Raw genomic sequence first — 57,671 nt, 5'->3', positions numbered from 1 at the left:
CACCTCTCGGCACACCACGCACATGCGCTGCGGCACACGCCGCGGCTTGGTCGTCACGCCCTACTCCGCGTCAATCTCGCTCCACGCGTCCGCCTCACGTTTGTGGCGGCGCACCGACACCACTTCACCACGTGTCTCATCGAACACCAGGTGCTGCTTCTTGCCGCGTTTGCGCTTGCGCTCGCGCTCGACTTCGGCATCACCTTCGGCATCACCTTCGATCACACCCATTTCTGGATAGTCTTCCGGTGCGACCTCGACATGGAAGCCTTCGCCGCTTTCGTCCCACACCACGGGCCCTGGTTGCAGCGCCACTTCGGCGTCGGTCTCGGCCGCCTCGTCAATCGCGGCGGTCGGCTCGGCTGTCACGGCCGCTGGCTCGATCACCGGCGCAGGTTCCGCGTCCGGTTCAACCGCAATCGCCTGTGGCGCGGGCGCTACAGGCTCCGGCTTTGGAGCGGCGGCTGGCGGCACAAGGGCAACGTGCTCCGGTTCCGGGACAACGGTGCGCTCTGGCGGGGCCGCTTTTTCAGTTGCCGTCGCGGGCGGCATGGCCGGTTCGAATACACGGCTCTCCAGTTCGAGGGTATCGAACGCCGGCCCGGAAGCCGACGCCGCGCGGTCCTTCAGAATTTGCTCGGCCAGGGACAGCAGGTCGCGCTCCGGGGCCAGGGCATGGCGCGCCTTGGAGATCAATGCCTGTGACAGGTTTTCCTTGGCCGCATCGGTTTCGTTCTTGATGTCAATCCGCCAACCGGTCAATTTGGCCGCCAGGCGTGCGTTCTGCCCTTCCTTGCCGATGGCCAGGGACAGCTGGCGGTCAGGCACGACAACGATGGCTGTCTTATTCTCGCTCCCGTGATCGTCGAGAAAGACTTCGTTGACCTTCGCCGGGCTGAGGGCGCTAATGATGAAGGTGCGCGTGTCGCTGCTCCACTCGACCACGTCAATTTTCTCACCGTTCAGTTCGGTGACAATGTTCTGAATGCGTACCCCGCGCATACCGACGCACGCCCCCACCGGGTCCACGCCAAACTGGATGGCAACCACCGCCACTTTGGAGCGCTGGCCCGGTTCACGGGCGATGCTTTTGATCTCAACCGAGCCATTGGCAATTTCTGGCACTTCCAGTTCGAGCAAACGGCGCAGCATGTTACGGTGCGTGCGCGAGAGCTTGATGACCGGGCCGCGCGGCCCCTTTTGCACGTCGGTCAGGTACGCGCGCAGGTGTGCGTTGACGCGATAACGCTCGTTGGGAATCTGCTCCAGCTTGGGCAGAAGCGCATCGCCACGATCGAGGGCCACCGTGACATCGCCGGTCGTGTAATCAATGCGCTGGATGGTGCCGCTGACAATCTCATTTTCACGGTCGGCAAAGGCCTTGAATGTGGCGTCGCGTTCCGCGTCGCGAATGCGCTGCAGAATGGTCTGCTTGGCCGTTTGCGCGGCAATACGGCCAAAATCGTTCGGCGTGGTTTCGACGTAAACGGTTCCGCCCAGTTCGGCCTGCTTGTCGAGGGCTGTGGCTGGGCCGAGCAAAATTTCGTTCTTAACGTCGGTAACCTTCTCGACCACTTGGCGCGCGGAAAAGACACGGATACTGCCCGTGTCCTGGTCAATCTTGACCATGATATTGCCAGTCGCGCCAAAGTTGCGCTTGTACGCCTGCACCAGAGCGGCTTCGATGGCATCAATGACCACATCCCGTTGCAGCGACTTCTCTGAGCAGATCTGGTTAATCGCAATAATCAACTCATTCCGCATGCCGTTTTGACTTTCCTCCGCACCACATTTTTTCGCCCTGTTCTACGCCAAAAAGAAAAGTGGGGCTGGCCCACTTTTTCTGCAAACAATGCTCTGACGAGTACAGTTTCATTTTAGCACACGCCGTGAGAACTTGCAAACTTTTGAGGAAGAGATCAGAGATCGGAGATCAGAGATCGGAGATCAGAGATCGGAGATCAGCCAACTCCCGTCTTCCACGAATCCCAATCTCCAATCTCCGGTCTCAGGTCTTCAGAGATCAGAAACCAGAGACCAGCCAACTCCCGTCTTCCACGAATCCCAATCTCCGGTCTCCGGTCTTCAATCTCCGGTCACCGGTCTTCGGTCTTCGGTCTTCAGAAACGAGCCGGCATCTGCCAACCAACGCAGGGCGTCCAGTTCGTGCTCCAGGTCGCGCAGGGCGTGGATGTAGGCCAGTGTGGTTTCGGCCAGGGGAAGCCAATAGGTGCGCTCGAAGTAGTTGGCGGTGCGGTCGCGCCAGTGGTCGGCGGCTGCCTGCCACTCGGCTTCCATCTGGCGGGCGCTGTCCAGCATCGGTGTGCTCAGTTCGTCCATGGTTCGTCACCCTCTCCGTTCCGCGCCGCCGGGCACGCCCTCGCGACGTTCGGCCGGTTGGGCCGCCCCTTGCTCTGACCAGGGGGATGGCGGCTCGACGGGCGCTGACGGGCCAGGCGCCGGCATCGGCTCGGCGGCGTCCTCTGCTAACAGGGCGTCGAGGTCAATGTCGGCTTCGATCAATGCCCACTCGCCGTTGGCCTGGCGACCATAGACGGCCGCGGTGGCGCGGGCATGATCGGTGACAACGGCCAGCACGGGCACGTTGGCCGGCCCCATGTCATGCACCAGGCGGCCGAGGCGCGCATTGGTTGGACTCCACTGCGCCGACGCGGGGTCGGTCATCCTGGTCGCGGCTTGAGCCACCCAGGCGGCTGAGCCTTGCTCGCCCGCCGCGGTTCGACCCAGGCGCAGCGCGCCGTCCTGACTGGCTTTGGACTCCACCACGATCAGCGGCAGGCCCGGCGCACTGAAGACGCGGTCGAAGCCGTGTGTGGGCTGGGTAAAGGTCATCTCCTGCAGACCGAAGCGGCGGCTGAGAACGATGGAAGCCATCTCCTCGCCGGCGCGGCCCAGCACGTGATTCACCCGCCCCTGCGCCAGGCGCATGACGCCGATGGTTGCGCCCATCAGGCTGGGTATGCCCGCAGCGCCCAGACCCAACGCCGCACCGATCAATTGGGTGGTCTGATAGGCTTCCAGGGCAGCGATGCGGCGATCCAGGTAGGTAACGGCGCCGGACAGGTCGGCGTCGAGCGCCTGTTCCAGGTCGTGTCGCCGGTGCTCCCACGCGCTGACGACGGCATCGAAGCGGCGACGCCTGGTCAGGATGTGCGCCAGGCGCTGTTCCGCGCGCTGCAACGCTTGCTGGATGCGGCCACAGTCCACAGGAAATCCCTGGGCCGCGGCGCGATAACAGTCATAGAGAAGGTCGGTGAGGTGGCGTATGCGGCCGCGGGCCGCATCTTCCAGGTGATCGAAGGTTCGGGTCGCGTGGAAGACGGCAGTCTGCACCGGCGGCAGGGCCTCGGAGGTGCGGCCGGCGAAGGTGAGCAGCGCCGCGCGCAGATCCTGCAGCGCGTCCAGATCAGCGTGGATTTGGGTCATCGGCCTTCAGCGTTTCCGGGTTTACGTGTCGAGGTAAACACTCAGCCTCTCGATCAGGAGCGCCAGGTGATTTTCATGGCCGTCCGTGGCGGCCAGGTAATGTTCGACCCCGCGGGCCACTTCTTCCAGGTCGCGACCGAACTCGTGGTATTTGTTGTCGGTCCACGCGCCGCCCAGATCGCGCCAGTGGCCGATCATGCTGCGGAACTCGTCGTCGAGCAGTTGGTCGAAGCGGCGCAGGTGATCGAGAAAGCTCTGCATTTTCTCGATATTGGTACGGATCTCACTCATGGTGGGTCTCTCTCCTTTTTGAGGCGGATGGGTCTGCTCCAACCCGGCCGCAACGGCGGACACGGGCAAGGGGCAGACCCCTGGACTATAGGTGCCCGGCCTGGATTGCTCCAGGCGCGGCCAGGAATCAGCGGCGCCAGCTCTCGCACCTTGCTGCGTAAGCCGTGACCGGCGCAGAATACTGGCGTCCTGCCGTCACCGGCACAACGGAAAGCTGTGGGCACACAACCCGAAAACCGTTGTTCGCATTCCGGTTATTCTGGTTGTTCCTGTTGCGGTAGGCGCACCCCACCCTCGATTTCCGCTGACCCCTACAACAACAGCCTGGTTTCAGGCTGTTTGCTGCCTGTTTTCGATGGCGCCGCGGGTTGATTTCAACCCGGCGCCGAGCAAGCGGCCTAATTCGGCCACCAGGTGGCTGGCATGTTCGTACTGACCCGGGCTGAGCCAGGCGAGACGATGGGCCAGGCGCAAGTAGAGCCGCACCTTGTCCAGGTGAGCATCGGCTGCCAGGAGCCACTCCAGCCGGGCCTGGCCACGCCGACTGTTGGCATCCAGGATCGCCTCCTGGAAATCCAGCGTTGCATCCAACAGACGCCGCGTCAGGGTGTGACGGTGCAGCCGTGGAAAGTTGTTGACGGCCAGCGTCAACCAGGCCAGAAAGTCCGGAGTTTTGGTGAAGAGCGGCTGTTCCGCCTCGGGCTGACTCATAGTCGCACTCCTTTGACCAGCGCCCGGCGCAGGCCCCAGGTGTTGGCGTAACGCACATGATTGACCCAGCCGCGCAGCGATGCGTCGAGCCGCGGGCGTTTGGCGCGTTGACTGTGATAGTCAGCCAGCAGATGATGAAACCGGCGCCAGTAATGAATGCCCTTGCGCCGCAAGAGTCGGCGGTGACTGGGAAATAGCACGAATCCCAGAAAGCGGGTTCCCTCGGTCGTGGGCCGCACTTGCGCCGATCCTTCGTGCAAGGTCAGGCGCAATGTCGCCAACCGTTCCCTGACGGCCTGCTTCCAGGCCCACAGTGTACGCTTGTCATCGGCAAAAAGCAAAAAATCGTCCACGAAGCGCAGGTAGGCTGAACAGCCCAGCTCACGCGTCACGAAATGATCGAACTCGTTGAGGTAGCAGTTGGCCCAGAACTGACTGGTCAGGTTGCCGATGGGCAAGCCGCGCGGGCGGTTGACGGCAAACAAGTCGTCGTGCGGGAAGTAGACCATGTCATACTCTCCGGCCAGCGCGCCGGCGCCGCTGCGCAAAATCAAGGCCATCAGGCGGCGCAGGTCGCCGTCCTGGATGCGTCGGTCGAGGGTGTGCTGCAGGATGCGATGGTCAATGCTGGGAAAGTATTGGCGCAGATCGCACTGCAGAACGTAGCGATAGCGCTGCAGCCAGTGCTGGCATGTGTCCAGGCAGCGATGCGTGCCCTTACCCACGCGGTTGGCGTAGGAGTGGCTGATAAAGCTGGCCTCGAACGCCGGCTCGATGATGTTGCACAGGGCATGATGCACGACCCGGTCGCGGAAGGGCGCCGCGCTGATGAGGCGGCGCTTAGGTTCATGGATGAAGAAATGGACATACGCGCCGGGGCGGTAGGTGTGGGTTGCCAACTGCTCCTGCAGACGCACCAGGTTGTCCTCCAGGCGATATTCGAAGCGCGCCGCGGGGCCGCGGCCGCGTTTGCCGCGCGCCGCCTGGCGGTAGGCCGCGTAAACATTGTCCCAGCGACAGACATCCGCATAACAGCCCGTTACTTGTTCGATCACGGGCAGCTCCTCTAAGAATTACGGCAGTGAGCGCCAAAGCAAATGAGGTTTTTGCGAAAAAAAATTTGGCCGCCTGCGGCAGCCTGGTTGCAGGGAACGCCTTACGGGGGGGATACCTGGTTCGGGGGTATCTCACGGGAGCAAGCCAGCGGGTCAGAGGTCCAGCGTTTTTCAGAGGCCAGAGGCGCCAGAGTTCAGAGGCCCAACAGCTAGGGGCGCACAACCCGAAAACCGCGGTTCTCAAGCCGGTAATTCTGGTTGAGCCCGTAGCGGTAGGCGCACCCCACCCACGATGCATCCATGTTGTAGGCGCCGCCCCGTATCACGCGTACATTACTTTGGCCTTCATAGAGATTTTCGCACCACTCGAAGACGTTGCCGGCCATGTCGAGCAGGCCGTAGGGGCTGGCGCCTTTGGGATAGTGGCCCACCGGCGTGGTGCCGCCCACGATGTTGTTGAAGTTACAGAGGTCGCCGGAGGGTGGTTGGTTGCCCCAGGGGTAGGCGCGGCCATCCGTACCGCGTGCCGCCTTTTCCCACTGCTGCTCCGTGGGCAGTCGCACCCCTGCCCACTGACAGAAGGCCTGCGCATCGTCCCAACTGACGTTGACCACCGGGTGATTTTCTTTGTCCGCCGGCATGAGACCGTTGGCCCAATGTGAAGGTGGTTCACGGTGAGTTGCATCAACAAATGCTTTGTACTGGCTGTTCGTCACCGGGGCGCGACTCATCCGAAACAGGTTAAGGCTCTGACGCTGCTTGCTGTCTCCGTACAAGAAATCGCCGCCCGGATCTCGAACGGGTCCAACCAACAATGCAAAGCAGTCTTCAGCAAAGAACCGACATCCTTGAAGTTGCCTTTCTGCCCCACCGCGAGAGCCCATTGCAGCGTGGCCGTGCGCCAATCTTTTCTGTCATAGGCCTCTTGCCCAGAACGGAAGTGCGTTTCCCATAACAAGCCCTGTGCTTCCCCGTCATCCTTGTTCTTTGCGAGCCACGCAAGAGCATGGGAACGTGCTTCCTCATAACGCGCCGCATCCAATGCGGTCTTGGCGGCATTGGTGTAGCTCATACGCTGAAGGTCTTTTGCATTCCGGAAGCTGGATCGGAACTTCACCAGTGCATCGAAAATCTGTTGCGCATCTGTCCACTGTTTCTTTTCGAGTGCAGAGGTCCCAGGACGATAATAGCTGTCGCCGTAGACCGCTTGTGCAGTCTCGTCCTCTTTGTGTTTCTCCAGCCAGGGTTCCAACGTCGTGCGCACGGCCTCCCACTGCCCGGCCTCCAACGCCTGCTGCGCCGGGCGCAGGTAGCTCTGCCGCTCCAGTTCGCTGGCTTCTTCATCTGTTTTGTTCTCTTTGAGCCAGGGCGCCAGCGCGGCGCGCACGGTTTCCCACGCCTGGGCAGCCAGGGCCTCGCGCGCGGGCCGCAGGTAGCTCTCGCGTCGAAGGGCAGCAGCGGCCGGGAAGAAGGGAGATGCGCCATCGGCCAGGAGGGGCTGCAAGGTCTGCCGGCCGGCGTCCCCCTGCCCAACCTCCACCTGGGCCGCGGCCAGGCGGTAGAGCGCCTCACGCAGCGCCACGTAGCCGGTTTGGGCCTGCACGAAGAGGTCGCTCACCTCCGCGTCGCCGCGCCGGGCTTTGGCTGGCGCGCCATCCACGGCCGTGGGCGCGCCGGCGATATGGGCCAGGCCAGCCTGGGCCAGGGCCGTGCGCGCCGCTTCTTCCAGGCCGGTCACCGCGGCGGCCAGCTCACCCAGGCGTGCCTGTTCAGCCTCAGCCAGGGCGCGCTGACCGCGCTGGCTGGCTTCCAGCCGGGCGCGCTCGCTCTGTTCGGCCGCATTGATCTCGGCCGTGGCGCGTTCCTTCTGTGCGCTCGCCTGGCGTTCGGCTTGCAGACGCACGGCGCGCGCCTGCTCATAGGCGCGCAGGGCCGCGCGCAGGATGGTGGGCAGATCTTGGTTGTTGGCCATGGAGACGCTTCCTTTCAATCAATGATGTCGAAGGCATCGGATGAATCCGACGTTGAGCATCGGATGAATCCGACGTTGCGCATCGGATGAATCCGGCGTTTTCGCATCGGATGAATCCGACGTTGCGCATCGGGTGAATCCGACGTTGCGCATCGGGTGAATCCGACGTTGCGTTGCGCATCGGATGAATCCGGCGTTTTCGCATCGGATGAATCCGACGCCTGATATCGAAAACCTGCTCAAGCAGGTTGCGTGCCACGTTTGGAACCTGCTTGAGCATCGGATGAATCCGACGTTGCGTTGCGCATCGGATGAATCCGACGTTGCGTCGAGCATCGGATGAATCCGACGCCTGATATCGAAAACCTGCTCAAGCAGGTTGCGTGCCACGTTTGGAACCTGCTTGCGCATCGGATGAATCCGACGTTGCGTTGAGCATCGGATGAATCCGACGCCTGGTATCGAAAACCTGCTCAAGCAGGTTGCGTGCCACGTTTGGAACCTGCTTGAGCATCGGGTGAATCCGACGTTGCGTTGCGCATCGGATGAATCCGACGTTGAGCGTCGGATGAATCCAACGCTGTATCAGACGCCGATTTCAATCGGTGGCGGCCACGCCTGGAACCTGCTTGAGCAGGTTTTCGGCTGTATCAGACGCCGATTTCAATCGGTGGCGGCCACGCCTGGAACCTGCTTGAGCAGGTTTTCGGCTGTATCAGACGCCGATTTCAATCGGTGGCGGCCACGCCTGGAACCTGCTTGAGCAGGTTTTCGGCTGTATCAGACGCCGATTTCAATCGGTGGCGGCCACGCCTGGAACCTGCTTGAGCAGGTTTTCGGCTGTATCAGACGCCGATTTCAATCGGTGGCGGCCACGCCTGGAACCTGCTTGAGCAGGTTTTCGGCTGTATCAGACGCCGATTTCAATCGGTGGCGGCCACGCCTGGAACCTGCTTGAGCAGGTTTTCGGCTGTATCAGACGCCGATTTCAATCGGTGGCGGCCACGCCTGGAACCTGCTTGAGCAGGTTTTCGGCTGTATCAGACGCCGATTTCAATCGGTGGCGGCCACGCCTGGAACCTGCTTGAGCAGGTTTTCGGCTGTATCAGACGCCGATTTCAATCGGTGGCGGCCACGCCTTGAACCTGCTTGAGCAGGTTTTCGGCTGTATCAGACGCCGATTTCAATCGGTGGCGGCCACGCCTTGAACCTGCTTGAGCAGGTTTTCGGCTGTATCAGACGCCGATTTCAATCGGTGGCGGCCACGCCTGGAACCTGCTTGAGCAGGTTTTCGGCTGTATCAGACGCCGATTTCAATCGGCGGCGGCCGTCCTGGTGGGCGCGACGCGTCCCGTAGGGACACCTGACCTTAGCCATCATCGCACGAGCCGTATCCGTCCCGTAGGGACGGTTGAATCCATCCCCCGCGGTCGTGGTATGGCGACGGATTGCGCTCGGGGCGGCCTCATTCAATCGTCCCTACGGGACGACGGGTGTGGGGGGCATCGCTCGCTCAAGTCAAGGCGCCCCTACGGGGCGCCGCATTTCCAAATGTAGCTTTCCAACGCTCACAATCCCTCTTGCTGCCCGCCTATCTCGAGGATTTTGGGCCAAAACCGCCCGAATGAGGAGCGCAGGCCCATTTACGGGCAGCCATTCCGTTCACATTTGGAATTCTTGCTGTGCATGCCGTCGCGTGCGACTTGGCTGCACCGGTACGCCAACCTCGTATAGAAACTCGGCCGCGAGATCGGCGCCGTTGGGCCACTCGATGGTTTCGCTGTCGGGTGGCAACGTCACCTGCGCAAAAAATGCCGGATCGCGCAGCGGTTGAAAAATTGGGCCGCTCATCTGCGCCCACTGTGCGGAGAAGTCAACCTCTTTAACCACGCCATCGTTGAACTCGAGGCGAAGCGTGTAAGGAGCAATGAGAGAAAACTTGGTTACAGCCAGTAACATAGATACCTCTGAAAATGCGGCGGTGGATGATCGTTGTAGCGCATCCGAATGATGATTCCATAAAATCGGCTGAGCTCCGGCATCATTCACACCCCCATTGTATCACGAATCTGCGCAACCAGGGCAGCCAGGGTGGTCGCCACGGGCACGACGTAGGGCTTGAATTTCTCTACGACACCCTGCGCGGCGCCTTCGAAGCGATAGAGCGCGCGGCCGTCGGGCAAACGCGCGGCCAGCGGACTGCCCAGCAGATTGTTGCTGTCGCCCTCGCTCACGCGCAGGATGACGCGGTGGTCGAAATGGGCCGGGCCGCCGCGCTTGAAGCTCTGCTCCAGCGTGGCGTAGCTGTCGGCCCAGGCGATGACATGCACGCCCACTTCCGGCCCGCGCTCCGCGATGCGCTGTACCTGCTCGGCCGCAGGCGAAGATTTGAAATCCACCGGCCGCAGGTCGCGCCAGGCGTGCAGGCCGGCCAGCGCCAGGTAGATGGCCGGGCCATCCGGTACGATGCCGCTGTCCATCTGCGCCGAACGCTCGGCAATCAGCGCCTCCAGGCGGTCCAGCGGTGTGGCGGCCGCCGGCATTGCGGCGGGCGGCGCGTTCACCGCCGGCGTCGGGAAATCGAAGCGGGAGGTCCGACCCGGTGCGGGGCTGCTGGCGCCGGCCGGTGGAGCAGCCGAGTCAGGGCCGCTGCTGGCGCCGGCGGGTGGAGCAGCCGGATCAGGGCCGCGTAACTGGCGCGCATTCAGCACTTCGACGCGGTGAGGCAGGTTGAGGCGGCCAAAGAGCCCAAAGTAGCGCGATGTGGGCCGCGTGAAGTCGCCAACCAGGAACTGGGCCTGCGCGGGATCACTTTGCGCGGCCACACTCAACACGGTCGCGACGAGCAAGCCGAACGCCTGATCTTCATCGCCGCCGATGATGAGCAGATTGGAGGCTTTGTAGCGTTCCAGGCGCGCCGCGGTGGGCGCCTTGAGCGCGATTGGCTCGCCCAACCAGATCTGCACCCCGTCGTCGAGCGCGGCTGACCCTCCTTGCGTCAGGGCCGTTTGCAGCTCGGGGTTGGCTTCCAATCTCGCCGGCGCGCGCGCGGTAAAGGTGACGGCTGCCGGATCGCTGCGCGCGTGCGCCAGCGTGCGCACCGCGGCCAGCGCGGCGCGGCGTTCGGCCGCGGGCAGCAGCGCGACCTGCACCTCGCGGTTTTGGTGCGAGGCGCCCAGTCCGTCGTTGACGATGGCCCGACCGACCTGGCTCAACTGGCTGGCCGCTACGTTCCCGTCGCCCAACACGGCCTGCGAGACCATCGGCGTGCAGCGCAGCGCCATGCGCAGCCCCATCTGCTCGTACAGCGTGCGACTGTGGATACCGGAGATGGTCGGCGTCTGTGAGCTGAGCAGAACATGGATGCCAAAGCCGCGGCCGAGGCGGGTGAGACTGTCCAGGCGTTCGCTGGCCCTGCGCGCCAACGCGTCCTCTTCGCTGAAGAGGACCTGGAACTCGTCAATGATGAGGAGGATGCGCGGGAATGGGCGTCCCGTCACGCCGACGTAGTCGGCAAGAAACTGCACACCAACCGGCCGGAAGCGGTCGCTGCGCGCCGTCATTTCGGCTTGCAAGCGATCCAGGATACCCAGTGCGAACTCACGCTCGCTTTCCAGCGCCACCACGCGCGCGTGCGGTAACGACACATAGTCCTGAAATTCAACGCCTTCACGGAAGTCCAACAGATACAGCTCGACCTCGTCCGGCGAATAGGTCAGGGCCAGTTGCAGGATCAGCACGTGCAGGAGGTTCGATTTGCCTGAGCCAGGCGCGCCGCCGAGCAAGCCATGATGGATGACGCCGCGGCCCAACTGCAGACGGTATACTGCGCCCGTGCTGTCCAGGCCAATGGGGATTTCCAGCCCGTCGCGGCTGCTGCTGGTCCAGCGCCGTTCTGGCGGCGGCATGATCTGTGCAAAGTCCAGCGCCGTCGTTGTCCGCGCTAACCCTGCGCCGGCCGTGGTCAGCCAGGTGTTCATCTGTGCGGCGGGCGGCGGGGCGTCGGGCGTTACAGCAAATTCGCCGAGCTCCGCGTCCTGCCAGACCAGACAGTCAGGGGCGGTGAAGCGCAGCGGGGTGCATTGCGCGGTCAGGTCGGCGAGGTTGATGTTGCGCGCGGGCGGCGTCAGGCTGTCCAGGGTTGCCAGCAGGTAGACGCCGGCGGCCGGCCCGGTGCGCGCGACTTGCAGGAGGGCGGCCCAGGTGCGTTCGTCGCAGCCGGCGGGCAGGCCGGCAATCACCAGCACACGATAGGGTACAGCCGTGGCCGGGTTGGCCGCGTTGTACTCCTCCACCGTGGCGTAGACGTTGCGCAGCCGCTCCTGGGCCACGTGCGTGATGTGCTCACTGATCTGCGCCAACTGCGCGCTCAGCTCGTCCGGCCGCACGAAGACGCGAGGCCCACGCTGCTCTGGCGGCAGATGCAGGAAACCGGCCAGCAGGCTGCCGGCGCCGCCCGGCTCGCACAGCGTCAACTGCACGCGGCGCGGCGGGCAGGTCAACACCAGGCGCAGCAGCACCGATTGCAGCAATGCCTGGCCGGCGGCTGCACGGCCGGCGTCGCCGCGGGCTTCGATGAGCACGTGCGATTGGCCGAGCAAGGGCGCCAACGCGGGCATGTCCCACGCGCCGGGATCGCCCTCCAGGCGCAGGCGGCCGATGCGCACACTGCTGGGTGTGGGCGCCGTCAGCGCGGGCGGAGTGTAACCTTCGGCGGCCGCAGCGGGCCAGGAACCGGCCAGCCAGGCCACGGCTGCGTGGTCCGCCTGCCAACGCGTATGAATCTGCGCCACCTCGCCGGCTAACCCGGCGCCTGCCGCCGTCACCTGTTGGCGAAACCCGGCCTGCGCGGACTCACGCTGACCGGCGTAGGTCGCCGCCAGTTCGAGCAAGGCGGCCTTTTGCTGCGCGGCCAGCGCGTCCACATAGGTGGCCTGCCAGGCGCGCAACCGCGCCGCGCTTTGCGCCAGCCGTTGAAATTGAGTGCGAACTTCGTCAGTGGCCTCGGCTACAGTCATTGGGCCCCGTCCTTTCTTGTTGCTATCAGAGATCAGAGATCAGAGATCGGAGATCGGGTTTCGTGGAAGAAGGGAGTTTTTCCGGTCTCCGGTCTCCGGTCTCCAACCTCTATTCTGCCTTCATCCGCTGCGCAAACTCCCAAAAGGGCTGCACTGACGGCTTGACTGGTGCATGCGCCAGCAGGTAGATCGTGCGCGTGAGATGATAACCTGCGGCCTGCAGCGTGGCAAGTTCGGGAACCACACCCTCTAGCGCCAACGTCTTTACGTCGGCGCTGGCGCCGGTCTCGCCGATGAGGGAGGCGTAGCCGATGGCGTTGGTGTGCGAGGCGACGTAGGCGCGCACGGCCTCTTCGCTGGGCATGACGAGCGCGGTCAGGGTGACGCGCTGATCCCCCATGACGTGCTCCTCGAAGAAGGCTCGTGTGCCGGAGCCGTCTTCGCGGCTGACGACGATGATCTCCGCGCTGCGGCCGCCGATTTCTTGCCAGTCGAGCAGGCGCCCCCGGTAGATGTCGCGCAACTGCAGCAGGGTGACGTTGGTGATCGGGTTGCGTGCATGGACGATGACGGTCACGGCGTCGACGGCGATGGGCATGACCTGCAAACCCGGCAACTCGGTGCTGGTCAGCCAGGAGGAGACGGCCAGGTCGGCCTGTCCGTTCGCCAGCATGGCCTGGCCCAGCGCGCTGCCCACCGGCTGCAGATCGAAGGAGATGTGCGGATGCTGCTGATGGTAGGCGGCGGTCAGCGACGCCAGCAGCGGCTGCGCACTGGTGGAGCCGGCAATGGTGAAGTGCTGCGGCGCGGGGGTTTCGAGCGGGGTGCCGCTGCACGCGCTGAGCAGCAGGGCCAGCATGAGCACAATCGGCAGGCGGTTCATGCGCCTGCTCCGGTTGCCAGGCGCTGGCGGTGCGCGGCGTGCTGGCGGTGACGCGTCTCCTGATCGGGCCGCTGATAGTCGGCCAGGAAGCCGCGGCGCAGTTCATCGAAGCGGCCGGCGCTGATGGCGGCGCGCATGTCGGCCATGAGGGTCAGGAGGAAGTGTAGGTTATGCACGGTGGCGAGGCGCAGGGCCAGGATTTCGCCGGCCTTGAACAGGTGACGCAGATAGGCGCGGCTGAAGGTGCGGCAGCAGGCGCAGGCGCAGCCTTCTTCCACCGGCCGCGTGTCGGCTGCATACTGGGCGTTGCGCAGATTCAGGCGGCCGCGGCGGGTCATCAGCCCGCCGTTGCGCGCCACACGCGTGGGCAGGACGCAGTCGAACAGGTCAACCCCGCGCGCCACCGCCTCCACCAGGTCTTCCGGAGCGCCGACGCCCATCAGGTAGCGCGGGCGGTCGGCGGGCAATTCCGGCACGGTGATGTCGAGCGTGGCGTACATCTGCTCTTTGGTTTCACCGACGGCCAGCCCGCCGATGCCATAGCCGGGGAAATCAAGGCTGCGCAGGAAATGGGCGCTCTGCACGCGCAGATCGGGAAAGATACCGCCCTGCACGATGCCGAACAGGGCCTGATCCGCGCGGCGCTGCGACTCACGGCAGCGGGCGGCCCAGGCGTGCGTGCGCTGCAGGGCAATTTCATTATAATGGCGGTCGAGCGGGTCAGGGCACTCGTCCAGCGCCATGATGATGTCCGCGCCCAGGTCGGCTTCGATCTGCATCACCTTTTCGGGGGTGAAGCGGTGCAGGCTGCCATCCAGGTGCGAACGGAAGGTGACGCCGTCGGCATCGAGCTTGCGCCGGTGGGCCAGGCTGAAGACCTGGTAGCCGCCCGAATCGGTGAGGATGGGGCCGTCCCAGGCCATGAAGCGGTGCAGGCCGCCCAGGCGCGCGATCAATTCGCTGCCGGGGCGCAGGTAGAGATGGTAGGTGTTGGCCAGGATCAGCGTGGCGCCCAGCTCGTGCAGATCGGCCGGGGTGAGGGTTTTGACCGTGGCCTGGGTGCCAACCGGCGCAAAGCAGGGGGTGGCAATGGGGCCGTGCGGCGTCTGGAAGATGCCGGTGCGGGCTGCGGTGGCGCCATCTTGAGCGAGAAGGGTGAAATCGAAAGACATGGGGGAGATTATAAGACAACTCAGGCGAAACGTAAAAACGACGTAACTACTCAGGCGCGATTTCAATCGCTTGCCTGCTTATGTTATAATGCCCTGAACTGGTCGCAATCCGAAGGCAGATACCTTTCGATCCATATTCACAGGAGAAACAAGCTAATGCACAAGAATCTATTCACTGTATGGCGTCTAATAGCCATCGTCATCTTGCTGCCCCTGGGCAGCCTGGCGCCGATCACCGCGCGCGGCGCGGGCGCCGTTGTGGCCGATGAAGAGATTGTCGTCATTGACAACGCCTCGAGCAATCGCGGCCGCATCATCGTCAAGGATCCGGTTGTTCAGAGCGGATTTCAGCCCGCCGATTGGCAGTCGCCCGACCTGGGCTGGGAAAAGGTAGCCGTGGGCGACCTCAACGGCGACAACGACATGGAGATCATCGCATTCCAGGGGGGCACGCTTAAGGTGTTCGATCCGTTCCGGCCCAGCGGCGCGACGGCCGCGGTGTTCGAGCAGGCGGTGACGGGCGGGCGGGTCTGGCGCCTGATTGCCAGCGGTGACTTGAACAACGACGGGCGTGATGAAATCCTTGCCACGCACAGCGAGGGCACCGGTGAGAAGCTGTTCATCTGGCGCGGAGATGCCGCCGGCACGATCTGGACCCAGGTCTATACCGAAACCTTCGGCGGCCAGTTTCGCACCCTGGTCACGGGCGACATAGACGGCGACGGGAAAGACGACTTCGTCATGCTGCGCGACGTGGATAAGCTGCTCAAGGCCTGGAGTGGCAACAACTTCAGCACCCTGCTGGACAGCACCTCTGGCTTCGTATGGACCGACATCGCCATCGGTGAAATCTATGACGATTCGACTTCCAAACTGGAAATGGCCCTCAGCCGCACCGGCGTGCTCTTTCAGCTCAATTCGTTTTGGGTTTGGCGTTGGAAGACCACCAACCAGTGGGAGGAGCTGTGGGGTGAGAAGCTCTATCCCAACTTCACCAACCTGGCGGCAGGTGACCTGAACGGCGACGGAGACGATGAGGTGCTGCTGCTGCGCAGTGTCAATGACAATAACGTTGTGCAGTTGGCGATTCGCAACCTTAGCGGCGCCTCCATACGTGATTTCGAGCCGGCCGGTCTGGGATCGGGCTGGAACGATGTGGATGCCGGCGACCTGGACGGCGATGGCCGCGCCGAGGTGACGATCATTCGTGATGCCTCCGTGCGCTACTATCCGCAGCCGGAGATCAACAACGACTATCTGGAGTATGCCGGCAGTTGGAAAAGCTCCTTTGCCATCGGCAACATAGACGGGCAGGGTGTGCAGGTCAACCCCAATCTGAGTGTGACGCCGACCAGCCTGAGCTTCACGGCCGATTTTGGCGGCGGCTCGCCGGCCAGCCAGACCTTCACGGTCAAGAACGACGGCAATTCTGAGACGATCAATTGGGCGGCCAGCGTCACCGCCGGCTCCGCCTGGCTCAGCGTCAGCCCCAGCTCCGGCAGCACCGGCGCCAGCGGGCAGAGCGTCAGCGTGACGGCTAATCCGGGCAGCCTGTCCCCCGCCACCTATCAAGGCACGATTCGCGTAACTGCGACGCGCAACGGCAACCCGATCAACGGCAGCCCGAAAGACGTGACGGTGACGATGACGGTCCGGGCGCAGGTGTTGGATGTGACGCCCGCCAGTTTGAGCTTCACGGGCAACTACCGCGGTTCGGCGCCGGCCAGCCAGGCAGTGACGATCAAGAACGCGGCGGACACCGGCACGTTCAACTGGTCCGCCGCGGTGCTCAACAGCCCCTCATGGGTAACGTTGAACCCAAGCTCCGGCAGCGCGGGGCCGGACGGCCAGACGATGAATGTCACCGTCAATCCGGGGACCCTGGCTTCCGGCAGCTACAGCGCCACGATTCGGGTGACGGCCACCAAGAACGGCACGCCCATCACGGGGACGCCGAAGGATGTGACGATCAGTTTCACGGTGCAGCCGCCGGCGTTGACGGTTTCGCCGGGCAGCTTGAGCTTCGACGCCACCGCGGGCGGGCCATCGCCTGCCGCTCAGACGCTGACGATCGGCAATACCGGTACGCCAGGCGTGGTGAACTGGACCGCCAGCATCGTCGAGAGCGTGGCCTGGCTATCCCTGACGCCTGGCAGCGGCACAACGCCGGCCAATGTCAGCGTCAGCGTCAATTCCACGGGCGTGACCCCGGGCACGTACACCGCCACGATTCACGTGACGGCATCGGGCGGCGGGGTGACGAACGCGCCGCAGGACATTGCGGTCATGCTAACCGTCGTTGGCCCGGTGATGGACGTTTCAGAAGATTTTCTGATGTGGATTCAGGACCGCAGCCAGCCGGTGGAATCCAAGCTGCTGTACATTACGCAGCGTGGGGGCGGCACCGGCATCCACTGGGTGGCGGGCGCGATTCCTGCGGGGATGTGGGCGCAGTGGCATGACCGGATGCAAGCCGAGCCTGAGGCGTTTACCTGGACGGGCAAGGGCTGGCATTACGCGGGCAAGGCGGGCGTGGCGGAGATCGAGTCGTACGACTGGCTGATCATCAATCCCGACCACGGGCAGGTGCCCTCGACCATGCAGGTGCTGTTCGACGCGGCGAGCACGCCGGTGGGCGTCAACCATCTCACCATCGTGGTGGACGGCGGACGCAATACAGCCAACCGCTTCGTGGGCATCGAGACGATCGTCTTGATGGCCGAACCGGGCGGGCTGCACCAGGTGCGTTTGCCTGTGATACCGTAAGTAGGGGCATGGCCTTGCGCCTGCCCGCGTGGGCGACCGCAAGGGTGCGCTTTACATAAAAAAGAAAGCCATTCGGACAAGACCGGGTGGCTTTTCTTTTGTAATTCGATTACGATCTGTGGTGCAAGCCGCCGGCTTGCGCTGTTGTTGCCGAGAAGCGTGATTTGTTGTAAACGGCGTTGTCACGCCGGAGGCGTGACCTACTTGCGCTGTTGTTGCCGAGAAGTGTGATTTGTTGTAAACGGCGTTGTCACGCCGGAGGTGTGACCTACTTGCGCTGTTGTTGCCGAGAAGCGTGATTTGTTGTAAACGGCGTTGTCACGCCGGAGGCGTGACCTACTTGCGCTGTTGTTGCCGAGAAGCGTGATTTGTTGTAAACGGCGTTGTCACGCCGGAGGCGTGACCTACTTGCGCTGTTGTTGCCGGGAAGCGTGATTTGTTGTAAACGGCGTTGTCACGCCGGAGGCGTGACCTACTTGCGCTGTTGTTGCCGGGAAGCGTGATTTGTTGTAAACGGCGTTGTCACGCCGGAGGCGTGACCTACGTGGCCGGGCCGAGGAGGATGTCGGCCAGGCGCGGCAGGATGACGGCGGCGTCGGCCGAGAGGACGAGGGCTGCACGGGCATCAATCGGCGTGGGCTGGTAGTTGAAGACGATGACCTGGGCGCCGCGGCGTTGGGCCAGGAAGGGTAGATCAGCCGCGGGTTCGACCTCAAGGGATGAGCCAACCACGATAAACACATCACAGTGCAGGGCATCCTCTTGCGCCAGGCGCAGGGTGTTGTAGGAAAGCGGTTCGCCAAAGAGGATGGCGTCTGGTTTGAGCACTGCGCCGCAGTTGTCACAGCGCGGCAGCTCGCCGCGCTGTAGGAACGCGTCCCACAGGTCGCCGGCTGCGCGCTGGAAATGACAATCGAGGCAACTGGCGCTGCGCAGATGTCCATGCACCTCGTGTACCCGCTTCGATCCCGCGGCCTGGTGCAGGCTGTCAATGTTCTGCGTGATGATGCCATGCACCAGGTTGCCGGCCTCCAGGCGGGCGAGCGCCGTGTGTGCGGGGTTGGGCCTGGCTCCCAAAATCTGGGCTGCCAACGGTCGCATCCAGGCGTAGAAGCGCTCGGGCGCGGCGTGGAAGTTCCAGACCGAGGCCACTTCGAGCGGATCGAAGGTGGCCCACAGGCCGGACGTGGGGCTGCGGAAATCGGGAATGCCGGACGGGGTGCTGATGCCCGCGCCGGTCAAGGCAATGGTGCGAGTCGAGCGGCGCAGCAGATCGGCGGCGTGTTGCAGGCGTTCGTCCATGGTTGGATCCTTGGGTATCGAGGTGTGCGACCGCTGGTAGCGCAAGGAGAACCAGAGGGTCAAGCGTCGTGTGGCAAGTTGAATCAACGCCGAACGGATGCGCATCCATGCCGAGGTCATCGAGTCACTTTTCCTGTCACTCGCCAGATTGGCTCTAAATTCTGTCTCGCATCGCGTGTTGCATGATGCAATATAAATGTAACACAGGTTTGCGCCCATCGCAAATCCTATACGAACCGACGAATTCGCAAAACCTCCCGCGCGTTCTTCTGTTTGACAGTGAGTTCGTTTCAGGGTAAGATTGCTCTGTGTGAAGCCAAATCAAGTAGTGCGGCGTGTGATTGACGAGGCGCGGGACTGGGGACAGTTTGCCGCGCTGAGCGCCGGAGCCTGGCTTGCGGCCCGCGCGGCGCCGGCCCTCAGCGCAGCGGCGTTGGAACAACTGGCCGTTTGGCAGTGGCCGCGGGCGGCGGCGGCCCGACAGGGTCTGCTGCACAATGTGGGGCATGCCGTGCAGCGCTCCTGCGCTGATCCGGCCGTGGAACGCCTGGCCCAGCGTGCCTTTCGCCACCTGTGGCTCAACTACCGTGACCTGCTGCAGGCGCCGCGTCTCGACGCAGGCGCCTTGCACGAACGAGTGCAGATCGAAGGCGAGGCGGTATTGCAGCGCCTGCGCCGGCAGGAACAGGGCGCCATTCTACTCGGCGGTCATTTTGCCGGAGGTGAATTGGCGCTGCAGGCCCTGGCGGCGCGTGGCTGGCCGGCGCTCATTGCGGCCGAACGCCTGCAACCGCCCGCCCTGTTCGACTGGATGTGCCGCTTACGGGGCACGCACGGCCATCGTTTTGCCCCCAGCGATGCGCTCTTGACGCCCGTGGTACGGCGGCTGCGCCAGGGTGGCCTGGTCGGTCTGATGATGGATCGTGATACAACTGGCAGCGGTCGCACCGTCATGGTTTGCGGCGCGGCGGCCCGCCTGCCTGTGGGAGCGCTGCGTCTGAGCGTGCGCCTCGGCGTTCCGATCGTCCCGCTGCACGCCCAGCGTCGGCGCAACGGGAGCGTGCAGTTGACCATTCACGAGCCACTGGCGTTTGTCTCGACGCTGGCTGCAGAAGAAACACTGACCAATGGCCTGACCGCCCTGGCCGCTCAACTGGAGCGTTTGATTACATGGCAGCCCGACCAATGGGTGCTGACAACGCCGTTATGGGAAACGAGCGCCGCCGACGCATCATGCTCGTCTCACCATACGACATCGCCATACCGGGCGGCGTCACCAAGCACGTAATCGGCCTGGCGCAGGCATTGGAGCGACGAGGGCATTTTGTACGGGTACTGGCTCCCTGTTCGGCGCCGCCGGCGAGTCTCGCCGCGATCGGTCTCGATGGTACGCTGCAGAGTGTTTCGTCGCATGTGCTGAGCTGGCCTTATGCGGGCGCCGTGTCGCACATCAGCGTGGACCCGCGTATCGCCGGGCGCATTCGGTCCCTGCTGGCGGCCGACGCTTTCGACATCATGCATGTGCATGAGCCGCTGGCGCCTGGTGTTTCGTGGGCCGCGCTGGCTGCCGCCCACCGTTACCCCGGCACGCGCGTAGTGGGTACCTTTCACGCCTATCGTGAAGGTCCCAACCGCCTTTACCGCTGTGTGCGCCCCCTGTGGCGCGCGGCCATGCGCCTGCTCGACGGTCATGTCGCAGTTTCAACGGCCACCGCGGCATTTTGGAATCAGTTCGTGAATGCGTCTTTTCGCCTGATTCCCAACGGCATTGATGCGCAGCTCCTGCGCACCGTCGCGCCAGAGCGCGATAGGTTGGGCGCTCATGTCCTGTTCGTGGGACGCCTGGAGCCGCGCAAGGGGCTGGATGTCTTGTTGCGGGCCTGGCGCCAGGTTGAACGCCAGCACGCGGACGCCCGCTTGACGATCGCCGGCGCCTATACGCGGCAGGATGAGGCAACCTATCGGCGGCAGGCGGCAGAGCTGGCACTGCGGCGCATCCGCTTCGTGGGGCCGCAGAGCGAGGCCAGCCTGGCGGCCTGCTATCGGCAGGCAGATATTGTCTGTGCGCCGGCCCGCGGCTTCGAGAGCTTCGGTCTGGTGATTTTGGAGGCCATGGCGGCCGGCGTGCCGGTGGTGGCTTCGGATATTGCCGGCTACCGCACCCTGGTGACGCCCGACCGCGACGGACTCCTGGTGCCGGCCGGAGATGATGCCAGGCTGGCGACAGCCCTAACCGCGCTGTTGCGCGATCCCGAGCGCCGTCGCTGCTTGGGTGAGCAGGGGCTGCTGACCGCACGACGCTATACGTGGGATCATGTTGTCCCACGATTGCTCGCTTATTATGATGAAATCAATCATCCGTCAGAAGAAAAGTCAGAAGAAAAGTCAGAAGAAAAGCCAGAAGAAAAGTCAGAAGAAAAGTCAGAAGGAAAGTCAGAAGGAAAGAAACCGTAAGTCATGTTGACACAATTTTTGCGCCGGCAAGCCAGCGGCATCCTGGAACCGATCGCACGCACGATTCGCATCACCAATATCTCGCCCAATGTCTTGACCGTGATCGGTTTTCTCCTCACGGTCTGCGTGGGAGGCGTGTTGGCCGCCGGTTATCTACAGGTGGGCGGCATTCTCATGGTCGTTGCCGCCATTTTCGACGCCATTGATGGCACCCTGGCGCGCGTAACCAACCGCACCAGCCGTTTTGGCGCCTTCCTCGATTCCACGCTGGACCGCTACTCCGAAGCGGTCACTTTCTTTGGCCTGCTCATCTATTACAACGGGCAGGGCAACCGTATCGAGACGATCCTCATCTTTGCCACGCTGATCGGTTCGCTGCTGGTTAGCTACACACGGGCACGGGCGGAGGGTCTGGGAATTCAGATCAAGTCTGGTCTGTTCACACGGGTGGAGCGTGTCATCGTCCTGGCTTTTGGGTTGATTATCGGCTGGATGTCGCCGGTGCTGTGGATCCTGGCGCTGCTGACCAACTTCACCGCCGTGCAGCGCATCTACACCGTCTGGCGTATCACCGGCGGAGAGCAGGGCGGCTGACGCCTGCTCTCTCGTCGTCTGTAACTGCCAGCCAATCAAATCTGGCCCGGCGTGCCAAACTGGGCCTTTGGGTGCGTAGTCTTTTCAGTTTCATGGACGTCTTTCATCATTGAACACAGACGAAAAGCGGGTGCCCACGGTAACCTCGCTGCACGAGGCGAGGTTACTGGAGCGTGCGCGGACTTGTGACCCGCAAGCCCTGAGTCAGGTTTATGACCTGTACGCCGCACGCATCCACAGCTATGTCTATCACCGGGTTGGAGATGCCACCCTGGCTGAGGACTTGACCGGGCAGGTGTTCTTACGTATGTTGGAAGCCATACGTAACGATCATGCCTGGACTACGTCGTTCTCGGGCTGGCTCTACCGTATTGCCCACAACTTGGTGGTGGATCATTTCCGGCGCCGCGGCCGCAGCAGCCAGGTTGGCCTGGATGATGCCCCTGATATGCCGAGTGAACGGCACGACCCTGTGGACAGTGCCGAGCAGCGCCTGGCCGGAGATCATTTGCGCGCGGCCATCACCCGACTGACCGAGGAACAGGCACAGGTTGTTTCGCTGCGGTTTTTAGAAGAACGTAGTATTGCCGAGGTTGCACAAATCATTGGAAAGAGCGAGGGCGCCGTCAAAGCCTTACAGTATCGTGCCGTCATTGCCCTGCGCCGTATGATGGAAGGCGAGTCATGAGCGAGTTATTTTTCGATTCCATCTTCGAGGTGTGCTGCGTCCGTATCGAGCAGGGCGCCAGCATCGCCGAATGCCTGGCCAGCTACCCGGAGCTGAGCCGCTACCCTGAGCAGATGGCTGAACTAGCCGCAGCACTGGCCTTCGTGCCCACGCTGCAGACGCTGGCCGCACCTGTCCCGCCGCCGGCTCGGCTGCAGGGAGAGATCCGCCACCAGTTTCTGGCCGCGGCTGCCCGGATGACGCCCCCACCGCCGCGCGTACCGGCGACGTCGCCGGCACGACCGGCCCGCTCTGCGGCCTTACCGCGTCAGCGCCCGGCCCCGGCGCGCACCTGGTGGGAACGACTCCTGGAGCCGTTCATGTCCACGCGACCGCTCAGCCCGGCCTGGGCCACGATGCTCGTTTTGTTGGCCATCATCACATTCGGCACAGCCACCCTGTCCGTGGCCGAAGCCGCCCTGCCCGGGGACGCTCTGTATCCTATCAAGTTTGCGAGTAAGTCTGTTGGCCTGGCAGCCAGCCTTGCCGCGTATCCACAGGATGCCGAGAAGATCAATCGTACCTTCGACGAGGAGCGCACACGCGAACTACAGCAAGCACTCTATCTCAGGCCTTCGGTCCGATTTCGCCTGACCGGGATGGTTTCAGGCGTCCATCCTAATCAGCACATCATCTTCTTGGACCCCGGACTGAAAATCAGGGTGCCGCCAGAGTTGTGGGACGATCGCCTGGAACGCAACGTCATGGTCATCATCGAGGGTGTCACCGATCCTGGTTTTGGCTTGGCCCACGCTACCTCACTTGTGATTCCCGAGTGGAAGCCCCTGTACAGCCTGCCGCCGCAGGCGACGCCGACCCTGGGGCCTACACCGACCCTGGCGCCCGGCAAGACGCCGATGCCCAAGCCCACCCTCAAGCCACGCCCCACCCGGCGACCGCCGACCAACACGCCGCGACCGACGAATACGCCCCGGCGCACCGCTACCCCCACGCGCACGCCCCTGGCTACGCCCACGCCCACCCTGGTCTGGACCGCCACGCCCACGCCCACGCCCACGCCCGGCGACCTGACGCCGACCATGACGACCACACCGCCTGACATGACCGTGACGGTCACCGAAACGGCCACGCCGGCCGATGGCACGGCAACACCCACGCTCGACGTCACCCCGACGCCGACCGAGGCGGACATCACCCCGACGCCGACCGAGGCGGACATCACCCCGACGCCGACCGAGGCGGACGCCACCCCCACGCCGACCGATGCGGACGCCACCCCCACGCCGACCGATGCGGACGTCACCCCGACGCCGACCGAGGCGCCGACCGACACGCCTGTGCCGCCCACGGATACGCCCACGGATACGCCCGCGCCGCCGACCGACACGCCGGTACCGCCGACCGACACGCCGGTACCGCCAACCGACACGCCTGTGCCCACACCAACGGCACAGCCGGTCTCCGGTAGGCTGCTCCTTGTCCTCAGGGGATTCACATCGCAATTTGTGCGCTATCTCGATGGGGCGCCTGGCTGTTCGCACGCGCCCCGCACCCTCTTGTGCAACGTGTTTTGACAAGACACCCAAACTGAATACAATAGACCCTCATCACCTGATAAGCGCCATTTGATTCACCAGAATCCGCATCGTTTGTTTTTCTTCTCCCCCTCCCTGTTCCAAGATGTAGTCACCGTATTACTGCAGGAGAACCGATGGTCGTGCCCGTGGTTCAACTTGTCGTGGACAGCATCTCGCTGAGCTTTGGCCGTTCGCAAACGCTGGCGCGCGTCTCCACCACGGTACACCAGGGCGAAATCCTGGCCATCATCGGCCCCAATGGCGCTGGTAAGACCAGCCTGCTCAACTGCATCAACGGCTTCTACAAACCGCAGCAGGGACGCATCCTCTACCAGGGTCACGACCTGACACGTCTGCCCTCTTTTCGTATTCCGCAACTCGGGATTGCCCGCACCTTTCAGAACCTTGCGCTCTACACCGGCCTCAGCACCCTGGACAACCTGATGGCCGCACGCCATATTCATATGCACGCCGGCCTGCTTCAGTGTCTGCTCTACTGGGGCCTGGCCCATCGCGAAGACATCGCCCACCGCCGCGTGGTCGAAGAGATCATTGACTTCCTTGAAATAGAACATCATCGCAAGACGGTGGTGGGCGCGCTGCCCCATGGCTTGCGCAAACGGGTTGAACTGGGCCGCGCCCTGGCCCTGGAACCGAGCCTGCTGCTCCTGGACGAGCCGATGACCGGCATGAACCAGGAGGAGAAAGAAGACATGGCGCGCTTCATCCTTGACATCCACGAGCGCCGCGGTCTGACCATCGTCCTGATCGAACATGACATGGGCCTGGTCATGGACATCGCCGATCGTGTGGTCGTACTCGATTTCGGTCAAAAGATCGCCGAAGGCGCGCCGGATGAGATCAAGAACAATCCGGATGTCATTCGGGCCTATCTCGGTCAGGAGCAGAGCGCGTAACGCGGGGACATCTGCGCCCGACCGCAGTCGGTGTGGTTGCGTTGCTTGTCCGTCACGAATCAGAACAGAGGTAGGACTACTCCATGCCGCCGGAAACGTTGAGTCAGTTCTGGTTGGAGAATGTGCGCCGCTACCGCGGCAGCGCCAAAATCGCTGTGCGCCAAAAAAACCTGGGAATCTGGCAGGCGTATTCCTGGGAGCAGGAGTATGCGCAGGTGAGCGCGTTCAGCCAGGGACTGCTCGAGTTGGGCCTGCAGGCTGGTGATCGCGTCGCCATCATCGGCGACAACGACTGCGAGTACCTCTGGGGCGCGCTGGCCATCATGGCCGCCGGTGCGGCCGTCGTCGGTATCTTCACCGATGTCACCCCACGCGAAGTCGAGTACATTGTCACCCATGCGGATGCTACCTTCGTCCTGGCCGGAGACCAGGAACAGTGCGACAAGCTCTTGGAGATCAAACCCAACCTGCCTTTGGTCAAACGCGTCATCTATTGGGATGACCGTGGCCTCTGGTCCTACCACGATCCCTGGCTGATGCCTTTCCAGGCGGTCCGGGAACTGGGGCAGCAGGCCGCGGCCCAGGAGCCGGCGCGCTTCGACGCCCTGGTTGCGCGGGGCAAGAAGGACGATGCGGCCATGTTCTGCTACACCTCTGGCACCACCGGCCTGCCCAAGGGCGCCATGCTCAGTCATGGCAACTTCACCTACGCGGTGGCCGCGTTTGGCGAGATTGACCCCCGTCGCGACAGTGACAACTACGTCTCCTTCATTCCGATGGCCTGGATTGGCGGCGCCGCGCTCGACATCGCTCCCCACACCGTGGACGGGGTGATCCTCAACTTCGCCGAAGGGCCGGCCACCGTGCAGCAGAATATCCGTGAAATCTCGCCGGACTCCTTGCTCTACAACTCGCGCCTGTGGGAAAACCTGGTCGCCACGATCCGCGCCCGCATGCTGGACAGCAGCACGATCAATCGCCTGCTCTACCGGCTGTTCTTGCCGGTCGGCTACAAGGTGGCCGATTTCCAGTTTCGCAAACAGCCGGCGCCATTACTCTGGCGCCTGCTCTACCAGCTAGGCAATCTGATCGTCTTTCACCCCTTGCGCAGCCAGTTTGGCTTGCACAAGGCGCGCGCCGCGTACACCGCCGGCGCGGCCCTCAGCCCCGATGTCATGCGCTTCTTCCAGGCCCTGGGCTTATCCATACAGCAGATCTACGGCTCCACCGAGATTACGGGCGGCGCGGTGACGCATCGCCATGGCGATATCAAGTTCGAGTCGCTCGGCGCCCCGCTGACCGGCTCGGCCATGCGCATTTCAACCGCGGGCGAAATCCTCCTGGCCGGCCCCGGCCTCTTCTTGGGCTACCACAAGGACCCACAGGCCACGGCCGCCGTCATCGAGGTGGACGACCGGGGCGTGCGCTGGTTTCACACCGGCGATGCCGGACATATTGACGAAGATGGCCACCTCATCTACCTGGATCGTATGAAGGATATGATCGAACTGAGCAGCGGCGATCGGTATTCCCCGCAATATATCGAAGGGCGGCTCAAGTTCAGTCCCTACATCAGCCATGCCTTGACGCTTGGCGGGCCGCAGCAACGTTTCGTCGCGGCCCTCATCACCATTGATTTCGACAACGTCGGCCGCTGGGCTGAGAAGCGCGGCCTGGCTTTCACCACCTACACCGACCTGGCGCAGAAGCCGGAGGTGTACGAACTGATCCGCCAGGACGTGGCTGAGGTCAACCACACCCTGCCCACGCCTGCGCGGGTGCATAAGTTCGTTCTGCTGCACAAGGAGTTCGACGCCGATGAGGGTGAAATGACCCGCACACGCAAACTGCGCCGCGCCTTTCTTGCGGAACGTTACGCCGACATCATTGCAGCTATCTACGCTGGCCTGCCCGCGGCCAACGTCAGCGCCACCGTCACCTATCGCGATGGCCGTGAGAGCGTCATCGCCACGACGCTGCGCATCGAGACGCCGTGAGGAGAGGAGCGCCATGAACTGGCAACTGCTACCGCAATTCGCCGTTACCGGCCTGCTGGCCGGCGGCCCGATCGCCTTGATGGGGCTGGGACTGGTCTTGATCTTCAAGTCCTCGTACATCTTCAACTTTGCCCAGGGCCAACTGCTGCTCATGGGCACGTTGGTCACCTGGTGGTTAGCGGTCGAACTCGGCCTGCCGCTGTGGCTTGCCATCGTCCTGGCCTTGATCCTGTCGGCATTTTTCGGCTTTGCCATCGAGCGCCTGGCCCTGCGCCCCATGACCGGTCAACCGCTGCTCTCCATCATCCTGATGACGTTGGGACTCAGCCAGGTTTTACAGGGCCTGGCCCTACTCCTGTTTGGCGGCGTTCAGCGCAATTTTCCGCAGATCTTTTCCGCGGCCAACCCCTACAAGATCATCACCCCGTTCGTGTTCAACGACAAACCGATCGCCGTCATCCTGAAACAGAACCTGGTCTGGTCGTTCGTGATTGCCATCCTCGGTGTGATTGTCATTGGCGCATTCTTCCGCTTTACACGCACCGGCTTGGCCATGCGCGGCACATCGGAAGATCACGAACTGGCGCAGAGCATCGGCCTGCGCATCCATCGCATCTTCGGCATCTCGTGGGCATTGGCCGGTGTGGTCGCAACGACGGGGGGCATTCTGCTCGCCACCTCCAGCGGCCTGGACTTGAGCCTGTCCATCGTTGTTCTGGCGGCCTTTCCGGCTGTGTTGTTAGGCGGCCTGGAATCTATCCCAGGCACCATCATTGGCGGCCTGCTCATCGGTCTGGCGCAGGGCCTGGTGGCTGTCTCGCAGGTGCAGTTGATCCGCAACGCAGCCGAGATCATGCCCTATGTCGTCCTCATGGTGGTCCTCCTGCTGCGCCCTGAAGGCCTCTTGGGTCAGAAACGAATCGAGAGGATTTAACGAATGGCGGTCTTGCGTCCAGCCGGCGAGTTCGACGAAAGCTACGCGTATGACATGGCCACCCTGCGCCGGCCCTGGCAATGGGGTCTGCTTGGGTTGTTCATCCTGGCCCTCTACACGCTTCCCCTCTACGCCAGCCCCAGCGTGGTCAGCCTGGTCAACCGGATCGGCATCACCATCATCGCGGTCCAGGGGTTGAACCTGCTCACCGGCTACACCGGCCAGATCTCCCTGGGCCAGGCCGCGTTCATGACCACGGGCGGGTACATCTCCGCGCTGCTGGTCAACAACCTGGGCTGGTCCTTCTTCCTGGCTCTACCCGCCGCGGCGGTCGGCGCCGGCCTGGTTGGCTTGCTCTTCGGCCTGCCCTCGCTGCGGGTCAAGGGCTTCTACCTGGTCATGGCCACCCTGGCCGCGCAGTTCATCATTCCCTGGTTTACGCGCAACGCCTTTCCTGCGCTGCTCAACGGCGCGCAGGGCATCAATGTGAGCGTGCCGGAGCTGTTCGGCTATCAGTTCAACGAGGCCAGTCGCTATCTGGCCCTGACCCTCACGGTTCTGATCATCACCACCGTGGTGGCCCACAACGTCGCCCGTTCGCGCCTGGGGCGCGCCTTCGTCTCCATCCGCGATCATGACCTGGCCGCGGAACTGCTGGGGGTCAACCTCTTCACCTACAAGCTCCAGGCTTTCTTCCTGGCCGCGGTCTACGCGGGCATTGCCGGCGCGCTCTCGGCTCATCAACTGCGGCACATCAACTCTGAAACCTTCAACCTCACCGATTCCATCTTCCTGATGGGGATGTTGGTTGTCGGCGGTCTCGGCACCAGTCTGGGCCCCATTCTGGGCGCGATCTTGGTCGAGCTGTTGATCGAAGCCGCGACGCTGTTAGGGCCGATCTATGTTGGCCTGTTCCCCGGCAGCCCGATCGGCGCGGTGCAGGCCATGCGCCCGCTCTTCTTTGGCAGCGCGCTGATGTTCTTCTTGATCTTCGAGCCGCGCGGCCTATCGCACCGCTGGCAGATGTTGAAAGCGGCCTGGCGGCTGAGACCGTTTTCGCACTAGCATCCGATGAAGGAGGTGATTTTATCGTCTGATTTGCCACCACATGGCGAGATTGTCGCCGTCTTTTGACGTCAGTCGAAACTTGTCAAGCAACGCCGTTCCCCTCTTGCCCACCCTCCGTCGCGTCACAGGCATGAGCCTGGCATTGGCAACCCCACAGCACGTTCGCGTGCCTCATACGACCTGAAGGAGAAGAGATACCATGCGTAGACATCTGTTGACCCTGATTGTGATTGCGGTTTTGCTGGCCGCCTGCGCGCCGCAGGCCACGCCGGTCCCCCCCACCGCCACGCCCGTCCCACCTACCGCCACAACGGTGCCGCCCACAGCGACGCCTGTTCCGCCCACGCCCACGCCGCCGCCGCCCACACCGACGGTTGGGCCGCCCGACCTCAAGGGTAAGACGATTACCCTGTACCATTTTGGCGACCTCTCCGGCCCCTACGCGTCCATCACCGGACCCCTGGTGCATGGCGCCGAGGATGCCATCGCCGCGGTCAATGCCGCCGGCGGCATCTATGGCGCGCAGCTCGCCATCAAGTTCGCCGACACGGCCGGCAGCGTTGATGAGGCGGTTGCCGCGTATGAGCGTTTCACAGGCGAGGACAAGAATGTCCTCCTGATGATCACCTACGGCTCAGGCGAAGCAGAAGCGCTGGCTCCGCGCTTCGTACAGGACAAAATTCCGAACATCGCCGCCGGCCTTTCCTCCAAGGCGTTCTACGTCAACTCAGGCTACACCTTTGGCCTCGGCCCGATCTACCCCGATCAACTCGGCCTGGTCATGAAGTATCTGAAGGATAACTGGGCCAAGCACAAACCCACAGGCGCCGGCGATACCATCAAGTTGGCCTATGTTAGTTGGCCGAGCGCGTTCGGCCAGGGTGGTTTGACCACCGAGAGCCGCGCCTATCTCAAGGAACTGGGCGTCGAACTGGTGGCCGAGGAGAAGTACGACGTATCCCCCACGGCCGACACCACAACCGCCATCCTCAATGCGCAGGCCGCCGGCGCCAACGTCATCTGGACCAATACGCTGGCCTTTGGCCCGGCTGCCCTTCTGAACGATCTCAACAGCCTGGGGCTGCGCGATCAGTTCGTCGTGGCCGCCGATAACTGGGGCATGGACCTGGCGCTCTACGCCTTCCTGGCGCAGCCGGCCTATGGCGTTGGGTTGATCACTCCCTTCCCCTACCTGTGGTGGACCGACGCCAGCAATGCGGGCATCCAACAAGCGGAGGCACTTTTTGCGGCCAACAAGCGCACCAAGGGCGAGCACAACGTGGGCTATCTCCTGTTGATTGCCGGCGTGGACCTGGCCGCGGACGCCATCAGGCTGGCCGTTGACACGGTGGGCTACGACAATCTCACGGGCGAGGCCGTGCATGACGCGCTGATTGCGCTTGGCCCGCACGAACCGCTGAGCGGCGTGTTCCGCGTGGACTACTCGAACAACAGCCGTTCACCGCACCAATCCCAGATTCGCCAGATTCAGGGCGGACCGGACAAGTTCGTCGTCCTGCAGGACTGGACGCAGACGCCCGACCTGCGCCCGACCCAGTAGAGACGTTGCATTGCAACGTCTCTACGCTGACCTGCGTGGACGCGATGCCGGTCGGCGCAGGCCGACCTGGCGGCGGAACGCCCTTTCGCCCCGAATTCATTCGGCGGCGACAAAAGCCTCATCTCGCTCCTGACGCTCTTGGGACGCGGGGGCGGGATGAGGCAACCATGGTCATCGAAAATGCTCAAACTCAACAACATCGAAGTAATCTACCACGACGTTGTCCTGGTGTTGCGCGGGGTTTCTGTCGAGGTTCCGCCAGGCAAAATCGTCTGCCTGCTGGGGGCCAATGGCGCCGGCAAGACCACGACGCTGCGCGCGATCTCCGGCCTGCTGCGCACGCAGTTGGGCAAAGTCACCCGCGGCAGCATCGAGTTCGACGGCCAGCGCATCGAGCACTTGCCGCCGGAAGACATCGTGCAACTGGGAATTATCCAGGTGTTGGAAGGGCGGCGCCTCTTTCGGCATCTCACCGTGGAGGAGAACCTGCTCATCGGCGCGGTGGGGCGCTCCCACGCGGACGCCTCACCGGCACGCGACCTGGAACGGGTCTATCACTATTTTCCCCAGCTCAAGGAGATGCGCCAGCGCACCAGCGGCTACCTGTCGGGCGGTGAACAGCAGATGCTGGTCATCGGACGGGCGCTCATGGCCCATCCCAAGATCATGATGTTGGATGAGCCTTCGCTCGGCCTGGCCCCCTTGATCGTCGCCGAGATTTTCGACGTCATCAAGCAGTTGAGCAAGGATGGCAGTATGTCCATCGTGCTCGTAGAGCAGAATGCCCGCATCGCCCTGAGCGTCGCCGATCAGGCCTACGTCATGGAAAACGGGCATATCGTGCTGGAGGGCGCGGCCAGCCAGCTGGCTCAAAACGAGGACATCAAGGAGTTCTACCTGGGATTGACGCAGGTGGGAACGCGCAAGAGTTACCGCGACGTCAAGCACTACAAGCGACGGAAACGCTGGCTTGGATAATCAGGTTTTGGAGGTCAAAGGTTGCAATCATGATCAGTGATCTCGATGCTCGTGTGGCCGCGTTCGTGGCCGAGGCGTACGATCATGCGCCTGGTGTACGCCGCTGGTTCGAAGCCGCCGGCCTTACCCCGTCTGCTGTGCGGGGCGTGGCGGATCTCGCTAAAATTCCGGTCCTGACCAAAGACCGGATGGTTGAACTGCAGGCCGAGGAACCTCCCTTTGGCGGTTTCCTGGCCGTGCCGCTGGCAGAGGTCAAGCGCTTGTTCCTGTCCCCCGGCCCGCTCTATGAGCCACACGCCGATGAAACGGTCCTGTTCGATACGGCTGCGCCGCTCATGCAGTTGACCGGTCTGGGTCGCGGCAGCATCGTCCTGAATGCGCTCAGCTATCACCTGGTGCCAGCCGGCATGCTGATTGACCTGATGCTGCAGCACGTCGGCGCCATTGTTGTCCCGGTGGGGGTCGGTAACGCCGATCTGCAGGTGAAGATGATGCTCGATCTGGGCGTCAACGGCTACGTCGGCTCGGCAAGCTGGCTGATGACGCTGCTGCAGAAGGCGGAGGAGATGCAGATTCCGCGCACCGCGCTGGCGCTGCGCCAGGTGCTGCTTACAGCCGAACCGTTGGCTGGCCGCGTGCGCGCCAGTCTGGTCAACGACTATGGCCTGACTGTCACTAACGCCTACAGCACGGCCGAACTTGGTTTTCTGGCCTATGATCAGACCGGCGCCATGTCCATGCGTCTGTTGGACGGCCCCATCATCCAGATCGTAGATCGCGATAGCGGGGCCGCGGTCGGCCCTGGCGAGGCGGGCGAAGTGGTGGTGACCAACTTCAACCCCACCTATCCGCTCATTCGCTTTGGCACCGGCGACCTGGCGATGAACCTGGATCCGGCGCCCGGCGTCAGCCGGCAGAGCGAGCGGGCCATCACCCTGGTTGGCCGCGTGGGCGATGCTGTCAAGGTGCGCGGCATGTTCCTGCATCCAAACCAGGTGACCTTTGCCCTGGGCCGGTTTCCGATCGCGGCCCATCAGGTGGTGGTGCGCCGACCCGGCGTGCGCGACGAGTTGACCCTGCGCCTGGTCCTGTCCGATCCACAGGCCGACAGCGCCGCGCTGACAGAGCCGCTGAGCGCCGCGTTCAAGCAGGTGTGCCGCGTCAGCGTTGACGCCTTCGAGTTCGTCGCCGAGCTGGCCGCCAATGCACCCAAGATCGTGGACGAGCGCCGTTGGGATTAGCGGCAGTGAATCAGGTGATGATGATGGAGTTGTCGCTGCCCTGTACGTTTGGCTGGTAGGCGTCTGCGCTCCAGTCGTTGTGCCAATCGGTGCCGTTCACCAGGTAGCGAAACTGGTACTGGCGGCCGGCTTCCAGTTCCAGGGTAACCCGCCAGATGGCGTCGGTGTGGTCCTGGGTCAGGAAATCATGCTGTTTGTCCCAGTCGTTGAACTCACCCACCAGGGCCACGCGCTCAGCCCATACCGTCGAGGGCAGCTCGAACGTGACACGTAGGAATCCGGGGCGGGAAGATGGTGACTTTCGGATCATAATGGCGTATCCACAAGGTTGATTTTGGATGCACAGACCTGCTTTTATACTGCAAGCGGGCACGAATTGCGCCTGTTTCCTTAGGCGGAAAAAGTGAAGTCTATTCCCGCTTGCAGCATATTATACAAGAACTTGACGAAAATCACAACCTCCTGTAGAATCGCCCCATCTGTAAACCATTCCGCAGAATGGCACGATCGTAGGCATTGTGACTTCCGAAGTCCGCAGGGCTTCGGAAGTCTGTTGTACGACACTGAACGCATGGTGAGTTGATCTGTGTTCGAAACACTGACCGAAAAACTACAGGCCATCTTCGATAAACTATCGAGCCAGGGCCGCCTGACCGAAGCGGACGTAGACAAGGCGCTGCGCGAAGTGCGCATGGCCCTGTTGGAAGCCGACGTCAACTTCAAGGTGGTCAAGGCGTTCGTCGCGCGCATCCGCGAGCGGGCCGTGGGCGCCGAGGTGATGCAGAGCCTGACCCCCGCGCAGCAGGTGGTCAAGATCGTTCACGAGGAACTCATCACCATGCTGGGTACACCCGGCAAGCTGACGATGGCCTCCAACCCGCCGACGGTGATCATGATGGTGGGCCTGCAAGGCTCCGGCAAAACCACCACCGCGGCCAAACTGGCCCTGCGTCTGCGCAAGGCCGGCCAACGCCCGTTGCTGGTGGCCGCCGACACCTACCGGCCGGCCGCGATCACGCAGTTGGAAGTGCTGGGCAGGCAGTTGGACATCCCGGTGTATAGCGAGGGCGACCGGGTGTCACCGCCGCAGATTTGCGCCAACGCGCTGCAACGGGCCAAAGAGGGCGCGTACAACGTGGTGATCCTGGATACGGCCGGCCGCCTGCAGATTGACGACGCCATGATGGTCGAGTTGGAAGAGGTGAAGGCGCGCACCAAGCCGAACGACATCCTGCTCGTGGTGGACGCGATGACCGGGCAGGAAGCGGTGCGCGTGGCAGAAGGTTTCCATCAGCGCGTGGCGATCACCGGCCTGATCCTGACCAAGGTGGACGGCGATGCGCGCGGCGGCGCCGCCCTTTCCATCCGTGAAGTGACCGGCGTGCCCATCAAGTTCCTGGGCATTGGCGAAAAGACGGATGCCCTGGAACCGTATCACCCAGATCGCCTGGCTTCGCGTATCCTGGGCATGGGCGATATGCTGACCCTCATCGAAAAGGCCGAGTCTTCCCTTGACAAGACGAAGGCCGAGGCGATGGGCAAGCGCCTGCTCAAGGGCGATTTCGATCTGGAAGACTTCCTCAATCAGTTGCGCGAAGTCAAAAAGCTGGGACCGCTCAGCCAGTTGCTCGACATGATTCCGGGCATGTCGCGTGTGAGTAAGGATATTTCCCCGGAAGTGACCGATGGGCAGATGAAGACCATCGAGGCCATGATCTGTTCGATGACCGTGCCCGAGCGCCGTGATCCTGATCTCATCAACGGGAGTCGCAAGCGACGCATTGCGCGCGGGTCAGGCACCTCCGTGGCCCAGTTGAACGATCTCCTCTCGCAATTCCGGCAGATGCAGCGCCTGATGAAACAGATGTCGGGCCAACGACGCGGGCGCGGTGGATTGCAGGGGCTTTTGGGCATGTTACGTTAAGCAGCACGCTGCTCAGGATAGAAAAGGAGTTCGAGAGTACCTATGGTCCGTATTCGTATGCGCCGCATGGGCGCCAAAAAACAGCCAACCTATCGTATCGTCGTCGCCGACAGTCGCTCACCGCGCGATGGTCGCTTTATCGAGTCCCTGGGCTATTTCAATCCCCGCACCGAGCCGGAGACCGTTGTGCTCGATAACGAGCGCGCGGGCTACTGGATCGGCGTCGGCGCCCAGCCATCAGAAGCCGTGGCCCGTGTCCTGTTTCGCCAGGGCGTGCTGAGCAAGGCGCCGTGGGAAGCGTGACCAGCGCTGATCCAGGAGATTCAGGCATGAAAGAACTGATCGAGTACATCGCGCAAGGACTGGTGGATGAACCAGAGCAGGTGCGGGTGCGCGAACATGTGACGCCCCAGGAGATCGGCCTGGAACTGCACGTGGCTCCGTCCGATATGGGCCGCATCATCGGCAAGAGCGGGCGCGTGGTCAACGCGATGCGCATCTTGCTACGGGTGTCGGCCGTGCGCCGCGGCAAACGGGCTTCGCTGGAAGTGCATTAGCGTCGGAGTCCCGAACTTGTTCTGGGAGTGACAGGATGAGTCCTCGGCTCCGGTCACATCGTCTGCATGACGGCTCACCAGCGGCCCGCACAACACGCCGCTTCTGCATGGCCGCTGAGAACAAAGGACGAACCCGTTTGATTCGTCCTTTGTTTTTTACACGCCTGCTCTCACACCAATCAGAATTGACCCATGTCGTCAACATCCACTGCATCGCTTCAACCTAGCGCGTCAGCGCCTGAGTACATCGTCATCGGGCGGATTACCCGTGCCCACGGCTTGGGCGGGCAAGTTGTGGTCAGTTTCGAGACCGCGTGGCCGCGGCGCTTTCTCAGCGTGCCGCGCGTGTTTGTGGGCGATACCAACCTGCCCGTCGGTGTCGCCGCGGTGCGCTTGACGCCTCGCTACGCGCTGCTCAGCCTGATCGGCGTGGAGACGCGCCGCGACGCGGAAAACCTGCGCGGACTGTGGGTAAAACTGCCGGCGGCCGAAGCGATGAAGTTGGGCCGGGGTGAATTCTTCGTCCACCAGATCGTGGGCCTGGCCGTGGTGACACGCGCGGGCGACCTGATCGGCCACGTCCAGGACGTGCTCTTCACCGGCGCCAACGATGTCTACGTCATCCGCACCGCCGCCGGTGAAATGCTGCTGCCGGCCGTGGAGGATGTCATCCATGAGATCATCCTGGATGAAGGTCGCATGGTCGTCAGCGTGCCGGCGGGCATCGGCTGAATCCGGCGCGTTCGTCCGGCACGGCGTTCACGCAGGCGGACGCCTGGCGGTGCGCCCTTTAGGTGCGATTTTAATCGCTCTTTCAATCGCCGGCCCCCCTGTAGGCGGCGCGGTCGTACCAGAAAGAGAGGCTGACATGAGCGATTTACGTTTCTGGCTCGGCTTCAACAGCGTGTCCGGGATTGGGCCGGCGCGCTTACGTGCGCTGCTCGATTTCTTCGGGGATATCGAGCGCGCCTGGCACGGTTCGCTTAACGACCTGCGCGAGGCCGGGCTGGACCGCCGTTCGTTGACCAACCTGGTGGACGCCCGCCAGCGACTCGATCTCGATCAGTTGCTGAGCCGCCTGGAGCAGAGCGGCGCGCATGCCCTGACCTGGGACGACGATGCCTACCCGGCCAGCCTGCGCACGGTTTATGACCCGCCGCCGCTGCTCTTTGTCAAAGGCACCATCACTGTGGACGACGCCTGGAGCGTGGCCGTGGTGGGCACGCGCAACCCCACCGCCTACGGCCGTGAAGTGGCGCGGCAGTTAGCCACCGACCTGGTGCGCAATCGGATCACGGTGGTCAGCGGCCTGGCGCGGGGCGTGGATGCCCAGGCTCATCGCGCCGCGCTGGATGGCGGCGGCCGCACGTTGGCGGTGCTGGGCTGCGGCGTGGATGTGATTTATCCGTATGAACACCGGCGACTGGCGCAGGAGATCTGCGAGGCAGGGGCGCTGATCTCTGATTATCCGCTGGGCACCTTGCCGGAGGCGAACAATTTTCCGCCGCGCAATCGCATCATCAGCGGGCTGTCGCTGGGCGTGGTGGTAGTCGAGGCGGGCACGGTCAGTGGCGCCCTGATTACGGCGCAGTTTGCCACCGAGCAGGGGCGTGAGGTGTTTGCGGTGCCCGGCTCCATCCTACAGCGCAACAGCGAGGGCACCAATCGCCTGATTCGTGACGGCGCACGGCCCGTCCTGGGCGTGGAGGACATCCTGCAGGAGTTGAACCTCAAGCAGGTGGCGCAGCAGGCCGAGGCGCGCACGCTCTTTCCGGCGGATGAAACCGAGGCCCTGCTGGTCAAGCACCTGTCGAGCGAGCCGCGCCACATCAATGACGTGGCCCACGCCACCGGCCTGCCGATGGCGACGGTTGCCAGCACGCTGACGCTGATGGAACTGAAGGGACTCGTGCGCCAGGTCGGCGGCATGAGTTATGTCCTGACCCGCGACACCCGTCTGCGTGATGGTTGAGACTGACGCCCGCGAGCCGGGTCTGGTTGCCTGTGCAATTATCTTTTTCTGGAGTTAGTTCGTAATGTCCGATGATTCAGCCATTTCTCCCGCGCCTGTGATCGAGGCATACTGCGTCAAGTGCCGCATCAAGCGCGAGATTCAGCACGCGCAGTTTGTATTCAACGTGCGCGGCCAACCGGTGACGCGCGGCGCCTGTCCGGTCTGCGGCACAACCCTGTTTCGACTGGGCGACACGGCCGGTCACGCCGGTTTGACGAGGCCGGCGCCGGTGAAGATCGAGAAACCGGCCCAACCGGCGGCGGCCGCACCTGCTGGCCCTACCTCCGCGCCGGCTGGCCTGCCGGCTGACGCCAGCGCCTACTGCGTGAAGTGCAAGACGCGGCGCCCGCTAGGCGAGGCGCAAGCGGTCTTCACCGCGCGTGGTGTACGGGCGGTGCGCGGCGCCTGTCCGGTGTGTGGCACCACCCTCTTCCGCATGGGCGAAGCGCCCGGCCATCTCGGTTTGGTCAAACCAACGCCCGCGCAACTCAAAGCCGCGGCGCACAGCAAGGCGATCGCTGAACACCAGGCCGTGCAGGCGAAGACCCGCGCCGCCAAGAAAGCCGCCGCCGCACAAGCAGCCAAGTCTGCAAAGACCGGCGCCGGCAAGAAAGCCGCCGCCGCACAAGCAGCCAAGTCTGCAAAGACCGGCGCGCATGGCAAGCCCGACAACAGCCGCCAACCCGTCGCGACGACGCGCACCCGCCTCGTGATCGTCGAATCACCTGCAAAAGCCAAGACCGTGGAGCGCATCCTCGGTCGCAACTACCGCGTGCGCGCATCGGTGGGCCATGTGCGTGACCTGCTGCGTTCGCAGCTCTCGGTGGACACAGACCACGATTTTCGCCCCACCTATCGCGTGCCCAACGAAAAGAAGGACCTGGTCAGACAGATCAAGGCCGAAGCGGCGCAGGCCGCGCAGGTCTTCCTGGCAACCGACCCGGATCGGGAGGGTGAGGCCATCGCCTGGCACCTGATGGAAGCGGCGGCCATTGACCCCGCGGCCACCCAGCGCGTGATCTTTCATGAAATTACCCCCGACGCGGTGCGCGCCGCGTTCGATCACCCGCGCGCCGTGGACATGGACCTGGTCAACGCGCAGCAAACGCGGCGCATCCTTGACCGCCTGGTGGGCTACAAGATCAGCCCTCTGCTCTGGGATCGTGTGCGCAGCCGCACTTCAGCGGGCCGTGTGCAGTCGGTGGCCGTGCGCCTGGTGGTGGAGCGCGAGCGCGAGATTCAGGCCTTCGTAGCTGAGGAATACTGGTCCATCGAAGCGGAATTGGCGCAGAAACTGGTTGTGGGCAAACGGGCGCCCAAGGAACGCCCCAGTTTCCGGGCGCGACTGGTGCGCATCCGCGGGGAAGAGGCCGATCTGGCGAACGAGGCGGACACGCTGGGCATCGTGGCCGCGCTGGAACAGTCCAGCTACCAGGTGAGCAAGGTCAAGCTGGGGGAACGACGCCGCAAGCCCGCGCCGCCGTTTACCACCAGCACCCTGCAGCAGGAGGCCTCACGCCGCTTGGCCTTCACGGCCCGCCAAACGATGGCCAACGCGCAGATTCTGTACGAAGGGGTGGAGCTGGGCAATGCGGGTCAGATCGGTCATGCAGGCGATGCGGGTAATGCGGGTAATGCGGGTAATGCGGGTAATGCGGGTAATGTAGGTAATATAGGCCTGATTACGTACATGCGCACCGACAGCACCAACGTGGCCGAAGTCGCGCAGAACCAGGCGCGTGATTTCATCCGCCAGCGCTACGGGGCCGAATTCGTGCCGGAGACGCCGCCCCAGTACAAGACCCGGGCTAAGGGCGCGCAAGAGGCGCATGAGGCCATCCGCCCCACCTCCGTGCTGTACACGCCCGACCTGGTGCGCCCGTATCTCAAGCGCGAGCTGTTCCGCCTGTACGAGCTGATCTGGCAGCGCTTCGTCGCCAGCCAGATGGAGCCGGCCGTGATGGATACCGTCAGTGTGGACATCGAAGCCGGGCTGGCGGCCGGCGATCGTCCGTATCTGCTGCGCGCCACGGGCGTCCGTGTGCGCTTTGCCGGCTTTTTGGTGGTCTATGAAGAGACCCGCGACGAAGACGCCCTGGCCGATGGTGATGAGCGTTGGCTGCCGGCCCTGCAGGAAGACGAATGGCTTGATCTGCTGCGTCTGCTGCCCGAACAGCATTTCACGCAGCCGCCGCCGCGTTACACCGAAGCGACTCTGGTGCGTACGCTGGAGGAAAACGGCATTGGTCGTCCCAGCACCTATGCGCCGACCATCTCGACCATTCAGCAGCGCGGTTACGTGGAGCGGCGGGAGAAGCGCCTGTTTCCCACCGAACTGGGCTTTGTGGTGAATGATCTGCTGGTCAAGCACTTCTCCGACATCATAGACGTGGGCTTCACTGCGCAAATGGAAGAGCATCTCGACCGCATCGCCGACGGCGAGGAGGCATGGGTGTCGGTGCTGCGCCGCTTCTGGGAGCCGTTCGTTCACAGTCTGGCGCAGGCCGAAGCCGGCATGGAACAGGTGCATGTGGATAGCGAGCCGACCGGTGAGCTGTGCGAGAAGTGCGGCCATGCGCTGGTGTTCAAACATGGACGCTTTGGCAAGTTCATCGCCTGCAGCAACTTCCCGACGTGTCGCAACACCAAACCGATCCTGGTCAAGGTAGGGGTGGCCTGCCCTGAGTGCAGCGGCGAGTTGGTGGAGCGCAAGACGCGGCGCAATCGCCTGTTTTACGGCTGCGTCAATTACCCCAAGTGTAATTTTAGCAGTTGGACGCGGCCGCTGCCCACGCCCTGCCCGCAGTGCGGCGGCCTGCTGACCGTGGCCACCAAGACGACCGCCAAATGCATTCGCTGCGGCGCGGTGACGCCCATCGGCGAAGGCGGCGCCAATGAGCATTGATAATGAGCATTGGATGGAGAAGAACAGATGTCCGAACGTTTGACACGCTTGCGCGCCGCGTCGAAGGCGCATGAACTCGACGCCTGCCTGATCAACGAAGCCAACAACCGGCGCTACCTCAGCGGTTTCACCGGCTCCAATGGCTGGCTATTTATCACCGCGGACAGCGCCACGCTCATTACCGACGGGCGCTACATCGAGCAGGCCGGCCGCGAGTGTCCGGGGTTTGCGGTGATCAAGATCGCGCGTGGAGAGGATGTCGAAGGATTTCGGCGTTTGCTGGAGCCGTTTCTGCACAAACGGGTGGCGCTGGAGTCAGACCAGGTCACGTTGGAGCAGTGGCGGCGCTGGTTCCAACCGCTCGAGGTTGATTGGGCTTTCACGACCGGCCTGGTGGCAGGGCTGCGCAGCCAGAAGGAGGCCGGCGAATTGGCGGCCATCCAGGCGGCCGCGCAGTTGGCCGATGCGACGATGGCCTACGCCTACACGGTGGCGAAGCCGGGCATGACCGAGGCCGAGCTGGCTTGGCGCCTGGAGGTTTACCTGCACGAGCACGGCGCGCATGGCCCGGCGTTCGAGATCATCGTGGCCAGCGGGCCAAACAGCGCCTTGCCCCATGCCCGACCCACGGAGCGCCCCATCGAGGCCGGCGAACCGCTGACGATTGACCTGGGCGCACGCCTGCCCAACGGCTACCACTCGGACCTGACGCGCACCTTCTGCCTGGGCCAGCCCACCAGCGACACCTTCCACGCGGTCTACCAGGCCGTGGCGGCCGCGCATCGGCACGCGGCCGCGCATCTGCGGCCAGGCCTGACCGGCGCGGAGGCGGATCGGCTGGCGCGCGCGGTCATCGAGCAGGCTGGCTTTGGCGACAAATTCGTACATTCGTTGGGACATGGCGTGGGCCTGGCGGTGCATGAGCAGCCATCGCTAGGGCCGCAGAGCCAGGACGTGCTCCAGGCCGGCAACGTGGTCACCGTGGAGCCGGGCATCTACCTGCCGGGTTGGGGAGGCGTGCGCATCGAAGACCTCTTCTTCATCCGTGCAGACGGCGCGCAGTGGCTCAGTCACGCGCAGGAAATCGCCGTGCAGCATCATGACGCCCGAACTGACCATTTCCATGATTGAGGTGACTATGACAACTTCACGCGCGCCCACCGCCATTGTAGCCGTTGGGGGCAATTCGTTGATTGCAGACAGCCAGCATCAGAAGGTTGAAGATCAATGGGACGCGGTGCGCACGACCGCGATGCACATTGCCGGCATGATCGAGCGCGGCTGGAACCTGATCGTGACGCATGGCAACGGCCCTCAGGTGGGGTTCATTCTGCGCCGCAACGAGTTGGCGAGCAGCGAGGTGCATACGACCCCGCTCGACCTGATCGGCGCAGATACGCAGGGCGCGATCGGCTACATGCTGGCGCAGGCGCTGGACAACGAGTTTCACCGCCGCCAGATCGGGCGCCAGTGCGTGGCCGTGGTGACGCAGGTGGTGGTGGATGCCAACGACCCGGGCTTCAAGAACCCCACGAAGGGTATCGGTGGCTTTGCCAATGAGGCCAGCGCGCGGCGCTTCGAGGCGGAAGGGTGGATCGTGCAGGAAGATGCCGGGCGCGGCTGGCGCCGCGTGATCGCGTCGCCTATCCCGCGGCGCATCGTGGAGTTGGACGCCATCCGCGGCCTGGTGGACATGGGCTATGTCGTGATCAGCGTGGGCGGCGGCGGCATTCCGGTATTCGAGAATCAAAAAGGGGAGTTGCGCGGCTGCGTCGGCGCGATGGGCGCGGTGATTGACAAGGACCGGGCCAGCGGTCTGCTGGCGGCCGAGCTGGGCGTTGATCTGTTGCTGATCTCGACCGGCGTGGAGCAGGTTGCGATCAACTTCAACAAGCCGAATCAACAGTGGCTGGATCGCCTGACCCTGGCCGAGGCCAAGCGTTATCACGCGGAGGGGCATTTCCTCAAGGGCAGCATGGGGCCGAAGATCGAAGCGGCCATTGAATACCTGGAGAAGACGCCGCACGGTCAGGTCCTCATCACCAACCCGGAGAACATCGCGCGCGCTCTCGCCGGCGAGACCGGAACCTGGATTGTAAACGAATAGGGATGGCGCACCTGGAATTTGCGTGATTTTCCTTGACATGGCCCCCGCAATGTGTTATGCTCTGCCTGCCTCAAGATTGATCGCCAGGAGCGCCACCATTCATGCAGCGAGAACGTGTTGCCGATAACATTTGGGTCTTTACCAGCAGCCTCTTTGCCCAGGTCACTGCGGGCGTAGTTTTCACCAGTGAAGGCGCCGTGGTCATTGACACCCTGCCCTATCCGAGCGAGGCACGCGAGATGCGCGATTTCGCACGCAGCCGCTCGCTGGGCAGCCGCGGCATTCGCTACGTGGTCCTCACGCACTCCCACGCTGATCACATCTACGGTGCTTATCTTTATCCTGAAGCCGAAGTGATTTCGCATCGGCGCTGCCGCGACCTGATGCGGCGCCACGCGGAACAGGGTTTGCGCGATGCGCGCGAGCACGCGCCCGAACTGAACGAGGTGCAGATTCGTCTGCCTGGCCTGGTCTTTCAGGAGGAGATGACGATTCGCCTGGGCGGCCGCACGATCGTTCTCAGCGAATCACCAGGCCATAGCGCGGACGTGGTCAGTGTCTTCATCAAAGAGGACAAGGTGCTGTTTGCCAGCGACACCGTGATGCCAGTGCCTTACATCGTCGGCGGCGATACCCACGCCCTGATCAAGTCACTGGAAGCCATTGCGGATTTGGGCCTGGAGAATATCGTGCAAGGGCATGGCGAGGTTCTCCTGCGCGGTGAAATCGTCGAAACCGTCGCCAGCAACATTGCCTATCTGCAGAAAATTGACAGCCTGGTGCGCCAGTACCTGCGCGACAAGCTGCCCCGTCAGGAGCTGCAGGCCATTGACATCGAAGCCTGCGGCAAGTCGCGCATTCCTCTTAGCGGACTGGTGCAGCGCTTTCATCAGGCTAACCTGGCCTATCTGTACGAAGTTTACCGCCACGGCCCCCCTAACACCGAACAGGATCAGGACAACGAATGACCGTTGATGAGCTGCTGGCGCAGATGTTGACCCTGTCCGCGGCCGATCGGCGGCGCCTGTTTCGTCGGGCACAACGCATGGGCCTGTTGCATTTGCCAGACCTGGAAGGCGGCGATGCAGGGGAGACCAGCCCAGCGCCCGTCTTGACACCGGCGCCCGCGCAGCCGGAGTTGATGCGGGCGCCCATGACCGACGTGGCGCCGAAAGCCGCGCCGGCACGCGCGGTCACTACCGCCAGCGCGCCCGAGGCCGCGCGGCTGATTGACTTGCGCCCGGCGCCGCCCGCCTCCGCTGGCGTCCCAGCGCAGTTAGCCCCGCGTGCGCGCAAACCGACCACCGCCAAGCCCGCCACCTCGCCGGCTGAGATTCGGGTACGGGTGGTGTTCGACGGCGGCAGCAGGGGCAATCCAGGGCAGGGCTACGGCAGCTACGCGCTGTTGTGGCCGGGCCAGCCTAAGCCGGAGATCATGCGCCTGACCTTTGGCAGCCGCGTAACCAACAACGAAGCCGAGTACGACACCCTGATCAACGCCCTGCAAGACCTGGCCGACCGGGCGCAGGCCGCGGGCGGCACCCCCGCACAGGTCTTCGTAGAGATTTGGGGTGACAGCCTGCTGGTCGTCAACCAAGTCAACGGCACCTGGAAGATCAACAAAGCGCCGCTGCAAGCGCGCTGCAACCAGGTGCGCGCCCTGCTGCAACAGTTCGGCTTCGCCGCGCTGAACTATCATCCACGCGAGGAAAGCGTGGCCCTGCTCGGACACTAATAGCCTATCCGAATAACTACCCCCGGGTGCCTTATCGAGGCGAATGTCAGCTTATTCGGATAGGCGCTAAACCCGGCGCCTCACGACCCGGCCAAGCCCGCTTCCAACTGTTCCAAATCCACCAGGATAGCGTTCACCGCCTCTGCTTCGGCGCGGGCAGCGTCGGTGAAACCGGCGCGGGAAAAGAACACGTAATGGCTGCGCCAGTCTGTTCCGGGGATGACTTTGGGGGTCTTGGCAATCAGCTCCATGATGACCGAGCGGCCCACCGGGTCTGCGCCCCACTTGCACTCTCCCAACAGGATCTCATGGGTTCGCCAGTTGATGGCTACCACATCCACCTGGGCATCGGCCGACCAATGACTGCCCACATACTCAGGGGTCATGGGCAGGCGATGGCCGCGGGCCTGCGCCAATGTCCATTCCCGGCATAGGTCCTCGAACGCCGTGACGCCGATGAATGCACGGAACTGTTCCGCGATGCGTTCCCACAACACATCCATGAGGCCTTGCTCGACCATGTCGAGGTTGGGCGCAATGAACCGGAAGTAGAAGCGCAAGTAGGGATCTCTCAGGTGATAGCGGCTATTGCGGCTTGTGCGGCGTTCCTCGCGCGGCAGAGTTGCGGGCAGCCGGCGTTCCACCAGGTGCAGAGCTTCCAGTTGCTTCAGATAAGGGCTGAGATGGGTGGAGGGCAACGCCAGGGCAGCGCCAATGTCCTGCGGCGTATGGGAGCCGGTGGCAATAGCCCGCAGGACAGCCTCATAGGTTTGCGTCTCGCGGCGGATGACGTCACCGATCAGGATGAACGGCTCGCTCTGAAACACGGACGTGCGATCCATGAACAGCCGCTTGAGATTGGCGCCTACGCCCTCGTGGTCATCGAACTGCTCCAGATAGGCGGGAATACCGCCCACCACCGCGTACACCGCGACCCGTTCGGCGGCTCCGTAGCGAGGCAAGAAGTCACGCAGGGCGGCAAAAGGGAGCGGTGCAACCGGCAATTGTGCTGTAAAGCGACCATACAGCGGCGCGTGGTAGTTCATCTGCTCCACCATCATCCCGATGTGCGACCCTGCAAGCACAAGTGTGATATTGGTTTCCTTGAAGAGATGATCCCAGGCCGCCTGTAGGTGCGATGGCAGAGAAGGGTCGGATTGTGCCGCATATGAAAACTCGTCCATGATGAGGACCACCGGCCGCTGACCGATCAAACGGGCCGCTAGTTCGAAGATCGGCTCCCAGGAATCGAATGTCGGCACGCTGGAACCGTTACCGGCGGCGGCAGTGTGGTCGGGCGGGTACGCCCAGGTCCAGATTGCGCGCACAAAACTCTGACGCACCAGGGTTGGTGTGTCGCGCCGGGCAACCCAGTAAATGAGCGGGCGGCCTGTTTGCTGCGCCCAGCGCAGCAGCAGCGTCGTCTTGCCCACCCGGCGGCGACCATAGACAAGCAGCAAATGCGCCCCCGGGCGGGCCACGATGGCGTTCAGTGCTTCGATGTCCTGTTGGCGACCGATGAATCTGTTCATGCGCGCACCTCATTATAAGCAGCTTATTATAAGCAGCTTCTATTGTACTCTCGAACAGCCGGGCGGTCAAGGAGGAGAGAAAACCGGAATTGACCGGGGTCGCGCCCTGTTCTATAATGGCGCGCATTCTGAGCAATTATGACACTGGATAGTTTGGAGTGTGCTTTGACTCTGCATCCCTGGCTGTATCGCCGTCACACGGCGTTCGTGGTGGGCCTGCTGGCGGTGGCGCTGCTGGCAACGGTCGTCCTTTACCGGCAGGCGCTGCTGACGCCGTTCGACGGCGATGAGACCGGCTGGATTTCCTCCGGCGTCTACTACACCGACCTGCTGCTGGCGCGTGATTTTGCCTGGGAGAAATGGCAGTGCCGGGCCTGCGGGCCGTGGGGTGGGCTGAACATGCCGCTCGGCAAGTGGGCCATCGGTGCGCCGCTCAAGCTCTATTACGCCGCCACGCCCGGCGCCGCGCCGTTCATGCGTTTCTACGATTTCGAGCGCTCGCTGGCACAGAATCAAGCGGAAGGACGCGTGCCGCCGGCCGATGTGCTGCGAGTTGCCCGCCTGGCCTGTGCCGCATTCGGTGTTCTGTGCTGCCTGCTCTTGTTCTGCCTGGGATTTTGGTGGGTGAATTGGGCAACGGGCCTGTTGGCCGCCGTTCTCCTGCTGGCAACGGATGGGTTCGTGCAGCAGGCCACCCGCGCGATGACCGATGTCCATTACCTCAGTTTCTTGCTGGCCGGCTGCCTGGCGGCCGGTCTCTTGGTAAAACGCTCAGGCCGCCGCGCTCACCTGACCACCAGCACACTGGCCGGACTGTGCGCTGGCCTCGCCTGTGCCGTCAAAGTGACCGGGATCGCTGTCGGCGGGTTGATCTTTCTGGCGCTGCTGGCCTACGTCGTCGCCCTGCACCGCATCAGCCTGCGTGCGGCACTGCGGCACGCGGCCCTGTTCGTGGTCGTGGCTGTCGTCACCGTCTACCTGCTCAATCCATTTTTCTGGCCGAACTGGCAGCAGCTCGACGCGATGGCGCTGCTGGGCGAGACCCGATCCTTGCTGACCGCGGTCGTCTCCGGCCAGTTGGGATCGGGGCAGATTTCCCAGTCCTATCCGCAGGTGGGCAATCTGGCGCACATTGCTGAATTTCCGCAGATGTTCCTGCGCTGGCGCACCTTCATGCAGACCCAACTGCCCATCGGCAACTGGACGGAGCCTCGGTTGCTGGCGATTCATCGTTCGCTTTTCGTCAACCTGGCTGCATTTCCGTTCGAGTGGGTCTTGCTCCTCATCGGCGCCGCGGCGGCCGGCCGGCGGGTCATCGCCGCCTGGCGGCGGGCGCAGACCGCGCCGGCGCTGGCGCCGCTGGTTTTCTTTGCGGTGAACTACCTCTTCGTCCTGTTCCTGGTGCAGTTGAACTGGCCGCGCTACTATCTGCCAACCGCGGTGGCCGGCAAGCTCCTGGTCGCCTACGGCATCGTCGTTGTGTTCGAGGGGCTGGTGGGCCTGGTCAGGCGCCGACCAGCGCCAGGGTCATTGTAAACACGGTACCCTGGCCAGGGCTGGAGGCGACGGTCAGGCTGCCGCCGTGCGCCTCGACGATGGCTTTGGCAATCGCCAACCCCAGACCAGAGGCCTCATTGGCGCTGCGCTGGCGCGCTTTGTCGGTGCTGTAGAAACGGTTGAAGATGAAGGGCAGGTCCGCAGCCTCGATCCCAATGCCGGTATCGCTGACGGTCATTTGCACAGCCGCGTCAACCGCTGTGGCAGACAGGACGATTTCCCCGCGCTGGGTGTGGCGCAGTGCATTCGAGACCAGGTTATTGAGCACCTGCGTCATGCGGTCGGTGTCCACGTAGATCGAAGGCAGCGACTCGGGCGCCTCGATGCGCAGCGCAGTGCCTTGCTGCTCAGCCTGTACGATGTAGGCCAGGCCGGTGCGCTCCAGCAAGGCGCGGGGATCAACCGTACGCCGGTTGAGCAGCAGCTCGCCGGCATCGGTCAGCGAGAGGGTGCGCAGGTCTTCCACCAGGCGCTGCAGGTGAACCACTTCGCTGAACATGATGCCGTACAGGTTGGCCGAGCCTTGTAAGCGCCCCCCCTGCAAGCCTTCCATGTAGCCACGCAAGATGGTGAGAGGGGTGCGCAGATCGTGCGCCAGGTCGGCGGTCATCTGTTTGCGCGCCTGACTGGCTTGCGCCAGGTCGGCGTTCATCTGGTTGAACGATGCGGCCAGTTCGCCGATTTCGTCGCGCGAGCGTACGCTGACGCGCTGATCGAACTGGCCGGCGGCCATGGCCTTTGTGGCCGCGGTCAGCTCCCGCAGGGGCTGGGTGAGGGTGCGCGCCAGCAGGCCGCCCAGCAGCAGCGCCAGCAGCCCGGCCACGGCCGCGCTGGCCACGGTGGCCCAGGCGATGCGCTGCAAGAAATCGGTCTCCGGCGAAAAATCGTCACCAGGACGGGGTGGCGAGTCTGCGGAAGCAAGCAAGAGGGTCCAGCCGACCACCTGGCCGTTGACCTTCACCGGCGTGGCGGCGCTCAATGGACCGGCGGGCACGCGCTGCCCCGCGGTGTAGCCACGATTGGCGAGCACCACAACGCCATCCGCATCAAGCAGGACTGCGCCCCGGATGTAGAATGAGAGCGGCGGTGACTCGGCCAGCGCAGGCCCCACATTTTCCCAGGAGTTGTTGGCCGCGTAGTAGTCGGACAGGGCGCTGATGAGAACATCACGGTCACGCGCGGACAGGAAGCGGTCGAACTCCGAACGGGTGCGCTGAGAGACCAACAGCGCGACCAGGACGACGCTGATCAGACTGACGAGGAGAAAGGCGAGCACGAGTTTCCAGGTAAGTGAGCGCATCAGCAGTTCACACGTTTACGACGGTCACATTATTCCAGGGGTTTATCATCGGTTGGGCCAGGCGGCCGTTCGGGCGCGAAGCGATAGCCCATGCCATAGACGGTCTCCACATACTTAGGCCGGCGCGGGTCAGGTTCGATCTTGGTGCGCAGGTTGCGCACATGCACATCAATGGTCCGCTCATAGCCCTCATAGGCATCCCCTGACACAAGATCAAGCAGATCGAGGCGAGAGAAGACCCTGCCGGGTGATGCCATCAGCGCGGCCAGCAGTCCGAACTCCGACGGGGTCAGATCCACGAAACGTTCGGCCACCTTGACCGTGCAGGCGCTGCGGTCGAGGGTGACATCGGCCACGCGCAGGATGTCCGGCTCGGCCTGCGCTTTTTGCAGCCGCCGCAGCACCGCATGGACGCGGGCGAGCAGTTCGCGCACGTTGAACGGCTTGGTGACATAATCATCCGCGCCCAGTTCCAGGCCCAGGATTTTGTCCGTGTCCTCCACCTTGGCCGTCAGCATGATGACCGGCGTACTTGCCTCCCTGCTGAACACCCGCATGAACTCGTAGCCGCCCATCTCCGGCATCATCAGGTCGAGGATGATCAGATCGGGCTTTTCGTAGCGCGCCACGTACAGCGCCTCGCGGCCATGACCGGCTTCGACCACGCGGTAGCCTTCTTGCTCCAGGTAGACGCGCAGCATGGTGCGCAACCGGGTTTCATCGTCAACGACTAGAATAGTTTGTGGCATAGTATTTGCATTATCATCCGAACCGCGGCCCTTTGCAAACCAGATGACGGCAGCGACTCATTTGTGCTCCAGAGCCGGATGGTAGTAGGTGGCCGCGACGGCCAGGACAGCCGCCAGGGCCAACATGCCCGGCGCCAACAGGGGATTGGCGCCGCCCAACGCTTCGCTGATGATCTTAGCGGTGGTGGCGTTGGGGGTCACTTCCAGCAGCAGCCCGATATTGCCTTCGATGTGCTCGTAGACGCCCAGCAGACTCCCCAACGCGACCGGAATCATGCCAACCCGTAGCCCCAGGAGCACCCGGCGTTCGGGGCGCCGCCATGCCAGGCCCACGGCGATCAGGCCAACGGCGCACAGCACGAACGGCAGCAGTTGAATCCCCTCGGTGTGACCGATGAAGACCAGTTCAACCACCGTTGCCGCCAGCAGCAGCCCTGAAAGCAGCAGAAGGAGGCGCCGCAGGCGGGCCAGGGTGGCGTCGGCGCTCATGGCGTGCTCAGATACGCGCCGGCCGCGGCCCGTTCTGTCTCAGAGACATAGCCGGCCAGTTTAGCCAGAAAGGCCTCATTGGACGCAAAGGGTCGGGCCGCCATCAGCGCCGCCGCCTCGGTGGCGTCGAGGCCCGCAATCTGCTGCAGCGTCGCCGCGTCCGCGCTGTTGACGGCAATCGGCACGTAGACGTACTGCTCGTAGGCCGCAATCTGATCGGCGCTGATATACTTGCCCAATTCCTGCCGAAATTGCAGGATGCTGGCATAGGGCCGGTATTCCAGGAATTCGCGTACCATGCGGCTGCCCATATTGGGGACACCGGCCAGGAATTCGTCGCCTGACGCGGTGTTGAGATTGAGCTTGGCAGTCTGCGGCGCGATCGTGGCCGCAGGCGCGGTCGTGGCCGCAGGCGTCGGCGGCCTGGCCGTCGTGGCCGCAGGGGCGGTCGTGCCCAGGCGTCGGGCCGCAGGCGCGGTCGTGGCCGCAGGGGCGGTCGTGGCCGCAGGCGCGGTCGTGGCCGCAGGCGCGGTCGTGGCCGCAGGGGCGGTCGTGGCCGCAGGCGCGGTCGTGGCCGCAGGGGCAGATGTACTTATCGCTGCACTCGAACCGCAGCCAGCGAGTGATAGGGCCAGCAGCGTCGTCACGGCGGCCAAAATCCAGAAACGAGATACCATCTTCTTCATGTTCTTACCTTTTCGTATGATTCGACCAATTAACCGTGTAACGCAGGTCGGCTATGATTCCGCCACACGGCGCGAGACGCTTTTCTGTAGGTCCGACCTCCTGGTCGGACGACGTTGGCCGCGAGAAGCAAGCCCCGCGGCAGAGAGCGTCGTCACGCCGGAGGCGTGACCTACGGTCTCAATGCAAGCCGGAGGCTTATGTTGCGGCGGCGTTTCGGCGGCGCAACCGGCGCAGGAGATAGGCGCCGGGCACAACGATGAGCACGACGAGCGCCATCAGGACGAAGTTCTTTGCCACCTCAGTCAGGCCGAAGAGGCTGCCTGCCTGGCTGCCATGTTCTCCACGGCCTTCACGGAACCCGTCGCGGCCGGCCCGCAAACCCGCGTCGCCGCCGGGGAAGCGCTGCGCGTCGGGGAACGGCATGCCCAGGTCGGCGCCGCGCTCGAAGCCGTCGCGGCCAGGGAGATCGCCGCGCAGGCCAGCGGCCATACTGGAGGATGAGAAGGCGAGCAGCCCGGCGGTTACTACGAGTGCGGCCAACAAAATGATGAGGGTGCGGCCCACGATTTTCATGACTGAGGCTCCTTCTGCGCTTGCGCTGGCGTCAGATTCAGGGCCGTGCGGCCGGGGCGCGAGAAGGGCGGCGTCACGACAAGGCGCTTCAGCGTCTTGACGATCCATGACCAGTGCAGCGCCACATGCAGGCCGATCAGAAGGACGGCCGCATCTGAGGTGGTGCGATGGATCCATAACCACATGCCGTCACGCGGGAAGCGCAGGCCAAACAGGGGCAGCGCCACCTCAGAGATCAGCAGGCCGGTGACAATGATGATCGTGACATCAATGAAGAGCAGCGTTGAGCACGTAGTTCAAACGCGCCTGACCCTGCACCTTGCTGAAGAACCGCTTGCTGATGCCCACAATCCATGACCAGTGTAGCAGCAGGTGGGTGATAATGGCAGCTCCGAAGGCAATGCCCAGCCATTCATGGATGGCCAGCCCGCTAAAGCGCGGGGCGGTGGCCACCAGGAAACCGATGAAGATCGCGCTGTCCACGATCAGATCGGTTACCGTGCGCTTGACATATTTGTTTGCTTGATTCATGTTTCTCTATCTCTCTCATCAAGTCGGTTCGGGGGCGTGCGGCGCAGCGTTCCGCGCCACGCTCATGATGATAGCAGCAAACCTTTCAGAGATTGTTAAGATGCAATGGGCGGAATATGAGGATTGTTTTTGACAACCGTCGCGGCTGATGTTACAATTGAATTCAACAAAGGTGGTACCACGGGTCAATGTGCTCGTCCTTAGCAGGGCGAGCCTTTTTGTTTACAGGGAGTGCTGAAGATGATGACAAGTTCTGAGATCAGGCAAAAATATATTGATTTCTTCGTCGAAAACGGCCATACACTGGTCCCCAGCTCCTCCCTGGCGCCGATGGGCGATCCCACGCTGCTCTTTACCAATGCCGGCATGGTGCAGTTCAAAGACACCTTCCTGGGCACAGAGAAGCGGCCCTACCGCCGCGCGGTCACCGCGCAGAAGTGCATGCGCGTTTCCGGCAAGCACAACGACCTGGAGAACGTCGGTCCATCGCCGCGCCACCATACGTTTTTCGAAATGCTGGGCAATTTCTCCTTTGGTGACTATTTCAAGAAGGATGCCATTGCCTTTGCCTGGCGCTTCCTGGTCACGGAGCTGGGGCTGGATGTCAACCGTCTCTGGTTCACCGTCTATCGCACCGACGATGAAGCGGCGCAGTTGTGGGTGGAGACCGGCGCGGCGCCTGAGCGTGTGCTGCGCTTCGATGAAAAGGACAACTTCTGGTCTATGGGCGATATCGGCCCTTGCGGCCCTTGCTCCGAAATTCACTACTACCTGGGCGACCTGGCGCAGCAGACGAGCGCGGGTGTCAACGTTGCCGATGACTACATTGAAATCTGGAACCTGGTCTTCATGCAGTACAATCGTGACAGCCAGGGCACGCTGACCCCGCTGCCGCGGCCGAGCGTGGACACCGGCATGGGCTTCGAGCGGCTGTGCCTGGTGCTGCAGGGCAAGCAAAACACGTATGACACCGACCTGTTCCAGCCGATCTTCGACCATGTGCAAGCGGCGCTGCATCACAGTGCGGAGCAACGCGCGGAAAAATACATCAGCTACCGCGTGATTGCCGATCACAGTCGGGCGATGGCCTTCCTGGTGGGCGACGGTGTGTTGCCGGGCAACGCGGGGCGTAGTTATGTCCTGCGTATGCTGTTGCGTCGCGCGGCGCGCTTTGGCGTCAAGCTCGGCTTTCAACAGCCTTTCCTGGCTGAGACGGTGGATGCGCTGATTCGAACGATGGGCCCGTATTATCGTGAGCTGCAGGAGCGGCGCGATTTCATCCTGCGCACGGTGCGCCTGGAGGAAGAACGCTTCCGCCGCACGCTGACCACGGGTGAAGAGTTGCTGCAGGAGATCATGGCGCGGCCCGAGGTTGCGGCCAGTCGTTTGATTCCTGGCGTCGAAGCCTTCAAACTGTATGACACCTACGGCTTCCCGCTTGACCTGACGCGCGACGCGGCCAAAGAGGCGGGGTTCACCGTGGACGAGCAGGGCTTCCAGCAGGCGATGCGCCAGCAAAAGGAACGTGCGCGCAGCGTGGCGCGTTTTGCCGCGGCCGATAATGCCTCGCTACGGGGTTACGTTGACACGCTGGAACGCTTGCGCGACGAGGGCGTCCTGGACAGTCAGGGCGTGGAGCATTTGTATTATGAAACGACGCGCGTGCCGACCAGCGTCGCGGCCTTGTTCGTCAACGGGCAGGCCGTGAACGGTGCGCCGACCGGCGCAAGCGTCGAGGTTGTGGCGCCCGCCACCCCGTTCTACGTCGAGCAGGGCGGCCAGATCAGCGACACCGGCTGGATTCGTGCGGACGACGGCGCCTGGGAGATGCAGGTGAACGATGTGCGGCGCCCGGTGCCCGGCCTGACTGTGCATGTTGGGCAAGTGCTGCGCGGCGAGATCAAGGTGGGAGCGAGTGCGTTGGTCAGCATTGATGAAGAGCGCCGCCTGGATATTATGCGCAATCACACGGCGACGCACCTGCTGCATGCGGCGCTGCGCCAGGTGTTGGGCGCGCATGTCCATCAGGCCGGCTCGCTGGTGGCGCCCGACCGTCTGCGTTTCGACTTTACGCACGGCGGGGGGCTGAGCGAAGACGAGCGCCTGCGCATCGAGCAGGGGGTCAACGACGCGATTTTGATGAATTACCCTGTCACAGCCACGGTGACGACGTATAAGGCTGCGGTGGCCGCGGGGGCGATGGCGCTGTTTGGCGAAAAGTACGGCGATGAGGTGCGCATGATCCGCATTGGCCAGGCGCCGGATGAGGCTGTGAGCAAGGAACTGTGCGGCGGCACGCACCTGCTGGAGACGGGCATCATCGGACTCTTTACGATTTTGGCGGAGGGCAGCATCGGCTCCGGCATTCGGCGCATCGAGGCGCTGACTGGCCGCGGCAGCCAGCGGTATGCGCAGCAGCGGATGATGGCGTTACGTCGCACGGCCGGCCTTCTGGGCGCCAGCGAAGACGGGGTGGAGGCCAAAGCGGCCGATGTGCAGCAGACCATGCAGGATTTGCAGCGCGAGGTGGCGCGTCTGCGCCAGCAGATTGCGAAGCGCGACATCGAGCAAATTCTCGCGCAGGCGACCACCGTCAACGGCGCGGCCGTCGTCGCGGCGCAGGTTGACGCGTCTGATGTGGAGACGCTGCGCCAGATGAGCGATTGGCTGCGTGACCGCCTCGGCTCATCGGTCGTTGTACTTGGCGCTACTTTCGCCGGCCGGCCGAATCTGATTGCCGCGGTGACGCCTGATCTGACCGCGCGCGGCGTGGACGCGGGGCAGATCATCCGTGCGATTGCGCCGGCGATCGGCGGCGGTGGCGGCGGACGCCCGACCCTGGCCCAGGCCGGCGGCAAGGATGCGAGTAAACTGCCTGACGCGCTGGCGTTGGTGCTGCCCTGGGTAGAATCCAAGTTGAGCTGATCAATCGAGCATGGACCATACAATTTCTGTTTTGCCTGAAGACACGACTCAGGTGCTGCAACAGCGTCTGGCAGCCGTACATGGCGGGCGCGTGGCCCTGGTGCTGGCGGACGGCGCCCACCAACTGGCGCATACGGTGCGCCTCGACTTGCTGATCCGCCAGGCCCAGCGTCAGGGTATCGAGCTGGCGTTGGTGACGCGGCATCTGCCCACGCAAGACGCGGGCCGGGCCGGCGGGCTGGCGGTGTTCAACCGGTTGGAACAGGCGACGGCCGCGGCCACGTGGTCGCGACCGCGCGTGCGGCTGGTTACGGCCACGCGTGACCAGGCCGCCATGCCTGCTCGCTCCGTTGCGCGACGCTGGTTGGCCTGGCGCCAGAAACGAAGCACTGCGCGCGGCCGCAACCGCCAAATTATGGCAATCAGCGCCCGCGGTAATGGGTCCGCTTGGGGGCAAGCCGTGGCCTTACTCCTTGTGCTCGCCCTATTGGGTGGCGCGGTGATTGGCACGGTGCTCCTGACCGTGCCGGTCGCTACGGTCACGGTGACTCCCTCGCGGCAGTCGGTGATTGCAAGCATCAATGTGCGCGCCAGCGCGGCCACGGACGAGTTGGATGTGACGAAGAACCTGGTGCCGGCGCGGCGTATCGAGGTGCTGGTGGAGGAGACGCGCAAGGCCGCGACGACGGGCAAGCGCGATGTGCCGGAAAAGGCGGCGTCCGGGACGGTGACTTTTGTCAACCTGCGCAGCCAGGAGGTTGTGGTGCCGGCCGGCACGATCGTGCGCACGTCATCCGGCAGCAATACCCGCTTCAGGACCCTGGGCGATGTGACGGTGGGGGGAGCGGTGGGTGCGCAGGCCAGCACGACGGTGGAGGCGCTGGATCTGGGGCCGGCTGGCAATGTGGCTGCCGGCACGATCAGCCGCATTGACGGCGGTTTGGGGCTGAGCCTGCGGGTGATCAACCAGCAAGGATTGGGCGGCGGGACGGTGCGGCAGGGCGGGGTGGTGACGCAGGCGGACAAAGAGCGCCTGCGGGTGACGTTGCAGCAGCAGTTGGAGCAGAAGGCTTACCAGCGCCTGAGCGAGGAGTTGAACGAAGGGGAGTTTGTGCCGCCGGAATCGGTGGAGACCTTTGTGATGTCGCTGGTGTTCGATTCGTTTACGGATGAGGCAAAGGACAGCCTGGGAGTCACGATGCGCCTGCTCGCGCGGGCGATTGCGGTGAACGATGAGGGAGGCAAGAGTCTGGCCCTACGTGCGCTGCAAGGGCAGATGACGCCCGGCAGCCAACTGTTGGCAGACTCGATTCAGTACAATACGGACAATTTCACCGTTTTGGAAGAAAACACGCTCAAGGTCGTGACATTCAACGTGACGGTTTCGGGTGTGGCGGTGGCAGATGTGGACCAGGCGCGCCTACGCGCGGCGGTGGCCGGGTTGACGCCAGATGCCGCGACCGAACTCCTGATGCGAGAGTGGAAGTTGGATGGGGCGCCGCACATTGAGATCGAGCCAAACTGGTTGGGGCGCCTGCCGGTGATTCCCTTCCGCGTCCATGTGAAGGTGGATTACTCGCGCGCGCTGGCGAGCAATCGGTAGAGGAGTGGTGATGACGGCAAGCGAAGCGCCCGCGCCCGCGTTGGTTGACACGCTGCCGCGGGGGCGGCTGATGGCCCTGGATGTGGGCGACCGCCGCGTCGGGGTGGCGGTGTGCGATGATTTGGGCTTGCTGGTGCGGCCGCTGACGGTCTTTGAGCGCGGGGCGCGCGTGGCGGATCAGGCGCGTGTCAAGCGGCTGCTGCAAGAACAGAGGGCGGTTGGGCTTGTGGTGGGTTATCCGCTGAACGATGACGAGACCGCGGGACCGCAGGCGCAGCAGACGGCACGCTATGCGCAGCGACTGGCCGCGGTGCTGCCGGTGCCGGTGATGCTTTGGGATGAGCGCTTGTCAACCTTCGAGGCGGAGGAACGGCTGGCCGTTATGGGCCGGCGCGGCCGCAGAGCAGTGGGAGTGGATGCTGTGGCGGCTGCGGTTATTTTAGAGAGCTATCTGAACCATGTCAAACCAAGATAATTTGCGGCGCCGGCAGGCGGCGCGACGCCAACGTCAATTAGCCGAATTGCAAGCCCATCGTCGCGGGGACTGGCGCTATTATCTGCGTCAGACGCTCAACGGGGGTAATGCCCTGCGCCTGCTCGGCTTTGCCGGCGTCGTTGTTGCCCTGGTGTTCATCGGTCAGACGATCGTGGCGCACCTGCGCGACCAAATGCATGCCGAGGTGGCCACGGCGAATGCGCAATTTATCGAGGCGGACGGCCAGAATCTGGGCGATGCGCTGAGTCTCGACAATCTGGAGAATACGCTGATTGGCTTCTATTTGCGCGTTCGTCAGGCGGAACTGGAGCGCGCCGTAGATTCCGAGGCGACGGCGCTGGAGCCTTTCACGGTGACTTCGGGTGAGTCGGCGACGATGGTTGCCGACCGGCTGCTGCAGGCCGGTTTCATTGCGGATGATGGGCTGTTTCGTTTGTATATGCGCTACAACGGTATTGACCTGAGCCTGGAAGCGGGCGATTTTCTGCTGGCGCGCTCGATGACGATGCCGGAGATTGCCGAGGCGTTGCAGAAGGCGCGCTTCATCGAGGTGAGTGTGACTATTCCGGAGGGGCTGCGCGCCGAGGAGGTGGCGGACCTGCTGACGGAGCAGAACATCATGGATGGCGCAGCCTTTCTGGCCGCGGTGCGCACAACCGATCTGAAGCTGATGGGTCTGACGAAGACGTACCCTTTCCTGGCAAACCGGCCGCCTGGCGCGTCGTTGGAGGGCTTTCTGTTTCCCGACACGTATCGTTTACCCGCGCGGGCAAAGCCGGCGGACTTGATTGGGCGCATGCTGGATAATTTTGCAGAAAAGGTGACGCCGGAGTTGATCGCGCAGGGGCAAGCAAGGGGACAGACGCTGCACGAGCTGTTGACGGTGGCGGCGATTGTGGAACGCGAGACGCCGCGCCTGGACGAGCGGCCGATCGTGGCGAGCGTCTATCTCAACCGCGTCGCGAAGGGTATGTTACTGAACGCCGATCCCACCGTGCAGTATGCGATGGGATATCAGCCGGCGACTGGTCAATGGTGGAAGTCGCCGGTGCTGCTGGAGGAGTACCAGACGGTGCAGTCGCCCTACAACACGTACCTGTATCCTGGCTTGCCGCCCGGCCCCATTTGCAGCCCGGGCATCACGGCCATCGAGTCGGTGGTTGCGCCGGCTACGACAGACTATCTCTATTTTGTGGCCACTGGCGACGGCGGGCATGTGTTTGCGGTGACGGCGGAGGAGCACGCTGCGAATGTCAGGGCCTATGAGAATCGCAAATAGGGATTCGATTTGCGCTCTCTTGTGCCTGGTGCTGTTGGCAAGCTGCACGAGCACACGCCCCACGTTGAAGATTGGGCTTATT

51 protein-coding genes and 1 pseudogene (2 of these 52 running past the window's edge) are annotated in these 57,671 nt (G+C 63.3%); 30 read left to right on the top strand and 22 right to left on the bottom strand.

Going from position 1 to position 57,671, the window contains the following annotated elements; translation table 11 throughout:
- The 9 genes from IPM84_17610 to IPM84_17570 form a co-directional block, all read right to left on the bottom strand.
- Positions 1-24, bottom strand: the 5' end (the start) of a protein-coding gene (locus IPM84_17610; GenBank protein ID MBK9094544.1) for a YlxR family protein. Its footprint begins 252 nt before the window's first position; 24 of the gene's 276 nt are visible here — the first part of the coding sequence; the start codon lies at positions 22-24; the stop codon falls past the left edge of the window.
- Positions 25-60: 36 nt separating this feature from the next.
- Positions 61-1,764, bottom strand: coding sequence for a transcription termination/antitermination protein NusA (gene nusA, locus IPM84_17605; protein ID MBK9094543.1), 1,704 nt, complete (start codon positions 1,762-1,764; stop codon positions 61-63).
- Positions 1,765-2,085: 321 nt separating this feature from the next.
- Positions 2,086-2,340 (bottom strand): hypothetical protein, encoded by a 255-nt coding sequence (locus IPM84_17600; GenBank protein MBK9094542.1) that lies wholly within the window; start codon positions 2,338-2,340, stop codon positions 2,086-2,088.
- 6 nt (positions 2,341-2,346) lie between these two features.
- Positions 2,347-3,447 (bottom strand): hypothetical protein, encoded by a 1,101-nt coding sequence (locus IPM84_17595; GenBank protein MBK9094541.1) that lies wholly within the window; start codon positions 3,445-3,447, stop codon positions 2,347-2,349.
- A 21-nt stretch (positions 3,448-3,468) separates the two neighbouring features.
- A complete protein-coding gene (locus tag IPM84_17590) occupies positions 3,469-3,738 on the bottom strand; it encodes a hypothetical protein (protein MBK9094540.1) in 270 nt (89 codons plus the stop codon).
- 330 nt (positions 3,739-4,068) lie between these two features.
- Positions 4,069-4,449 (bottom strand): diversity-generating retroelement protein Avd, encoded by a 381-nt coding sequence (avd, locus tag IPM84_17585; GenBank protein ID MBK9094539.1) that lies wholly within the window; start codon positions 4,447-4,449, stop codon positions 4,069-4,071.
- Positions 4,446-5,504, bottom strand: a complete 1,059-nt coding sequence (locus IPM84_17580; GenBank protein ID MBK9094538.1) for an RNA-dependent DNA polymerase — start codon at positions 5,502-5,504, stop codon at positions 4,446-4,448. Before IPM84_17580 ends, avd begins: the two co-directional genes overlap by 4 nt.
- Before the next feature lie 209 nt (positions 5,505-5,713).
- On the bottom strand, positions 5,714-6,280 hold the full coding sequence (locus IPM84_17575; GenBank protein MBK9094537.1) for an SUMF1/EgtB/PvdO family nonheme iron enzyme: 567 nt from the start codon (positions 6,278-6,280) through the stop codon (positions 5,714-5,716).
- The gene (locus IPM84_17570) at positions 6,232-7,476 is read right to left on the bottom strand and encodes a hypothetical protein (GenBank protein ID MBK9094536.1); all 1,245 of its coding nucleotides are present in this window, start codon (positions 7,474-7,476) and stop codon (positions 6,232-6,234) included. The genes IPM84_17575 and IPM84_17570 overlap by 49 nt, the downstream gene beginning before the upstream one ends.
- Before the next feature lie 442 nt (positions 7,477-7,918).
- Between IPM84_17570 and IPM84_17565 the strand changes: the two genes are divergently transcribed.
- A complete protein-coding gene (locus tag IPM84_17565; protein MBK9094535.1) occupies positions 7,919-8,239 on the top strand; it encodes a hypothetical protein in 321 nt (106 codons plus the stop codon).
- An 899-nt stretch (positions 8,240-9,138) separates the two neighbouring features.
- On the opposite strand, the gene IPM84_17560 is transcribed toward IPM84_17565, so the two are convergent.
- From IPM84_17560 to tgt, 4 genes are all read right to left on the bottom strand, one after another.
- Positions 9,139-9,435 (bottom strand): DUF2442 domain-containing protein, encoded by a 297-nt coding sequence (locus tag IPM84_17560; protein ID MBK9094534.1) that lies wholly within the window; start codon positions 9,433-9,435, stop codon positions 9,139-9,141.
- A gap of 86 nt (positions 9,436-9,521) precedes the next feature.
- Positions 9,522-12,494, bottom strand: a complete 2,973-nt coding sequence (locus IPM84_17555; GenBank protein ID MBK9094533.1) for a hypothetical protein — start codon at positions 12,492-12,494, stop codon at positions 9,522-9,524.
- 109 nt (positions 12,495-12,603) lie between these two features.
- Entirely contained in the window at positions 12,604-13,377 is a 774-nt protein-coding gene (locus IPM84_17550) for a phosphate ABC transporter substrate-binding protein (protein MBK9094532.1), read from the bottom strand.
- Positions 13,374-14,549, bottom strand: a complete 1,176-nt coding sequence (tgt, locus tag IPM84_17545) for a tRNA guanosine(34) transglycosylase Tgt (GenBank protein MBK9094531.1) — start codon at positions 14,547-14,549, stop codon at positions 13,374-13,376. Before tgt ends, IPM84_17550 begins: the two co-directional genes overlap by 4 nt.
- Before the next feature lie 156 nt (positions 14,550-14,705).
- Between tgt and IPM84_17540 the strand changes: the two genes are divergently transcribed.
- Positions 14,706-17,315 (top strand): VCBS repeat-containing protein, encoded by a 2,610-nt coding sequence (locus tag IPM84_17540; GenBank protein ID MBK9094530.1) that lies wholly within the window; start codon positions 14,706-14,708, stop codon positions 17,313-17,315.
- A 540-nt stretch (positions 17,316-17,855) separates the two neighbouring features.
- Here the strand turns inward: IPM84_17540 and IPM84_17535 are convergent.
- Positions 17,856-18,617 carry an NAD-dependent deacylase gene (locus IPM84_17535; protein MBK9094529.1) on the bottom strand — a complete coding sequence of 254 codons (762 nt, stop codon included), beginning with the start codon at positions 18,615-18,617 and terminating at the stop codon, positions 17,856-17,858.
- A gap of 310 nt (positions 18,618-18,927) precedes the next feature.
- Between IPM84_17535 and IPM84_17530 the strand changes: the two genes are divergently transcribed.
- The 12 genes from IPM84_17530 (at position 18,928) to IPM84_17475 (ending at position 32,626) form a co-directional block, all read left to right on the top strand.
- On the top strand, positions 18,928-19,905 hold the full coding sequence (locus IPM84_17530) for a lysophospholipid acyltransferase family protein (GenBank protein MBK9094528.1): 978 nt from the start codon (positions 18,928-18,930) through the stop codon (positions 19,903-19,905).
- Positions 19,851-21,071 (top strand): glycosyltransferase family 4 protein, encoded by a 1,221-nt coding sequence (locus IPM84_17525; GenBank protein MBK9094527.1) that lies wholly within the window; start codon positions 19,851-19,853, stop codon positions 21,069-21,071. The genes IPM84_17530 and IPM84_17525 overlap by 55 nt, the downstream gene beginning before the upstream one ends.
- Before the next feature lie 3 nt (positions 21,072-21,074).
- Positions 21,075-21,665, top strand: a complete 591-nt coding sequence (locus tag IPM84_17520; protein ID MBK9094526.1) for a CDP-alcohol phosphatidyltransferase family protein — start codon at positions 21,075-21,077, stop codon at positions 21,663-21,665.
- Positions 21,666-21,774: 109 nt separating this feature from the next.
- On the top strand, positions 21,775-22,353 hold the full coding sequence (locus IPM84_17515; GenBank protein MBK9094525.1) for a sigma-70 family RNA polymerase sigma factor: 579 nt from the start codon (positions 21,775-21,777) through the stop codon (positions 22,351-22,353).
- Positions 22,350-23,927, top strand: a complete 1,578-nt coding sequence (locus IPM84_17510) for a hypothetical protein (protein ID MBK9094524.1) — start codon at positions 22,350-22,352, stop codon at positions 23,925-23,927. Before IPM84_17515 ends, IPM84_17510 begins: the two co-directional genes overlap by 4 nt.
- Positions 23,928-24,064: 137 nt before the next feature.
- Positions 24,065-24,847: an ABC transporter ATP-binding protein gene (locus IPM84_17505; GenBank protein ID MBK9094523.1), complete on the top strand. Its 783-nt coding sequence runs from the start codon at positions 24,065-24,067 to the stop codon at positions 24,845-24,847.
- Positions 24,848-24,930: 83 nt separating this feature from the next.
- A complete protein-coding gene (locus IPM84_17500) occupies positions 24,931-26,844 on the top strand; it encodes an AMP-binding protein (GenBank protein ID MBK9094522.1) in 1,914 nt (637 codons plus the stop codon).
- A 13-nt stretch (positions 26,845-26,857) separates the two neighbouring features.
- Positions 26,858-27,778 carry a branched-chain amino acid ABC transporter permease gene (locus tag IPM84_17495; protein MBK9094521.1) on the top strand — a complete coding sequence of 307 codons (921 nt, stop codon included), beginning with the start codon at positions 26,858-26,860 and terminating at the stop codon, positions 27,776-27,778.
- Between the two features lie 3 nt (positions 27,779-27,781).
- Positions 27,782-28,843 (top strand): branched-chain amino acid ABC transporter permease, encoded by a 1,062-nt coding sequence (locus tag IPM84_17490; protein MBK9094520.1) that lies wholly within the window; start codon positions 27,782-27,784, stop codon positions 28,841-28,843.
- A 202-nt stretch (positions 28,844-29,045) separates the two neighbouring features.
- Complete coding sequence (locus IPM84_17485) at positions 29,046-30,407, top strand: ABC transporter substrate-binding protein (GenBank protein ID MBK9094519.1); 1,362 nt, start codon at positions 29,046-29,048, stop codon at positions 30,405-30,407.
- 180 nt (positions 30,408-30,587) lie between these two features.
- Entirely contained in the window at positions 30,588-31,385 is a 798-nt protein-coding gene (locus IPM84_17480) for an ABC transporter ATP-binding protein (protein MBK9094518.1), read from the top strand.
- Between the two features lie 29 nt (positions 31,386-31,414).
- Positions 31,415-32,626: a phenylacetate--CoA ligase family protein gene (locus IPM84_17475; protein MBK9094517.1), complete on the top strand. Its 1,212-nt coding sequence runs from the start codon at positions 31,415-31,417 to the stop codon at positions 32,624-32,626.
- Positions 32,627-32,636: 10 nt separating this feature from the next.
- Here the strand turns inward: IPM84_17475 and IPM84_17470 are convergent, their stop codons facing one another.
- Entirely contained in the window at positions 32,637-32,936 is a 300-nt protein-coding gene (locus IPM84_17470; GenBank protein ID MBK9094516.1) for an isoamylase early set domain-containing protein, read from the bottom strand.
- A 276-nt stretch (positions 32,937-33,212) separates the two neighbouring features.
- On the opposite strand from IPM84_17470, the gene ffh reads away from it, so the two are divergent.
- The 10 genes from ffh (at position 33,213) to IPM84_17420 (ending at position 43,868) form a co-directional block, all read left to right on the top strand.
- Complete coding sequence (gene ffh, locus IPM84_17465; GenBank protein ID MBK9094515.1) at positions 33,213-34,550, top strand: signal recognition particle protein; 1,338 nt, start codon at positions 33,213-33,215, stop codon at positions 34,548-34,550.
- 42 nt (positions 34,551-34,592) lie between these two features.
- Positions 34,593-34,853, top strand: coding sequence for a 30S ribosomal protein S16 (gene rpsP, locus IPM84_17460; protein ID MBK9094514.1), 261 nt, complete (start codon positions 34,593-34,595; stop codon positions 34,851-34,853).
- 26 nt (positions 34,854-34,879) lie between these two features.
- Positions 34,880-35,107, top strand: coding sequence for a KH domain-containing protein (locus IPM84_17455; GenBank protein MBK9094513.1), 228 nt, complete (start codon positions 34,880-34,882; stop codon positions 35,105-35,107).
- Between the two features lie 192 nt (positions 35,108-35,299).
- A complete protein-coding gene (gene rimM, locus IPM84_17450; protein MBK9094512.1) occupies positions 35,300-35,839 on the top strand; it encodes a 16S rRNA processing protein RimM in 540 nt (179 codons plus the stop codon).
- Positions 35,840-35,975: 136 nt separating this feature from the next.
- Positions 35,976-37,079: a DNA-protecting protein DprA gene (gene dprA, locus IPM84_17445; GenBank protein MBK9094511.1), complete on the top strand. Its 1,104-nt coding sequence runs from the start codon at positions 35,976-35,978 to the stop codon at positions 37,077-37,079.
- A gap of 478 nt (positions 37,080-37,557) precedes the next feature.
- Entirely contained in the window at positions 37,558-40,026 is a 2,469-nt protein-coding gene (topA, locus tag IPM84_17440) for a type I DNA topoisomerase (GenBank protein ID MBK9094510.1), read from the top strand.
- Positions 40,027-40,053: 27 nt separating this feature from the next.
- The gene (locus IPM84_17435) at positions 40,054-41,157 is read left to right on the top strand and encodes an aminopeptidase P family protein (protein ID MBK9094509.1); all 1,104 of its coding nucleotides are present in this window, start codon (positions 40,054-40,056) and stop codon (positions 41,155-41,157) included.
- Between the two features lie 7 nt (positions 41,158-41,164).
- The gene (locus IPM84_17430) at positions 41,165-42,133 is read left to right on the top strand and encodes a carbamate kinase (GenBank protein ID MBK9094508.1); all 969 of its coding nucleotides are present in this window, start codon (positions 41,165-41,167) and stop codon (positions 42,131-42,133) included.
- A 101-nt stretch (positions 42,134-42,234) separates the two neighbouring features.
- On the top strand, positions 42,235-43,101 hold the full coding sequence (locus tag IPM84_17425; protein ID MBK9094507.1) for an MBL fold metallo-hydrolase: 867 nt from the start codon (positions 42,235-42,237) through the stop codon (positions 43,099-43,101).
- The gene (locus tag IPM84_17420; GenBank protein ID MBK9094506.1) at positions 43,098-43,868 is read left to right on the top strand and encodes a reverse transcriptase-like protein; all 771 of its coding nucleotides are present in this window, start codon (positions 43,098-43,100) and stop codon (positions 43,866-43,868) included. Before IPM84_17425 ends, IPM84_17420 begins: the two co-directional genes overlap by 4 nt.
- 80 nt (positions 43,869-43,948) lie before the next feature.
- Here the strand turns inward: IPM84_17420 and IPM84_17415 are convergent, their stop codons facing one another.
- Positions 43,949-45,400: an ATP-binding protein gene (locus tag IPM84_17415; GenBank protein MBK9094505.1), complete on the bottom strand. Its 1,452-nt coding sequence runs from the start codon at positions 45,398-45,400 to the stop codon at positions 43,949-43,951.
- A 165-nt stretch (positions 45,401-45,565) separates the two neighbouring features.
- Between IPM84_17415 and IPM84_17410 the strand changes: the two genes are divergently transcribed.
- On the top strand, positions 45,566-46,936 hold the full coding sequence (locus IPM84_17410; protein ID MBK9094504.1) for a phospholipid carrier-dependent glycosyltransferase: 1,371 nt from the start codon (positions 45,566-45,568) through the stop codon (positions 46,934-46,936).
- Here the strand turns inward: IPM84_17410 and IPM84_17405 are convergent.
- The 6 genes and pseudogenes from IPM84_17405 to IPM84_17380 all read right to left on the bottom strand — a co-directional run bounded on the left by IPM84_17405 (position 46,905) and on the right by IPM84_17380 (position 51,286).
- Positions 46,905-48,257: a HAMP domain-containing protein gene (locus IPM84_17405; protein MBK9094503.1), complete on the bottom strand. Its 1,353-nt coding sequence runs from the start codon at positions 48,255-48,257 to the stop codon at positions 46,905-46,907. The two genes, IPM84_17410 and IPM84_17405, sit on opposite strands and share 32 nt — an antisense overlap.
- 29 nt (positions 48,258-48,286) lie before the next feature.
- On the bottom strand, positions 48,287-49,006 hold the full coding sequence (locus tag IPM84_17400) for a response regulator transcription factor (protein MBK9094502.1): 720 nt from the start codon (positions 49,004-49,006) through the stop codon (positions 48,287-48,289).
- 57 nt (positions 49,007-49,063) lie between these two features.
- A complete protein-coding gene (locus IPM84_17395; GenBank protein ID MBK9094501.1) occupies positions 49,064-49,495 on the bottom strand; it encodes a hypothetical protein in 432 nt (143 codons plus the stop codon).
- Positions 49,492-50,181 (bottom strand): hypothetical protein, encoded by a 690-nt coding sequence (locus IPM84_17390; GenBank protein ID MBK9094500.1) that lies wholly within the window; start codon positions 50,179-50,181, stop codon positions 49,492-49,494. Before IPM84_17390 ends, IPM84_17395 begins: the two co-directional genes overlap by 4 nt.
- Before the next feature lie 196 nt (positions 50,182-50,377).
- Positions 50,378-50,755 (bottom strand): hypothetical protein, encoded by a 378-nt coding sequence (locus IPM84_17385; protein MBK9094499.1) that lies wholly within the window; start codon positions 50,753-50,755, stop codon positions 50,378-50,380.
- Positions 50,752-51,286, bottom strand: a pseudogene (locus IPM84_17380) (DUF4405 domain-containing protein). Before IPM84_17380 ends, IPM84_17385 begins: the two are co-directional and overlap by 4 nt.
- 234 nt (positions 51,287-51,520) lie before the next feature.
- Here IPM84_17380 and alaS point away from each other — a divergent pair.
- The 5 genes from alaS to IPM84_17355 form a co-directional block, all read left to right on the top strand.
- Positions 51,521-54,211: an alanine--tRNA ligase gene (gene alaS / locus IPM84_17375; GenBank protein ID MBK9094498.1), complete on the top strand. Its 2,691-nt coding sequence runs from the start codon at positions 51,521-51,523 to the stop codon at positions 54,209-54,211.
- 52 nt (positions 54,212-54,263) lie between these two features.
- The gene (locus IPM84_17370) at positions 54,264-55,814 is read left to right on the top strand and encodes a baseplate J/gp47 family protein (GenBank protein ID MBK9094497.1); all 1,551 of its coding nucleotides are present in this window, start codon (positions 54,264-54,266) and stop codon (positions 55,812-55,814) included.
- A 10-nt stretch (positions 55,815-55,824) separates the two neighbouring features.
- Positions 55,825-56,289: a Holliday junction resolvase RuvX gene (gene ruvX, locus IPM84_17365; GenBank protein MBK9094496.1), complete on the top strand. Its 465-nt coding sequence runs from the start codon at positions 55,825-55,827 to the stop codon at positions 56,287-56,289.
- Positions 56,273-57,589: an endolytic transglycosylase MltG gene (gene mltG, locus IPM84_17360; GenBank protein MBK9094495.1), complete on the top strand. Its 1,317-nt coding sequence runs from the start codon at positions 56,273-56,275 to the stop codon at positions 57,587-57,589. Before ruvX ends, mltG begins: the two co-directional genes overlap by 17 nt.
- 64 nt (positions 57,590-57,653) lie before the next feature.
- Positions 57,654-57,671, top strand: the start of a protein-coding gene (locus IPM84_17355) for an ABC transporter substrate-binding protein (GenBank protein MBK9094494.1). Its footprint extends 918 nt past the window's final position; 18 of the gene's 936 nt are visible here — the first part of the coding sequence; its start codon is at positions 57,654-57,656; the stop codon falls past the right edge of the window.

This window comes from Candidatus Amarolinea dominans, from assembly GCA_016719785.1.
GTDB classification, from domain to species: domain Bacteria; phylum Chloroflexota; class Anaerolineae; order SSC4; family Amarolineaceae; genus Amarolinea; species Amarolinea dominans.
The sequence above is the reverse complement of the archived record's forward strand: the minus strand, read 5'-3'. Positions and strand labels throughout refer to the sequence as shown.

What these genes read in the sequence shown, in the direction of transcription:
- nusA (MBK9094543.1), bottom strand. Translation starts at nt 1,764, where the DNA reads ATGCGGAATGAGTTGATTATTGCGATTAACCAGATCTGCTCAGAGAAG.
- IPM84_17600 (MBK9094542.1), bottom strand. Translation starts at nt 2,340, where the DNA reads ATGGACGAACTGAGCACACCGATGCTGGACAGCGCCCGCCAGATGGAA.
- IPM84_17595 (MBK9094541.1), bottom strand. Translation starts at nt 3,447, where the DNA reads ATGACCCAAATCCACGCTGATCTGGACGCGCTGCAGGATCTGCGCGCG.
- IPM84_17590 (MBK9094540.1), bottom strand. Translation starts at nt 3,738, where the DNA reads ATGAGTGAGATCCGTACCAATATCGAGAAAATGCAGAGCTTTCTCGAT.
- avd (MBK9094539.1), bottom strand. Translation starts at nt 4,449, where the DNA reads ATGAGTCAGCCCGAGGCGGAACAGCCGCTCTTCACCAAAACTCCGGAC.
- IPM84_17570 (MBK9094536.1), bottom strand. Translation starts at nt 7,476, where the DNA reads ATGGCCAACAACCAAGATCTGCCCACCATCCTGCGCGCGGCCCTGCGC.
- IPM84_17565 (MBK9094535.1), top strand. Translation starts at nt 7,919, where the DNA reads ATGAATCCGACGCCTGGTATCGAAAACCTGCTCAAGCAGGTTGCGTGC.
- IPM84_17560 (MBK9094534.1), bottom strand. Translation starts at nt 9,435, where the DNA reads ATGTTACTGGCTGTAACCAAGTTTTCTCTCATTGCTCCTTACACGCTT.
- IPM84_17555 (MBK9094533.1), bottom strand. Translation starts at nt 12,494, where the DNA reads ATGACTGTAGCCGAGGCCACTGACGAAGTTCGCACTCAATTTCAACGG.
- IPM84_17550 (MBK9094532.1), bottom strand. Translation starts at nt 13,377, where the DNA reads ATGAACCGCCTGCCGATTGTGCTCATGCTGGCCCTGCTGCTCAGCGCG.
- tgt (MBK9094531.1), bottom strand. Translation starts at nt 14,549, where the DNA reads ATGTCTTTCGATTTCACCCTTCTCGCTCAAGATGGCGCCACCGCAGCC.
- IPM84_17540 (MBK9094530.1), top strand. Translation starts at nt 14,706, where the DNA reads ATGCACAAGAATCTATTCACTGTATGGCGTCTAATAGCCATCGTCATC.
- IPM84_17535 (MBK9094529.1), bottom strand. Translation starts at nt 18,617, where the DNA reads ATGGACGAACGCCTGCAACACGCCGCCGATCTGCTGCGCCGCTCGACT.
- IPM84_17525 (MBK9094527.1), top strand. Translation starts at nt 19,851, where the DNA reads ATGCTCGTCTCACCATACGACATCGCCATACCGGGCGGCGTCACCAAG.
- IPM84_17520 (MBK9094526.1), top strand. Translation starts at nt 21,075, where the DNA reads ATGTTGACACAATTTTTGCGCCGGCAAGCCAGCGGCATCCTGGAACCG.
- IPM84_17510 (MBK9094524.1), top strand. Translation starts at nt 22,350, where the DNA reads ATGAGCGAGTTATTTTTCGATTCCATCTTCGAGGTGTGCTGCGTCCGT.
- IPM84_17505 (MBK9094523.1), top strand. Translation starts at nt 24,065, where the DNA reads ATGGTCGTGCCCGTGGTTCAACTTGTCGTGGACAGCATCTCGCTGAGC.
- IPM84_17500 (MBK9094522.1), top strand. Translation starts at nt 24,931, where the DNA reads ATGCCGCCGGAAACGTTGAGTCAGTTCTGGTTGGAGAATGTGCGCCGC.
- IPM84_17495 (MBK9094521.1), top strand. Translation starts at nt 26,858, where the DNA reads ATGAACTGGCAACTGCTACCGCAATTCGCCGTTACCGGCCTGCTGGCC.
- IPM84_17490 (MBK9094520.1), top strand. Translation starts at nt 27,782, where the DNA reads ATGGCGGTCTTGCGTCCAGCCGGCGAGTTCGACGAAAGCTACGCGTAT.
- IPM84_17485 (MBK9094519.1), top strand. Translation starts at nt 29,046, where the DNA reads ATGCGTAGACATCTGTTGACCCTGATTGTGATTGCGGTTTTGCTGGCC.
- IPM84_17480 (MBK9094518.1), top strand. Translation starts at nt 30,588, where the DNA reads ATGCTCAAACTCAACAACATCGAAGTAATCTACCACGACGTTGTCCTG.
- IPM84_17475 (MBK9094517.1), top strand. Translation starts at nt 31,415, where the DNA reads ATGATCAGTGATCTCGATGCTCGTGTGGCCGCGTTCGTGGCCGAGGCG.
- IPM84_17470 (MBK9094516.1), bottom strand. Translation starts at nt 32,936, where the DNA reads ATGATCCGAAAGTCACCATCTTCCCGCCCCGGATTCCTACGTGTCACG.
- rpsP (MBK9094514.1), top strand. Translation starts at nt 34,593, where the DNA reads ATGGTCCGTATTCGTATGCGCCGCATGGGCGCCAAAAAACAGCCAACC.
- IPM84_17455 (MBK9094513.1), top strand. Translation starts at nt 34,880, where the DNA reads ATGAAAGAACTGATCGAGTACATCGCGCAAGGACTGGTGGATGAACCA.
- rimM (MBK9094512.1), top strand. Translation starts at nt 35,300, where the DNA reads ATGTCGTCAACATCCACTGCATCGCTTCAACCTAGCGCGTCAGCGCCT.
- dprA (MBK9094511.1), top strand. Translation starts at nt 35,976, where the DNA reads ATGAGCGATTTACGTTTCTGGCTCGGCTTCAACAGCGTGTCCGGGATT.
- topA (MBK9094510.1), top strand. Translation starts at nt 37,558, where the DNA reads ATGGGCGAAGCGCCCGGCCATCTCGGTTTGGTCAAACCAACGCCCGCG.
- IPM84_17435 (MBK9094509.1), top strand. Translation starts at nt 40,054, where the DNA reads ATGTCCGAACGTTTGACACGCTTGCGCGCCGCGTCGAAGGCGCATGAA.
- IPM84_17430 (MBK9094508.1), top strand. Translation starts at nt 41,165, where the DNA reads ATGACAACTTCACGCGCGCCCACCGCCATTGTAGCCGTTGGGGGCAAT.
- IPM84_17425 (MBK9094507.1), top strand. Translation starts at nt 42,235, where the DNA reads ATGCAGCGAGAACGTGTTGCCGATAACATTTGGGTCTTTACCAGCAGC.
- IPM84_17420 (MBK9094506.1), top strand. Translation starts at nt 43,098, where the DNA reads ATGACCGTTGATGAGCTGCTGGCGCAGATGTTGACCCTGTCCGCGGCC.
- IPM84_17415 (MBK9094505.1), bottom strand. Translation starts at nt 45,400, where the DNA reads ATGAACAGATTCATCGGTCGCCAACAGGACATCGAAGCACTGAACGCC.
- IPM84_17405 (MBK9094503.1), bottom strand. Translation starts at nt 48,257, where the DNA reads ATGCGCTCACTTACCTGGAAACTCGTGCTCGCCTTTCTCCTCGTCAGT.
- IPM84_17400 (MBK9094502.1), bottom strand. Translation starts at nt 49,006, where the DNA reads ATGCCACAAACTATTCTAGTCGTTGACGATGAAACCCGGTTGCGCACC.
- IPM84_17395 (MBK9094501.1), bottom strand. Translation starts at nt 49,495, where the DNA reads ATGAGCGCCGACGCCACCCTGGCCCGCCTGCGGCGCCTCCTTCTGCTG.
- IPM84_17390 (MBK9094500.1), bottom strand. Translation starts at nt 50,181, where the DNA reads ATGAAGAAGATGGTATCTCGTTTCTGGATTTTGGCCGCCGTGACGACG.
- IPM84_17385 (MBK9094499.1), bottom strand. Translation starts at nt 50,755, where the DNA reads ATGAAAATCGTGGGCCGCACCCTCATCATTTTGTTGGCCGCACTCGTA.
- ruvX (MBK9094496.1), top strand. Translation starts at nt 55,825, where the DNA reads ATGACGGCAAGCGAAGCGCCCGCGCCCGCGTTGGTTGACACGCTGCCG.
- mltG (MBK9094495.1), top strand. Translation starts at nt 56,273, where the DNA reads ATGTCAAACCAAGATAATTTGCGGCGCCGGCAGGCGGCGCGACGCCAA.